The following is a 53,969-nucleotide window of genomic DNA, read 5'->3' as shown; positions in this document are numbered from 1 at the left end:
TAACTTTACTGGCGAATATTATGAATAGAGAAAAAACCATTGCCAATTTGGCAGCATTGGCTGAACAAACGCAGCAAGTGCAATCTGATCGTATTGAATTAGTTCTTGAAGAAAGAAATGATGAGCATTTTCCTCCAATGTCTAAAGCAATGATGGAAACTCGTTCTGGTTTAACTAGAAGAAAGTTAGATGAAGCGATTACTCGTTTAGAGTCGGAAGGTCATCAATTTACAAAAAACAACGCTAATCATTACTCTATTTCATTAACAGAAGCACACATGTTAATGGAAGCTGCCGGTATGCTTTCTTTCCATGAGCAGAAAAAAAATGTAAATAATAAGCCTTGGGTTGTAAATGTTCAGAACCAAAAAGGGGGTACAGGTAAATCAATGAGTGCTGTACACCTTGCTGCTTGTCTGGCTTTAAATTTAGAAAAACGTTACCGTATTTGCTTAATCGATTTAGATCCACAAGGGTCTCTTCGTTTATTTTTAAACCCTCAAATCAGTGTTTCAGAGCAAGATACTATCTATTCTGCTGTTGATATTATGCTTGATAATGTGCCAGAAAATGAAGTTATTGATGGTCAGTTTATGGCTAAAAATGTGTTATTGAACACGCAATATCCGAATTTGAAAACTATTTCTGCTTTCCCTGAAGATGCTATGTTTAACGCAGAAGCATGGCAAGATTTGTCAACGAATGGGTCATTAGATATTGTTAAGCTATTGAAAGAAAAAGTGATAGATCCAATCGCTGATCAATTTGATGTGATTATGATTGATACAGGTCCACACGTTGATCCACTAGTGTGGAATGCCATGTATGCGTCTAATTCATTACTAATTCCATGTGCAGCTAAACGTTTAGACTGGGCATCAACAGTGAACTTTTTCCAACATTTACCAACGGTTTATGAAATGTTCCCGGAAGATTGGCATGGTTTAGAGTTTGTTCGTTTAATGCCTACGATGTTTGAAGATGATAATAAAAAACAAGTGTCAGTATTAACTGAGATGAATTATTTATTAGGCGATCAAGTAATGATGGCTACGATCCCAAGAAGTCGTGCATTTGAAATTTGTGCCGATACCTACAGTACTGTTTTTGATTTAACGGCGGCTGATTTTGAAGGTGGTAAAAAAACATTGGCAGTCGCTCAAGATGCAGTGAAGAAATGCGCTTTAGAATTTGAGCGTGTTTTACATAGTCACTGGAATTCGTTAAATAAAGGGGAGTACTAACCGATGGCAATTAAAACGTCAGACTTAAACGCAAAATTGTTTGGAAAAACAAATAAGCGTAGAGCGACAACCCCTGTTGAAGCTCAAAAAGCAGCAAAATCTCAAGCTCAAGTTATTGAACTAGCGGTTGCTGGTGAAGATATGGTGACGTTTGAATTACGTAAAATTCCGGCAAAAGACGTAAGTAACGCTACCGTTGTTTTTGCTGAAAATGCACGTGAACAGTCTTTTTTAACTGAGCATGCCTTATCTGATATTCTTTCAACGTTACGTGACCGTGGTCAGCAATACCCTGCGGTTGGTCGTCTTGTTGAAGGCGGAAAAATTGAAGTTCTCGATGGTAGTCGCCGTCGTATGTCGTGTATTTTAGCTGAGCAAGATTTCTTAATTTATGTTGCTGAAGGCATTAATACGAAACACGCTAAGTTTCTTTCTGATGTCGCTAACGCACATAAGCCGCTTTCTTTATATGAACGTGGTAAAGAAATGCATGCAATGTTGGCTCGAGGTGATGTTGCTGATCAAAAAGAATTAGCAAAAGTATGTCAGTGTAGTGAAGCTTTAGTGAGTGGGGCCCTAAAAGCCGCGACACTACCTTTAGAATTACTTCAGGCTTACCCAAGTGTGAGTGAGATTGGCCGTCCTACGGTAGTTAAGCTTCATAAGCTCTATAATACGTTGTCTGAAGAGGAGCAAACTGTGTTGCTTCATCAGTGTGCTGGAGAGCAAGGGGCTCTTTGGATGCGTTCTACAGCACTTGGTGTTAGTCGTATGACTAAAGAAGTCACAGAACTTATTGAAGTTTGGATTGAAGATTTACTACCAAAAGCAGAACCAACAAAACCACTAAGTACCGAATTAGTGAAAGGTCGAGCGTCTTATAAACGTAAAGGTTCAGCGTTAACGGTGAGTTTAAAGAAAGTTGATGATGCATTGATGGAAGATATTTTGGCGTATATTAGTCAAAAAGTGTCTTAATTCAATATCTAGATTTATATTAGATAAATAAAAAGCGGTACTTATTTTTATAATAAGTACCGCTTTTTTATGCCGATATGATTATTTATACTAAAGGAGCAAGATCTGCAGGGCGGTAGTTAACGGATTTTAATACCTTACCTTGCTTAATTACTTTATTATCAAGCTCTACATTTTGCGCACATTTAGCAATAATAAAACCGCCTTTCTCTGTCGACATCAATTCGATCCCTTGCTTTGCATAGAATACTTTTGTTTCTTGGTATTCAGCTTCTGTTTTGCATACTTTACTCATGTTGCTTGAATGCACTTCATCCCAGCATGGTAGAAAATCTATATCTAAATTTTTAGCGACGTTTAATAATAAATCGACTAAATACGAAATGCTTAAGTTGTCTTCTAGGTTCTTAGTTCCTAAATGAACAGCGCGGCCCATCAATACATAGACGGTATCGATAATCGCATCTGCTTGTTCTATTTTGGTGTCAGCAACCGCTAATTCTGTTAATTCTTCAATAGCTAATGAAGTGTGTAATGCATCATTCTTTTCATCTAAATATTCAGGTGCTTCTACGGCTAAGTCAAAAGTATGTCGAAATTGGTGAATATCTTGATAAAGCTTATGGTAGATAGGTTGAGTTAATTGACTTAAATGCATGATAATTCCTAAAGGATGAATTTATTTATGTAGGCTGATTATACTCGCTCATATTCCTATCGTCATACTTTCTATTGAGGTGTGCTAGAAATAATTATTCTCATGCTACAATTTAGGTATCTAATCATTTTGTTTTCTGGTTTTTTCCTAATGAATTCTCAGTTGTCCTTTCTTAATTCTGTATTGTCTGACGCTTCCGTTTGTAATATCCGTTACCCTATTTTATTAGAAGGTTCTAAAGCATGGTATGGCGATTTACTTTCTTCTTTTCTATCCCAAGATAATACGTCATCGCTGCTAACTGAAATTTATGGCGATATATCAATCTTAGATATTCCTTCTTTTGCTATTAAAAAAGCATTAAAAAAACTAGGTCAAGAATCTCAGTGTTTGATCATTAATATTTCAGATGAATTTAATGCAAATGCGATCAATGCAATATGTGGAACCTTGGTTGGAGGAGGGCTTGTTTTTTTTGTTAAAGATAAGAACTCGCAGTTACCGTCCACATTAATACAGTGGATCTCTGGCTTTAAAACAGAAATGATATGTTTATCTGAAGAATTATCGATTCCTCAGTATGAACGTCCTGAAAATGGTTCTACCGTATTCACATCAGAAGTGTATGCATCAAATGATCAAGACGTTGCGGTTTCAGCAATTAAGAAAGTCGTTACTGGACATGCGAAGCGTCCTTTAATTATTACCGCAGACAGAGGAAGAGGGAAATCATCAGCGATTGGTATTGCGATTGCAGAATTAGTGTTATCTCATAAATTAACGATCGCAATTACGGCACCACAAAGAGCCAGTGTTGATGAAATATTTTCTCATGCCGCTAGAGTTTCTATTCAACTGGGAATGCCTGTAGAACATAACAAAAATACACTTATCATTAATGGCAGTTCAATACTCTATATTGCACCGGATGAGTTAGTACGAGGCGAGCATTTAGTTGATGTCGTTTGTGTTGATGAAGCTGCTGCTATCCCTGCGCCAATGTTACTTTCATTATCTGAAAAATACTCTCGTATGATATTTTCAACAACAATCAATGGTTATGAAGGAACTGGGCGTGGTTTTGAAATTAAATTTAAACAGAGTCTAGCCAAAATAAGACCAAATTATCGAACTCTTGAAATGATAAAACCAATTCGTTGGAATGATAACGATCCATTAGAATTGTGGTTGAGTCATGTTTTTTTATTAAATCACGCCACGTCAGTAGATATTGAGTCTGAGTCTTTCTCTATTTCTTCTCGCGATATTTATTTTCGTCGTGTTAATACCGATGAATTATTAAGTAGTGCTTCACTATCCCAATCTCTTTTTTCTTTATTAGTCTCTGCTCATTATCAAACATCGCCTAACGATTGGATTTCTTTACTTACAGATACATCGTTAGAGTGTTGGGTTGGTATCGATAAAAAGACAAAGGCACTTATCGCTTGTACATTAATCTCTATTGAAGGGAATCTAGATAACGATCTTATTTCTGCCATACAGTGCGGAACTCGTCGTCCAAAAGGTCATTTAGTACCGGTCTCTTTAACACAAATATTGTGTATTGATGAACCTGCAATACAACATTGTGCCCGTATTATGAGAATTGCTATTGCTGTAGATTATCAAGGTAGAGGGATTGGTTCTGAATTTATTCATACTCTTTCTGAATATTATGCTGACGAGGGAATGGATTATTTAGGGACAAGCTTTGGTTCTACTTTTGAATTGAATCTATTTTGGTCTCAGTTAGGGTTTGGCTTTGTACGTTTAGGAATAACAAAAGACAAAGCAAGTGGTACCCATTCATTATTGGCGATTAAACCGTTATCGTTAAAATCACTTGAATGGAATCAAATTGCTGTTGAGTATTTCCATACATCGTTTCCTGAACAGTTAATGTCAGTATTCTCTCATTTAGGAATGAATGAATCAAAAGGGCTTTTATCTTCTTGTATCACTTCCAATCGACTAACACCAATTATGTTGAAAAGAGTTAGTGTGTACACAAAAGGTGGGTTAGGTGTTGAAGTGATTGGGTATGAATTACGAATGTTTGTTTTATCGAATATATTGTTATTAGATTCACTCTCTTTAATACAGCAGCAATTAGTTATTACAAAGCTTTTGCAGCTGAATGAGTGGAGTGAGGTGATTAAAATTACAGGGCTCTCAGGAAGGCGCGAAGCGGAATTAGTATTACGCGAATCTATTCAGTCAATCCTTATCAATTTACAGTGTAAATCATCTTAACCTTCAGTCTTCCTCTCTTTTAAATTTACAGTGTAAATCGAACACGCAGTATCAATTTACACTGTAAATCTGTTGTCTACTCTCTCTTCTTAGAAAAGCATTAACTAACCTCTAATATTCTCTTCATTTATATCGTGTCAAATAGTGAATATGATATATTCTTGATGTAATGGAAATGTTATTCATTCACCGTGTGGTCAAGGGATTTTTAAATGAATGAAAAAGGATTGAATCGTCTTAAAAAAGATGAGCTTGAATTTGTCGATGATAAAACAGCGGCATTACTTCTTAATACCCCAACAAATGCAAAAATTCTTTTATGGATAATTGCTGTCTTCTTTTGCATCTCTATAGCATGGGCTTCATGGGCAGAGATTGATAAAGTAACGGTAGGGCAAGGAAAAGTAATTCCATCTTCCCAATTACAGATAGTACAAAACCTTGAGGGCGGCTTAGTAAAAGACATGCTCGTAAAGGAAGGTGACCAAGTTACGAAAGGCCAACAATTATTATTAATTGATGACACTCGATTTCGTTCTGATTTTAGAGAGCGTAAAAAGCAACTCATAAATTTAACGGCGAGTGCTCAGCAACTATCTGCTTCGATGGACAGTATTCTTATTCAAGATATCAACAATAAAAAACGTTGGAAAGAATCCGTTATTATTTCGAATGATAAATTAGTGTTTGATGATGAGTTTAAAAAAGAAAATCCGATCGTTGCCCAAAGACAAATGGCTGAATACCGTGCCGACATGAATAACCTTAAAAACCGTATTTATGTATTCGATCAGCAAGTAGCACAAAAACAACAAGATTTACTTGAATTAAAATCTCGAGTGAAAAACTTACAAAAAGGCTATGGATATGCAAGAAAAGAATTAGCGATAACAAAACCGTTAGCTGATGAGGGGGTTGTTCCTCGTATTGAATTATTGAAACTTCAACGTCAATTGAATGATACGAAGAGAGAACTTACATCTACGGAATTAAAAATCCCAGTGTTAATTTCTGAAGCACAAGAAACAATCCTTAATCGTATTGATGCTGCGTTGAAGTTTCGCTCTGAACAACAAGAAAAGCTAAACACGATTCAAGATAAATTATCGGCACTTACTGAGTCCCAAGTTGGTTTAAAAGATAAAGTAAATCGAACTGTCGTTTTATCACCGGTGACAGGCACAATTAAAAAAATATATATCAATACGGTTGGTGGCGTTATTCAACCTGGAATGGATTTAATTGAGATTGTTCCGACTGAAGATACGTTGTTGATTGAAGCAAAAATTGCTCCGCAAGACATTGCCTTTTTAAGACCGGGGCTTTCTGCCATTGTTAAATTTAGTGCGTATGATTTCACTCGTTATGGTGGATTAAAAGGCGTTCTCGAATTTATCAGTGCTGATACGATCCAAGATGAAGAAGGAAATAGTTTTTATCTTGTAAGAATAAGAACATCACAAGATGAACTTGCGATAGAGAAACAATTTCTTATTATTCCTGGAATGACCGCGTCGGTCGATGTTATTACAGGAAAACGCAGTATTTTGGATTATTTACTAAAACCAATTGTTCAAGCGAAAAGTTCTGCTTTAAGAGAGTAACTATGTGGAGAAGGAGCGTTAGACAGAATGAGAGCTAAATGGTTAGTTGTTCCTTTAATTTTGTTCTCTATTGGCTCTATTGCATTTACGAAGCAAGATCTTGCTTGGATAAAAGCGGTTAAAGGTGAATATGGAGAAAGAGCAGGTAAACGGGTTTCTGCTTGGCGAAATTTGATTGAAGACATTGAGAATCAATCGGAGAACGAAAAGTTAGAACAAGTGAATCGGTTTTTTAATCAGCTCTATTTTGTTGATGATATTAAATTATGGGGAAAGAAAGATTATTGGGCTACTCCTTTAGAGTTTCTTGGTAGTAATGCTGGGGATTGTGAAGATTTTACGATAGCCAAATATTTTTCTTTATTATAACTTGGCGTACCAGATAAAAAACTCAGACTTATTTATTTGAAAGCGTTAGAGCTTAATCAGTTTCACATGGTTTTAGCTTATTACCCTACACCATCAGCAATTCCATTAATTTTAGACAATTTAGATAAAGAAATTAAACCAGCAACGCAAAGAACCGATTTATTGCCTATATACAGTTTTAATGGTCAACATTTGTGGTTGATGAAAGGCAAAGGAAATGGACAACAGGCAGGGAGGTCATCTCGATTAAGTTTATGGAATGACTTACGACAAAGAAACAAAGGCCTGAGGTTAAACCACCCAATTATAAATTATGATGAGTAAGTAAATGACATTATATAAACAGCTCGTATCATGGATGACAGCCGTCTTTTTATTGTTACTGATATCTGTCTTTGCGATTGAATTTCGCACCACTCAAACCTTCTTAGAGAACCAACAGCGCTCAGAAGTAAATAACACGATCAATTCGATGGGCCTCGCTCTTGCTCCTTATTTAGAAAATGAGGATAAAGTTGCAGCAGAATCTGTGATTAATGCTTTATTTGATGGCAGTTATTATTCTGCTGTGAGATTAACGTTATTAAGCACAAATGAAGAAATTGTTAGAGTCTATCCAATTAAAATCGAAAATGTTCCTAAATGGTTTACGGATTTAAATTTATTTAGAACGATTTCAGAGAATCGAGTTATTACGAGTGGCTGGATTCAATTAGCTGAAGTTGAGATCGTTACTCATCCAGGGTATGCCTATCAACAGCTTTGGAATTCTTTAACGCAATTGGGAATGATCTTTTTCATCGTAATAGGCTTAGGGATTGTTGTTATTTCAATGGTTGTGAAAAGAGCCCTGTCTCCGCTGCAATCTATTGTTATAAAAATGAAAGAAGTCTCAGAGAATAATTTTGATACTAAATTAGCAAAACCAAAAACGAAAGATTTAGAAGCAGTGATTTCTGGTATTAATTCAATGTCTTCGCAAATTTCATTGAGTTTTAAAGCTCAAGTGCAAGAGGCTGAAAAACTAAGGGACCAAGTCTATCTTGATCCAATTTCAGGATTGGGGAACCGTTCATTTTTTATGGGCCAACTTAATACGTGGTTATCTGAGTCTTCAAAAGGTGGTATTGCAATATTAAAAGTTAACTTTATCAATAGGGTGTACGAGCAAGACGGTTATGAAGCTGGAGACGATCTCGTTCATCAGTTGGCTAATTTATTAAAAGCGACACTCCCTAGTTCTAATGTCACATTAACTCGTTTAAATTCCTCTGAGTTTGGTTTCATTTTCCCTAACATAGAAGAAGTTGAATTAAAGCTTGCAGCTGAAAATATTATTGCTTATACGCAAGATATTAAGGGCGATCCGACGGCGACTGCGCCTGTTGATGCTGAGCTTGGTGTTGTCTTTAATGAAAATAGAAAAACAACAACAGAGATCCTTTCTTTAGTCGATAACGCATTAACTCAAGCGCATGCTACCCCTGAATTATTGTTTGGGTTTATTGCTGATGAAAGTCAACATCAGTTAATGGGTAAACAACAATGGAAGCAATTTGTTGATGAGGCGATTAGTGAGCAACTGTTTAATTTTACACTTCAACTAGCAACCGCTCGTATTGGTACTGTATTTCATCAAGAAGTGTTTTCAGCTATTGAGAAAGAGGGGCAACGTTATTCTGCCAATCAATATTTGTTTGCTTTAGAGCAATTAAATGAAACAACCTCATTTGATCAATTTGTTATAAGCACAATGCTTGAGAGAATTAAAACCCAAGAGATAACACAACCAGTGGCGATCAATTTAGCGAATGGAAGTGTAGCAAATCCAAGCTTTGTACGTTGGTTGACAGCTATTTTGAAAAAAAATAAAGAAGCAATGCCTTTGTTGCACTTTGAGATCCAAGAAAGTGCTTTTATTGAGAGTGAGGATCATACGGCTTTATTATGTAATGTTATCCGAGAATCTGGTGCAGAGTTTGGTGTTGATAACTATGGTCGTAATTTTGAATCTTTAGAATACATCAAAGTATTTAGACCTAAGTACGTGAAATTAGATTATTTATTTACACACCAATTGGATGACGAAAAGCAACGCTATATTTTAACGTCAATATCAAGAACGGCACAAAGTCTGGGTATTACAACGATTGCCTCTCGTGTTGAAAATAAAGAGCAATTAGAGTTGTTATCTGAGCATCATATTGATGTTTTCCAAGGTTTTTTTGTTAATGAAAAAGTGAAGGATGAGTAGTATGAAAGATTCCTTATTGCATTCACTTTGTTATGTAAGCAGTTACTACGGCCAGTTGAATTCTCCAGAGGCTTTGATTAATGGCCTTCCATTACAAGATGGCAAATTAACACCGATGTTATTTTCTCGTGCTGCTGAAAAGGCAGGGTTAATAGCAAAAGAAAATCGAACTGAATTACGTCATATTCCCTCATTGATATTACCTGTGGTTTTATTATTAAAAGAGGGTGAATCTTGTGTATTAATTGGGTTTGATGCTGATAAGAAAGAAGCTGAAATCATAGTTTCAAGTTCAGATATGCTTCCTATTTCAATTTCTGTTGAAGATTTAGAATCTCAATATACTGGACGGTATTTCTTATTGAAAAAGAAATTTCGTTATGATGATCGTTCCCCAGAAATTTTAAAGAAGCGAGAAGGACATTGGTTTTGGAGTACCTTATTTGAATCGAAGCATATTTATCGAGATGTGTTTCTTGCTTCTATATTGATTAATATTTTTGCGATAGCAACACCTATGTTTACTCGGCTGGTGTACGATAAAGTAGTTCCTAACCTTGCTTTTGAATCTCTATGGGTTTTGGCTTCTGGTATTTTTATTGTCTTTGTTTTTGATTTCGTACTGAAATACTTACGTGGTTATTTCATTGATGTTGCAGGTAAAAAATCAGATGTGTTAATTTCATCGAAATTATTTCAAAAAGTTCTTGGAATTAGAATGGAGGCGAAGCCACCTTCTGTTGGTGCATTTGCTCGACATTTGCAAGAGTTTGAGTCTATTCGAGAGTTTTTTACATCAGCAACGATAGCGTCATTAATTGATTTACCTTTTGCTCTATTGTTCTTATTTATTATATATCTGATTGCGGGACCGATTGTTTTAGTTCCTATTGTCGGGATTGTATTATTGTTAATCCATGCGGCCATCATTCAGGGCCCTCTAAAGAAAACGATTGAAGAAGGTTCTCGATTGTCTTCTCAGAAGTACGCAAATCTTATTGAAAGTTTGGTTGGATTAGAGACGTTAAAATTATTTAATGCTCAAAGCCAATTTCAATATCGCTGGGAAGAAGCGGTAACGCATATTTCTAATTGGAGCATTAAAAGCCGTCGTATTACGGATTCTATTCAAAATATGGCGGGGTTTGTTCAGCAAGCGGTGAACATTGGAATGATTATTGTTGGTGTTTATTTAATTGCTAATGGTGATTTAACCATGGGAGCATTGATTGCTTCTACCATGTTAAGTGGTAAGGCGATTGGTCCTTTGGTGCAGATATCTTTGCTATCTACACGTTATAACCAAGCTAAGTCTTCGATGACTATCATTGAGCAATTAATGGCAATGCCTGATGAGCAAGAAGAAGGTAAGCGTTATATTCATCGACCGGTTCTTCAAGGCAAAATTGAATTAGATAAAGTGACATTTAACTACCCTGAAGCTCAAATGTCTGCCGTTCGTGATATTAGCTTGACGATTAACCCTGGTGAAAAAGTAGCGATCATTGGTCGGATTGGTTCAGGTAAAACAACATTAGAACGTCTCATTATGGGGCTCTATCAAGCTACTGAGGGCTCTGTACGAATTGATGATACCGATATCTCCCAATTGCATCATGTCGACGTACGACGCAATATAGGCTGTGTACCGCAAGATATTACTTTATTTTATGGTTCTATCCGAGAAAATATTATGCTTGGCCGAGAGTTATCTGATGACAGTGAAGTGATGGAAGCGGCAAACCGTGCAGGGGTAACCGCTTTTACACAGCAAGATCCTGCTGGATTAGAGAGACAAGTTGGGGAAGGGGGCTTATTACTTTCTGGTGGTCAGCGTCAATCTGTTGCGATAGCGAGAGCATTAATTGGTAGGCCTCCTGTATTGCTTTTAGATGAGCCAACAAGCAGCATGGATAATCGTTCTGAGTTATTGTTTAAGAATCAATTATCTCATTTGAAACCGTCAGAGACCTTAATTTTAATTACGCATAAAACATCAATGCTTGATGTGGTTGATAGGGTCATTGTTATGGAAAAAGGTCATATCATTGCTGATGGACCAAAAGCAACGGTATTAAATGAATTAAAGACGGGTAAAGTCAGAGCCGTGAGTTAGTTTTATTTTCTTGAAGGTAAGGAATTTGAATGTTGCTGAGTTAGCATTGGCCCGTCTAAAAAAGCCAATTTCACCATCGCTGTTTTTTTAAAAGGTATCGAAAATATAATTATCGGGGATTTTATAACTGTTTTAGCCCTATTTCATGAGTTTTAGATACACTTATCCTACAAACCTTATTATGCTGCCCTCAATTCTGACTGAACTATCGCATGGGTGACTAAATCATTGACCGAATTTCCGACTCGGAAATTCGTAAACACCAGACGACTTTCACATAAAATACATTCGTACGGATCTACTTTTACATATCCTTTTAACATTGCGGCATACCCTGGCATTTTCGGCTCAGCTTCTATTGTCATACCTAAAGCTGCATAAACTCTAGGCAGAGCTTCTCCACGACGACGCATTGATAAAAAACCGTAGTATCGGATCATCTTGAAATGTTTATCAGGATAGTGCTCTACTATCCGTCTTATCATCTCTTCTGGTGATAATGTTAGGCTGTCTGTTGTTCCTGTTCGATGGTCTAAATAATTAAACGTTATCATTCCGCCTTTGGCGTAATGACTTAAACGTGACGCTGAAATCGGGGGCCGTTTTAAATACCGACCAAGATAGTTCATCGTCGGTTTTACATTATTTGTCTTTTTAGCAAAATGAAGCTTCCAACGACGATTATATTGACTGCTTAAAAAGCGTGACCAATCCGTTTTATTACGGATATAGGGGCATTCTTCGCTTGATAAATCAAGCTCATAATAAGCCTTACCCAATAAACTGACGATAGCCGCTCTCCAACAAGGCTCTGTCGTTTTCATTTGGAAGTAAATGGGTTTCCATAAACCGGTACGTTCACAAATTCCCCCACGAGTGACCGATAAATGTAAGTGCGTATTCCAATTCAGTTTTCGACCGTAAGTATGAAGAGCACAAAAGATACCGACATCTATTCCTTTATCTTTTGCCCATCCCAGCAGAATGTTTGCAGCACATTTGAATAATTTATTTAACAGCCAACGGTTATGACGAAAGATAGGCCATAGCGTGTTTGGAAGGGTAAAGGTGATGTGTTGATATTCGCATTCAGGGAAGACATGTTGTTGCTTTTGTATCCATCGCTCTGTGGCTTTCATGCCACAGCTACTGCACGCTCGAGATTTACAGGTTTGGTGAATATATTTGATATGGGTACAGTCAGGGTTGCAACAATGATATTCGCGAGAGCCAAAAGCCGCTGTCCCACAGGACAGCATCTTTGTGACATTTTCAATCACGACCGCTCTTAGGTTAGCTTTGTTATTATGAAGAAATTTAAGCCAGTTATTTTGACTATTAAATAATTGTTTCAGGGGTTTATATGCGTGCATAGCGATAGGATAAACGATTTATTGGCAACAATGGAAGAGGTTGAGTCCTTTTGATTTGCGCCGTAGGCGCCTATTGTTCTTCGCTTAGGCGATATTGCAACCGTCACCCGGGGCTATCAAGAACCAGCCTCTATGATAGTTCGCTATAACGGACAACGAGCCATTGGTTTTGGGATTTCCAATGTCACTGGTGGCAATGTAGTGAATATGGGAGACGCTGTAAAAGCTCGAATTTCAGAGCTTGAAAGTCAACGTCCATTAGGTATTGACTTAAATATAATCTCAATGCAATCAGACTCTGTTCGAGCTTCGGTGGCCAATTTTATTGATAACTTAATCGCTGCCGTTGTCATTGTATTTATCGTATTACTTATGTTTATGGGGCTACGATCTGGCGTTATTATTGGCTTTGTCTTGCTTCTTACCGTTGCAGGCACCTTATGCATCATGTTAATTGAAGATATTGCAATGCAACGGATATCTCTTGGGGCATTGATCATTGCTCTTGGCATGTTAGTCGATAATGCCATTGTAGTTACAGATGGTATTCTAGTTCGACTTCAAACAACCCCTGACGACAATCGAGAAGAGATCGTTTCTGATGTTGTCAATGCAACAAAATGGCCTTTACTTGGTGGTACCGTCGTTGGTATTTGTGCTTTTAGTGCCATTGGCCTATCCCCTTCTGATATGGGCGAATACGCCGGATCTTTATTTTGGGTAATTTTATACTCAATGTTATTAAGCTGGGTATTCGCTGTAACCATCACTCCAATGCTATGTTATGACTTTCTGAAAGTAAAACCTCTCGACAAAAATGCCCCTATTAGTCGCATTAGTCAAATGTACCGCCACCTACTCGCTTGGGTATTAAACTATCGTTGGGCCACTTTAAGTATATTAATCATTATTTTGTTCAGCGCTATTTACGGGGTACGTTACATTCCACCCGGATTTATGCCGGAATCACAACGTGCTCAATTTGTAATTGATGTCTATTTACCACAAGGCTCAGACATAAAACGCACTGAACAAACAATTGAACAGATAGAGCAAGATGTTAAACAGAAAGAAGGCATTACTAATGTAACCAGTTTCGTAGGTGGTGGTGGTTTACGCTTTATGCTGACCTATTCACCTGAAGCGAGAAATCCAAGTTATGGACAACTATTAATAGACATTGATGATTATCAAAACATTGCTCCATTACTTATTGAATTACAGACTGAACTCGATGATAAATACACAGATGCATCGATTAAAGTATGGAAATTCATGCTCGGTCGTGGGGGCGGTAAAAAAATTGAAGCCGGATTTAAAGGCCCAGACAGTCATGTGCTTCGTCAATTAGCAGAACAAGCAAAAGCAATCATGTTAAATGATCCGCAATTGATTGCAGTTCAAGACGATTGGCGTCAACAAATTCCAGTATTACGCCCTCGCTATTCTGCAGAAAAAGCACAGCAGTTTGGGTTAACAACACAAGAGATAAACCAAGCCATCGCACAGACTTTATCAGGACGAAATGTTGGGGTTTATCGCGAAGGAAATGATCTTATTCCAATCGTCGCACGTTCACCAGACGTCGAACGAGATCATCAACGTGCGATTGAAAATACAGAAGTATACAGTCATACTGCCAATAGTTTTATCTCTATTAATCAATTAATTGAGTCATCAAATGTGGTATGGCAAGATGCTATTCTACGTCGTATTGATAGAGTTCCAACTATATTAGTTCAAGCCGATCCCGCTCCTGGCGTATTAACCACCGATGCCTTTAATCAAGTACAAGAAAAAATTGAAGCAATAGAGTTACCATCGGGCTATCAACTTATTTGGTATGGTGAGTATAAAGCGTCAAAAGATGCTAACGAAGGCTTATTAATTTCTGCACCTTATGGGTTTGCAGCGATGATTTTAGCGGTCATATTTATGTTTAACGGGCTTCGTCAGCCATTGGTCATTTGGTTAACGGCACCATTAGCGATCATCGGAGTTACCGTTGGGCTCGTTGCGTTCCAAACACCATTTGAATTTATGGCAATATTAGGCTTTTTAAGTTTGATTGGTATGATGGTAAAAAATGCCATTGTTTTGGTTGATCAAGCCGATCTTGAAGTCAAAAATGGAAAAACGCCTTACTATGCGATTATTGATGCCTCATTAAGTCGTGCAAGGCCTGTATTACTTGGCGCACTAACAACAATTTTAGGTGTAGCGCCTTTACTTGTAGATCCATTCTTCAAAAGTATGGCAGTTACTATTATGTTTGGTTTGTTATTCGCCACCATTCTCACCCTTATCGTAATACCTCTATTCTATGGTATGTTATTTAGAATAAAAGTGACTCAATAGAAATGACAGTAAGCATAAGATTACTGAGTTAAAAATAATAGAAAGGAGCGAATAATCGCTCCTTTCTATATTTTCTGTTCATATTTTCCACACCAACAAAGATTAAAACTTAGCACTGCCATCCATCTTTGTTTGGCTAAAATTGACAGCATCAGGTTTCTTATCTTTTTCTATCTCAGCCGTTGTTGTACTTGGTTTTGAAACGATACCTTTCTCGTTAGCATCCAATTTAGGCTCATCATCGACCATAAATTCATTTTCATCAGGAAAGTAACTTTGTCTTTGATACAGTTTATCTAAAGACTTAATAACCGCGTGCTTTCTCAACTTTCCTCGTTTCATTTTATCATGAAGAGGTTTCGCCATTCCTTGTAAACCTATCACAGCATCCACACCGACTAAGTGTCCAACATGATCTCGTCGACTTGCTGCCGCTTCAATGCCATTTGCAGCCGCTAACCAAAACCAAATATACGCAACAGAATTGCCTTTTTCAGTCGTGTCTGCGCCCATTTCACCCGCAAAATATTGCGCTTTAGGATCACCACTTTCTGCTGCAAGTTCTAACCAATATGTCGCTTTTTTAGGATCGACGGCAACGCCTTTACCTTCGGCATATTGTTTACCAATACGTATTTGAGCTTCGGTATTATCTAACATCGCTGCTCGTAAATTCCATTCCGCCGCCAATTTCGCATTAGGCTGAGGGTTTGCTTCTGCCACATACCAATCTGCAATAAATAGTTGAGCAGGAATATGTTCCATTTCTGCCGCTTCATCAATTAATGCAATGCCTTTTTCAATATTAGCATCAACGCCATTACCTTGTATAAAGGCGATACCTAACGCTAATTTTTTTTCGGCCCCACCTTCTTCTGCAGCCAGGACTTGCCCCCAAAATTTAGATTTACTTTTTAACTCAGAATCTTCACGACGACTATCACATAAGCGGATGACAGAACGGATGGCAATAGCGTTGTCGTGATTTGCAGCCATTTCATACCAATGCAATGCTTCTTCAAAATTATTCATTTCCGCTTCTTTGGCTAAAAAAAGCTGTGTCGAAATATGCCCTGTTTGTGCTTTATATACTCGTTCTTGCCTTTCTGCTGCTCGAGCTTCCGAAAGCGCCCTACGGTAAGAGATCGCCTCTCTCTCTTTTCTTTCGTCGACCTTTCTTTGCTTACTGTTCGCAAAAAAGAAATTAATACACACCATTACTAATAAAACAACCAGTCCAGTGACTGCTACTTGTATCCAATCCATGCTACACCATTACTCTATATTTTTGATATCACTCTTATTATCGGCTTTTATAAGCAAAACATTAACAATAATTTAGTGATATAGATTCAATATTCACACTGATAAGTCATTATTTTATTAAATATTTTTCATTCATTGATATTTTGTTTGAATTATTTAGAAAGTAGGACTACTATCCGAGTCTTGGGGAGTAGTCACAAGGTTTAATACTTAATCTTGTTCAGATATCGTCATCCCGAAGTTTCGACTTCCGGTATCTGTAAGTGGGCAATGAATGCCAATCACTTTGACAAGACCAATACCATAACGTTAATTATTATTGTTAATGGTAGAAGGTCTGTGCTCTCAATTTTAGTGCCATAGTCCTTTTACCTATTTTAAGGAATTACTATGTCACCGTTAACTTGGGAACTATTTGGTTTCGTTGTTCTCGCTCTATTTGCTCTAGATCTATTTCAAACAAGAAAAAACACACCTAGCTTAAAACAAGCATTAGTATGGTCATTTTTTTGGTTTGTTCTTGCCTTTATTTTCTGTGCAATTATTTACCTATACTGGCCGTTAATGGCGCCAGAAAGTACTTATTCGCCTTCAGATGCAAGCATGGCCTTCATTACTGGTTATCTATTAGAAAAAATGCTGAGTGTCGATAATTTATTCGTCTTCGCGTTGATCTTTAGTCAGTTTATTGTGCCTGAACAAAGCCGTCCAAGGATCTTATTGTGGGGTATCATCGGTGCGCTTGTTTTACGTGGCATCATGATCTTTGTTGGCGCAGAGTTATTGACTCAATACCATTGGATCCTCTACATCTTCGCCGTATTCTTGATTATCACAGGTATTAAATTGTGGTTTACGGATACTGAAGCAGAAAGTGATTTTTCATCATCAAAATTTGTCGTTTTCTTGAAAAAACACATCCCATTTGATGATAAGTATTACGGCCATCAATTGATTGCCAAAGTAAATGGTAAAATGATAGCAACCCCACTGTTACTTGTGGTTATTGTTATTATGTTTACCGATATCATGTTTGCATTAGATTCCATTCCTGCCATCTTTGCGATTACTCAAGAACCATTCTTAGTGTTCTCAGCAAACGTATTCGCTTTACTTGGTTTGCGCTCTTTATACTTTGTATTGCAAGGCATGCTAAGCAAGTTCTGTTATTTACAACCTGCATTAGCATTCATCCTTGGTTTCATCGGGATTAAAATGTTCCTTGTTGATACGGCTTATGAAGTCCCGACTGCTTTCTCGTTATTAACGATTGTCGGTATTATCACTTTAGCGATTGTAGGCTCTATCTACAAAAATAAATCACAAGACGCATAACTAACCTTAAGCGGCCATCAACTCTGATGGCTGCTTCTTAAATCCTATTATCTCATTCCATTAAATAGAGTCTATTCTTACTATTACATTATTCTCATCTTTATAAGGTTTTCATGAAAAAATTACTGTTATCTTTCAGCTTGTTGCTTCTTTCATTTTCTAGTTTTGCTCACGAAGAATGCTCAAATAAAGAAATTGTTGGTCAAATTGAAACGATTCACATTAAAGAGCTCGACTCAAATTATAAAGCTCGGATAGATACAGGGGCTGCCACCACATCTATTCATGCAACAGACATCAAAATCCTGAATAAAGAAGGTGAAAGTAAAAACATGCGTGATCACCTCGGTGATACCATTGAATTCACAACCTACAATGAAAAAAATGAAGCATCAAAGCACACCGGTCGTATCATCCGTGTCAGTAAGATTCGTAATGCTCAAGGGGTTGAACGTCGTTATGCTGTTCGTATGCATTTAGAATTCAATGGAAAAGAAAAGAAAGTCGCGATTAATTTACGTGACCGAAGCAAACTGGATTATAAATTATTGATAGGTCGTAACTGGCTTGAAGGTGATTATTTAGTCGATGTTGAAAGAAACGTCGAATAACGTTTATTTTTTAATCACTTAAACTGAATTATAGAAAAAACGCTTTACAAGAAAATCATCTCCCCTTATTATACGCGGCATTGGAGGGATGGCTGAGTGGTCGAAAGCACCGGTCTTGAAAACCGGCAACCGTTAATAGCGGTTCTAGGGTTCAAATCCCTATCCCTCCACCACATTCTAAAGCCTTAGCAGAAATGCTAGGGCTTTTTTGTATCTATCGTATTAGAAATAACGAACCTAAGAATAAAGCAAGACAAACGTAAGCGTGCGGGGAACTACACCTAACAAATAAAATTCATTATGCGTATCTTACGATCTTTCATTTAACGAGAACGTAATTATGCAAAAAGATAAAAAGAGAACACCAGAGCAATGGCACGCTCTATTTGAATCTCAGCAATCTAGCAAGCTTAGTGCCGCTGAATTTTGTCGTAACCATAATATTCTGCCAAAGACATTTAGTGCACGTAAAGCACGATGGAAACAAAAGATTAACATTGCCAGCTAATACTGAACCTCACTGGATAGGACTCTTATTAAAAGGGTATCAATCATGAATGTATTTACTGATGTTTCCACCATTTATCTTCATCGTGATTTTGTCGATTTTCGCAAGGCCATTAATGGCCTTGTCGTGATTGTTGAGCAAGAAATGCAACTATCACCGTTTAGTGATGCTCTATTTATATTTTGCAATAAGCCTCGTGATAAACTCAAAATATTGTATTGGGATAAAACAGGATTCGCTTTATGGTACAAGCGATTAGATGAAGACCGCTTCAAATGGCCACGAAATATAAATAACGATACGTTAGCATTATCAGAGCAGCAACTGACACTGCTATTACAAGGTTTTGATATCTTAGGACATCAACCGGTACATTATCAAACAACCCTTTAAATAGTTGATTCTCAGTCAAGAATAGGAGGCAACCGATTGATTACCTGTATTATCGTTATATAGTCATCTACATGACTGATAAAATAAAACCACTTCCTGATACCATTGACGAGCTGAAAGCACTTGTGCTTCAGCTTGAAAATAAATATAACCGTCTTCTAGAGCAATTTCGGCTGGCTCAACATCAGCGCTTTGGTAAAAGCAGTGAATCTGACTCGACTCAATTTGATTTATTCAATGAAACAGAAGAAGAAATCATCATTGAAAATGATGACACACAAACGATTACCTACACTCGTCAAAAGCCAAAACGCCAACGCTTACCTGAAGACTTACCGCGTACTGTTATTATCCACGACATAAAAGATAAAACTTGTAAGTGTTGCGGTCTAGAGATGCATGCGATGGGTAAAGACATCAGTGAAAAGTTGGAATTTGTACCAGCTAAAGTGGAAGTTATTCAACATGTTCGTCCTAAATATGCTTGCCGAAATTGTGAAAAAAACAATACTTCAGTAGACATTAAACAAGCCCCAATGCCAGCGTCACCAATCCCTAAAGGGATTGCGACCGCAAGTTTACTTGCTCAAATTATTACGGCTAAATTTCAATACAGTCTTCCACTTTATCGTCAAGAAACGTTATTTCAGCAATGGGGTATCATTATTGGACGGCGAACGATGGCGGATTGGTTAATAAAATGCTCGGTACTATTTACCCCTCTTAATAACGAGTTACATCGTATTTTGCTTGAACAACCCACTCTGCATTGTGATGAAACAACGGTAAATGTGTTGGATGTTGAAAAAGCAAAATGTTATATGTGGGTCTACTGCTCTGGCTATGATTCTCCAGGCTCTGGTGTTTTGCCTGGAATTGTACTTTATGATTATCAATCTAGCAGGCATGGCTACCATCCAGTTAACTTTTTAAAAGGTTATAACGGGTATTTACATACCGATGGTTACCAAGGTTATGAACAAACTGAAGCGATTTTAGTTGGCTGTTGGGCACACGCACGTCGACGATTTATTGAGGCTCAACGTGTTCAAGTAAAAGGGAAAACAGGGAGTGCAGATTGGGTATTGAGTAAAATCCAAAAGCTATACCGGATCGAATCGTTATTAAAAGAGGCTTCCCCTGAAGCCAAGTATGTTGCTAGGCAGACAGAAGCCCGCGATTTACTTAAAGAGCTCCGTGATTGGCTTGATAGCGCAGTTAGTCGAGTATCACCTAAAACAAAATTAGGTGAGGCGATTAGCTATACATTAAATCAATGGGATAAATTAGTTCGTTATATTGATGATGGATTGTTATCTATTGATAACAATCGAGCAGAGCGAGCGGTTAAACCGTTTGTTATCGGCCGGAAAAACTGGTTATTTTCGGGTTCAACGGCTGGTGCAGATTCAAGTGCAATGCTTTACAGCATTGTAGAAACAGCAAAGGCAAACGGATTAATCCCTTACGATTATATTAGGTATTGTCTAGATCGTTTATGTGTTGGATCGCCAGATATCGATTCACTTTTACCTTGGAATGTAAAAGACAAGGTGTAGTTCCCCGCACGCTTACGCTCCGCCAACAGACTCACCTGAATTAGTCGCATTAAGTGCGTATTCTTACTGGTTAGCCATGGGGGGGTTATTAGACAAATATGGAATGCAAGATACCCCGATCCCAGAATTATCCGATACCGCAGTTCAGCTTGGTGGTAATGATGAAACGTTCATCTTACCTGCTGAAATGATGAAAGATTTACCCGCTGGAAAACGAGGGAAATTAGCTGGTCGTAGTTTCCCAAAACTAGATAAACCGGAGCAAGCCCCTTCTATTGAGCGTGGCGAGATCGTTTACAACACTACGTGTGCAAGCTGTCATGGTGCCAATGGCGAAGGCATTAGAGATCACGGCGTGCAATCTTTCCCACCACTATGGGGTAAAGACTCATTTAACTGGGGCGCAGGCATGCACCGTGTAAATACTGCCGCCTTCTTTATCTATGAAAACATGCCACTTGGAAAAAGTATTCAGATCACCAAACAAGAAGCATGGGATGTTGCTGCCTTCATGAACAGTCATGAACGTCCTCAAGATCCTCGTTACAAAGGGGATTTAAAAGCAAACCAAGAAAAGTACCATAACCACCAAGGCTACTACGGTAAAACCGTAAACGGAAAAGTATTAGGCGAACCTTCATTTTAATAAAAATGCCTAATTAACATTATAAATAGCAACGTCTAAACAAAGCCCTTATTGCTTCGCTAATAAGGGCTTTTTATTGTAATTTTGTTAACAGGATCTCTGTTAATTGACACCGAATACGCTATATTGCCGCAAAATGTCAACCTTATTGATAATTGAGTCCATAATGAAATTCAGCGTTAACACATTAGTTATTTCTGCTCTCTTTGCTTCTTTTTCGACTTTTTCTGCTCCTGTTGAATTTCAGAAGATCCCAGAGATCATGACAAAATTTGAATCTGCTCAGTTGTTTGTAAAAAGCTCACCAACGCTAGGTCGATTACCAAAAGAAGCCGAACTAGGAAAAGAGTTTCCAACGTACGTTTCTGATGGCAAAGGCGGTTACCACCTAGAAACAAGCAATACGATGATCAAAGAGGTTGTTGTCGCTAGAATGCCAACCGCAGTTGTCGATGATATCTATAACGAATGGTTAGTACCTCAAGACGTATGGAAAGGCACTTATGGTGTTCTTCCTACCTCAACAGAGTTCGCGTCATTTAAGCGTATTAAAACCATCAAAGCCGTTAAGATTGATGATGAAATGCTAACACTGATGGGCAGTGACGATGGTAAAACTGCGACCATTAAAGTGAGCTGGGACGATAAAGGAATGACAGTCTACAAAGACGGTTACCTTGCCGATTATGAATACGGCATTGCACCAGAAGAAATGAAAGCAAACTATGAACTGGCAAAATAAATAGCCAAATCAATAAAAAAGAGAGACTATTATCACCTCTCTTTTTATTCATAACCCCTTTACTCTCTAGATAACAACATAGTTCCAGCCAATAAAGACATTGCTATTAATACTAACCCTAAATTTCCAATCACACCTGCAAGCCCTAAGCCCCCACCAATTAAACTGTAATACAACAATCCTAATACCGCGCCTGCCGTGCCTACTTGGTGTTTATAATTAACTAATGCTGTACTAAATATATTAGGGCTTGCCATACCAAACCCCACCACAACCATAGCCATTCCGACTAAAAACCAAAGACTATCTTGATAAAGATATACCTGAACGGCCCCCATAAAACTGAGTAATACCGCAATCTGAATCAATCGCTGGGAACCCCATTCTTTTGCTAACAAGTGTTTATTCATCGAGCTTCCTATAACGGACGCGCTCGCCAATATCACTCCACTGTAACCAAATTCAATCGAACTTAAGCCAAACTGACTAAACATAAATGGCGCTAAAGAATAATAGCTAAACATCATGACGTTAAAGCAAGCAACCAAAATCGCACTTTTCCAAATATCCCCATCTTTAAGCATTGCCTTAAAAACACTCATAAAACTGACGGTTTGAATGTGAGCAGGTTTAGTTTCAGGTAAAGAAAAGGCCGATACTGTCAGTAATATAAAAGCCATGAAAAGCAGTAAACTAAACACCACTAAGTGCCCAAAATATTCAGAAAGAAATCCGCCTAACAGTAAACCAACAACGGGACTGATCGATACAGCAACGATTGCTAATGAAAACACTTTTCCTAACTCTTTGCCTTCATAACTATCACGTAATATCGTTTGTCCAATAACAGAGCCTACTGCCGCTCCAAACGCTGAAATAACACGTGCAATTAATACCATATCAAAATCAGTTGCCATGATGGCTAACAAACAACCAACGCCATAAGTCAATAAACCACACAGCATGGATTTTCTACGTCCAAGGTAAGGAATTTGAATGTTGCTGAGTTAGCATTGGCCCGTCTAAAAAAGCCAATTTCACCATCGCTGTTTTTTTAAAAGGTATCGAAAATATAATTATCGGGGATTTTATAACTGTTTTAGCCCTATTTCATGAGTTTTAGATACACTTATCCTACAAACCTTATTATGCTGCCCTCAATTCTGACTGAACTATCGCATGGGTGACTAAATCATTGACCGAATTTCCGACTCGGAAATTCGTAAACACCAGACGACTTTCACATAAAATACATTCGTACGGATCTACTTTTACATATCCTTTTAACATTGCGGCATACCCTGGCATTTTCGGCTCAGCTTCTATTGTCATACCTAAAGCTGCATAAACTCTAGGCAGAGCTTCTCCACGACGACGCATTGATAAAAAACCGTAGTATCGGATCATCTTGAAATGTTTATCAGGATAGTGCTCTACTATCCGTCTTATCATCTCTTCTGGTGATAATGTTAGGCTGTCTGTTGTTCCTGTTCGATGGTCTAAATAATTAAACGTTATCATTCCGCCTTTGGCGTAATGACTTAAACGTGACGCTGAAATCGGGGGCCGTTTTAAATACCGACCAAGATAGTTCATCGTCGGTTTTACATTATTTGTCTTTTTAGCAAAATGAAGCTTCCAACGACGATTATATTGACTGCTTAAAAAGCGTGACCAATCCGTTTTATTACGGATATAGGGGCATTCTTCGCTTGATAAATCAAGCTCATAATAAGCCTTACCCAATAAACTGACGATAGCCGCTCTCCAACAAGGCTCTGTCGTTTTCATTTGGAAGTAAATGGGTTTCCATAAACCGGTACGTTCACAAATTCCCCCACGAGTGACCGATAAATGTAAGTGCGTATTCCAATTCAGTTTTCGACCGTAAGTATGAAGAGCACAAAAGATACCGACATCTATTCCTTTATCTTTTGCCCATCCCAGCAGAATGTTTGCAGCACATTTGAATAATTTATTTAACAGCCAACGGTTATGACGAAAGATAGGCCATAGCGTGTTTGGAAGGGTAAAGGTGATGTGTTGATATTCGCATTCAGGGAAGACATGTTGTTGCTTTTGTATCCATCGCTCTGTGGCTTTCATGCCACAGCTACTGCACGCTCGAGATTTACAGGTTTGGTGAATATATTTGATATGGGTACAGTCAGGGTTGCAACAATGATATTCGCGAGAGCCAAAAGCCGCTGTCCCACAGGACAGCATCTTTGTGACATTTTCAATCACGACCGCTCTTAGGTTAGCTTTGTTATTATGAAGAAATTTAAGCCAGTTATTTTGACTATTAAATAATTGTTTCAGGGGTTTATATGCGTGCATGGCGATAGGATAAACGATTTATTGGCAACAATGGAAGAGGTTGAGTCCTTTTGATTTGCGCCGTAGGCGCCTATTGTTCAGAAAGAAAGCATTACCGCAAAATATGGCCACGATGACGTCGCGAACCAATTAGGTCACGCTATCTCTAAACAGCTTTCTGAAATTGTTGATGCGACTGACGTAAAATACGGTTACCACGGCAAAGCATTGCTTCATGCTCAAGGTGGCATTAGCTTAGATATTGATGTAACTCCTGGTGTTCGTATTCCTTATGGTACAGAACCAGATCCAGTGTCTTATGTGCAAGCAACCGCTGGGCATCATCAATATTACACATCAGGCATCAGTGATATTTTGACTATCGATGAAACGGTAAAATCAAACCCAGAAGCGATGTTTAATTTAGCAAAAGGGGCTCTGCACTCTGGCTATCGTGAATTTACAGCAAACGTTGCATCGAATGATTTAGTTCGTGTGACTGGCTATATGATCAAGTTGTCTGATATTGCAAAATTTGACGATGAAGGTTCTCGCACTAATACCACATTCTTAGGTGCCGAAGCGGCAAAGAACACGGGAATATTAAATCGTAAGCCACGTGTAGCGGCATTAGAAATCACACCAACTTACGCAGAATAGTTCATATTATGGTAAACGCTTCCCCATTAAGCAGCGATACCATCAACTATGATAAAACAGGAATGGTCAGCAAAGTGCTGACCTTTTCTTGTGTTGATGGCCCTGGCAACCGCCTTGTGATCTTTCTACAAGGCTGTAATTACGATTGTATTACTTGTCATAACCCTCATACCATTAATCACTGTGATCATTGTGGTGATTGCGTTGAGCCTTGTCCGACAGGGGCATTAACCTTTGATGATTCACCAAGTAGAAAAGTAATTTGGAATGAAGCGCTGTGTACTCAATGTGATAAATGCATTGATGTCTGTCCAAGTAAATCAAATCCAAAAATAACGACATATTCGGTAGAAAAGCTGCTCGAACTCACGAAAAAATACGCTCCATTTTTAAGTGGCGTTACTATTTCGGGTGGTGAAGCAACCCTACAATTGCCGTTTATTATTGAATACTTTAAAGCCATCAAATCAGAAAAATCACTCGGCCACCTTACGTGTTTTATTGACAGTAATGGCAGCTTATCAGAGCAAGGTTGGACAAAAGTATTGCCTTATCTTGATGGCACAATGATTGATTTAAAAGCATGGCAGAACGACACGCATTTATGGTTGGTCGGCAGAGAAAATCACCGTGTATTACACTCCATCAATTTTTTACAACAACATAATAAATTGCATGAAGTTCGCTTGTTGTATATCCCCAATAAAACCGATTTACTCACCGAAATAGACGCGATTAGTGCGTACTTAAAAACATTACCAGAATACATTCAAATTCGACTGAATGCATTTCAGCATCATGGTGTGGTTGGTGAAGCGCTAGCATGGGATAAGTGCAATGAAACACAAATGAATGAATTTGAGGCGAGTTTAGTAAAACGATTAGGGCGAAGCGTTATCACCCCTTCGGTTTATACTTAAAATTACGCTTCTCACTAGAGATCTGCATTTGATTTAAATACAGTTACTTAGAAAACACCGCGGTTAAGTATCGATTATTTAACCCTTTGGTTAATATCGACTGCACTCTAAAAAACAACGCACTTGGCTTTTTAACGTAATGTTTAATGATGTTTCGACCGACACCTTGAGAGCGATTTTCTTTCGACTCTTTTTTAGAAAAAAGCCCTTTAAATTCCCAATACTGGATCTGCTCAAACGTTTCACCTGCTTGGTAATCAGAGGCAGAAAACAAACGATAAAAAGAAGCAACCGTAAAATCATGCAGATGATGTGGATTACCATCAACCGTTGGTGTTGTAGGTACAGACGCGATCATCACCCCTTTATCGCTTAATTGCGTCAATAGATGCGTCACCATTTTTTGAGGTTCAGGAACGTGCTCAATGGTTTCTAAACTAATAATGGTATCGAATGTATGTGCTGAATCATCCGTTTTTTTCAGAGTGAAACTCATACCATTACCGCACTCATAGCGGAGGTTATCTGCTTGATAATGTATTTTTGCGTATTCAACGGCTTTAGGATCAACATCTACACCAACAAATTGTTTGTCAGGATGCACTTCTGCCATTAATGCCGTTCCGTAACCACAACCACACGCGATGTCTAGAACGTCGGTTCCGTGTAATTGTTCCGAGGCAAATTGATAACGTTCTAAATGAATATCCAATACCTCTTGATGACTTTTTTCATCTCGATTGAGCTGCTTTGGATAAATACGCTCTAATGAGTGTTCTGCAATACTATTTTCTTGTTGTAAATCCATGTGAACACCTTGGTAAATAGAGTCTATATCATGTTATGTCGATGAAAGAGAAAGGTTAACATGCTAGATCGTAACAATAACCGACACACTCTTACCGTTTAAAAACTCGCTCGGACTCAGAAAATTTAATGTCTTTCTAGGTCGAGAATTAATCAAAAACTCTGCCTGTTTAATCTCTTTTGCAGTAAGTTCTCCAATGGCCATTCCCTTTGGGAAAAAACGTCTTAGTAAACCATTGGTATTTTCATTCAAACCTCGTTGCCAAGAATGGTAAGGTTTAGCAAAATAAATGTCACAGTTCAGATGCTTAGCTATCTTAGCATGACCTGCGAACTCTCCGCCATTATCAAATGTGATTGTTTTGCAAAGCTCTTTAAAGGGCTTCATCATGCGATTTATCCCGCGAGTAACGGCCTTTTTGGATTTATTGCGTACTTTGCACGTAACTAATAGCTTAGACACTCGTTCTACCATCGTTACTAAATACCCGTCTTGACCATAAACAGTGTCACCTTCCCAGTGACCAACCTCAGATTTATCATCGACAATAGCAGGGCGTTGAGATATATCAATGCGGTTAGGAATGAGTCTTGCTCCTGCTTCTACACCTTTGCGTTGTTTGTATTTTTTGCCTTTTCGAGCAAGCATCCTTTGCCACTGCTCTCTTTTAATTGCGTTGTAAATAGTACTGCAACATATTGTATTTTCTATTTTTTCTCTACGCATTCGTCCAGATATTTGCTCTGGGCTCCAACCAAGCTGAAGATATAGGTGAATTATTTTTTTATTCTTTTGGCTGCATTTTGTGTGCTTAATCGAAAGTGTTCTTTTTTGGAAAGCGTGTTTATGCGCTTGCTCGGCAGAATAGCTTCCAGCAGGACAACGTCGTAGTTCCTTTGAAATGGAGCCATTGCTCCGTTTTAATTTTTGTCCTATTTCACGAGCAGAAATACTATGTGTATTCCACGCTTCAATCTGGTATCTTTCACCTAGTGTCAGTTGCTTATATTGGTATCCCATGGGGTTACCTTAGTTGATTGTGTGAGAGCTTGAAGCTTATAGGCAACTGACTCTCAAATCTATACCAAAGTGTGTCGGTTATTCTTGGAACCTAGGCATTATTTCTCTTTTTATATTAGTTCTTCTAATTCTTTATGCGATTCAATAACCAGTTCAACGCTTGGTCATTCAAACTTAACTTATTATAAACCACACTGTAAACAACCTGTCCGTAACCAAAAGGCAGCGGTTTTTCAATTAAATCTTGCGCTTTTTTTGCTACTTCAAACCACTTTTTAGAACAGGTAAATAAAAAATCAGAATGATGGCACATCGCCGCCGCACTGCCAAAATCAGCCACTGACATTGCCATGTTTCTCGGTTGATGTTGCTGCGTTAGCAACTGCTCAAAATAAGGCTGATTTAATTCTTTATCAAAAATACCAATGTGCTTATACGTTAAGTAATTCTCAACCGTAAGGGGTTTTGTCGCTAATGGATGATTTGATTTCATTAAGCACACCATTTCATCGTCAATCACGGTTTCCCACACTAACTGCTTTTCATTCGTTGGTGGCTGACTTTTATCATGCGGTAGAATAATGGCATCCACTTGCCCACTCAAGAGCGCATCGAAACCAAGTTGTTCTTTAGAGTGAATATCAATGTGAGCATGAGGCGCTTGATTGGATAAAATATCACTGATAATCGGTGCAAAAATTTCAAGCGTACTCTCACGCATAGACAATGAAAACTTCCCCGTAAATGCCTTTGGTTCAAAAGATGACTGATTCAACAATCCATTCATATTGTTTAAAATAAGGTGCACTGTCGGCCCCACTTTTAGCGCAAAAGCCGTTGGGATAAGTTGCGTACCATCGCGATAAAAAAGTTCATCACCAAGCAATGATCGTAATTGCGATAACGTTTTACTGACACTGGATGGACTCATGTATAAAATTTCAGCGCTTTGAGTAACACTGTGGGTAGACAGCATTACATGCAGAGCCGTCAGTTGTTTAAAATTAATACGAGAGAGTTGAATAAGATCCATAGCGCCAGTTACATAAGGTGATTGAATGGAACGGATTATAATACGAACCTATAAAAATAGATGCGAAAAAAATGCCACGATGACACGCGCAAACTGCATAATTTACACTTTCTCACAATACCCTGACTTGAATCTAGAGGACGATTCCCCTATTATCACGCCCTTACTCTTTGGGGAGTAGCCCGCTTTCTTGTTTTAATCGCTTAGGCAAAATAAGCAGAAAGTTCGTATATCAACATAATTGATGCAAAATCATCATGGTATACGAGACAAGCATGAGCAACTTGTTCGGCAAGACCTTAGATTAACATCACGAACCATTGGGTGGGCGTGAGGTTTTTCTATGGACTTATAATAATAATCCCGCCCAAATGAGTAATGTCGTGAGTGTACTAGCCATATCAATAACCACCGTCGCCTTAGCGGAAATCGGTGATAAAACCCAACTCCTCTCTTTACTGCTTGCCAGTAGATACCGAAAACCAATCCCTATTATTGCTGCGATCTTTTTTGCAACTCTGTTAAACCACACCTTAGCCGCCTATTTAGGGGTTGTCGTTGCCGATTACCTAACACCTGAAACCTTAAAGTGGGCTCTAATTATCAGCTTTGTCATAATGGCTGGTTGGGTCTTGATCCCAGATAAATTGGATGATGACGAAAAAATCTCAAACCGAGGTCCTTTTGTTGCCAGTTTCATTGCCTTTTTCATTGCTGAAATTGGGGACAAAACTCAAATAGCCACTTCCATTTTAGGCGCTCAAAATGCCGATGCCCTTAGTTGGGTTATTCTGGGTACGACAATAGGTATGTTATTGGCGAATGTGCCCGTTGTTCTAATTGGTAAATTTTCTGCTGATAAGTTGCCATTAACCTTAATTCACCGCGTAACGGCAGTGATTTTCTTAGGGTTAGCCGTAGGCACTTTCTTTGGTATGTAATAGGTAAAGCATGAGTAGTGACTGATTTACTCATGCTTTTCACATAAGAAAACAATCATCTAATTATTGATAGAATATCGACTCTACCTTGAATTCTATCAATAAGACCTTATCTTTATATAAAGAGACCAGAGCTTCACACCTACATGCTCTATTAATCCTTATTTCAATCAGAATATTAATGATGGACTATTTATGAACCCAGTTATCAACACTATTTTAGATCACCGTTCAATCCGTGTTTTTACCAATGACCCTATTTCTAAAGTGCAATTAGATACCATCATTAGCGCAGGAATTGCCGCCTCTTCGTCAAGCTTACTTCAAGTAAACTCAATTATTCGTATCACTGATATGGAAAAGAGAAAAGCACTAGTTGAACTTTCTGGCGGCCAGCCTTATGTTGAAGGTGCCGCTGAGTTTCTGGTTTTTTGTATTGATTTTCAACGTCATCATGAAATGAATCCTGACGTAAAAGCTGAATATACAGAGCTAACACTGATTGGTGCTGTCGATGCAGGAATAATGGCACAAAACTGCTTACTCGCGGCAGAATCAATGGGCTTAGGTGGCGTGTATATTGGCGGTTTACGAACTCATGCTCAAGAAGTGGACGATTTACTTGAGTTGCCTCAACACACTGCAGTGTTATTTGGCATGTGCTTAGGTCATCCCGATCAAACGCCACAACAAAAACCACTTTTAAGTCCTGAGGTTATTGTTCATGAAAATACGTACAAGCCATTAGATAAAAACAAAATCCATGAATACGATGAAACCATGTTGCAGTATTACGCCACACGTAACAGCAATCAAAAGCAAAGTTCATGGTCGGAGCAAATTACAAGCAAGCTATCTCAAGAATCACGCCCTCACATTAAAGGGTACTTAAATAACAAAGGTCTAGCGATTAAATAACAACGAGCATGAGTGCCGTCGAATCACTCATGCTTTTCTTTTAAACCCATTTTCGCCAAAAGAACAAACCAATAAGTCCAAGAGAAATACCAATACAAATCAACGTTACAATCCAAAATGCGATGCTTGATTCAACCCCTGGCATTCCGCCAACATTGATCCCCATTAAGCCAGTAAAGAAACTCAGTGGTAAAAAGATCGCCGCAATAAGCGTCAAAACATAAGATCGTTGGTTTATTTGCTCTGACATTTGATTACTGATTTCTTCTTGAATCATGCCCGATCTTTCTCTTAACACATCAATATCTTCAATATGTCTAATTTGACGTTCTGAAATGCTTCTTAAATTCAAACGATGCATATCATTTAACCAATTTAGAGGCTCGTTAATTAGCTTATTCATCGCTTCACGCTGTGGTGCAAGATAACGACGCATACCAATACTTTGCTTTCTTATTTTAAGTAATGAGCTTCGTATCTCCCTAAGATCATCGCCTTCTAAGGCTTCTTCTTGTATTAATAACTCATCTTCAAGATTATCGACCGTATCAGACATTTTTCTTACTATACGATCAATCCATTCAACCAAGAGCTCGGGTATATCTTTAGGCCCATGACCTTCGTTTAAATGTTTTAGTATGTCTTGAGTAGAAAGTAGAATGCGCTTACGGGTACTGACCATTCATTTTCCATCAGTCCATACTCGCAATGAAACCATATCTTCCGGTTCCGCATTAGGGTTTAAGTTAATGCCTCGAAAAACAGCTAATACGTTATTATTTCGACTTAAAATATGAGGACGGCTGTCTTCACTGAATAAACTGTCCAATACAATTTCGTTTAATTCTGTATTATCACTCAGCCACTGATGAATCTCTTCATCGGTATAATAGCAATGCAACCAAATATCTTCATTTCTAGCCCATACCTGACAACTATCTTCCCAAGAAAGACTTTTCATTCCACCCTTGTTATCTAACACTATTCCATGAATAAAACCTTCGGGTGTTTTTTCTGTGCCATCCATAATTATCGACGTCCTACAGTGACATTGTGTAAATATGACATCTTATATTATGTCTAACTTCATGTATTCAACTGTTACCTCTGGTTATCTTCTAAATACCCCTTTACCCTTTATTTTTTGGGGTATTTGTCACCTCTTATTTATGTTACGTTCCACCACCTTAATCTCAGGTCCTAGTTGTTAGTTCTTGGGATTCGTCATTTTTAAGCACAAATCTACAAAACAACTAAACTTAATAATTATAATAGCAACACCTGTAGATGATGCTCACTCATCTACATTCTTGGTTTTGCTGCACTTTTGTAAATAGGTAATGTCTATGCTGTCTATCTTTGATATCTACAAAATCGGTGTTGGGCCATCTAGCTCACACACAAATGGTCCTATGATTGCGGGGTATAATTTTACCCAACTTATCCAACCTCATTTAGATCAAGTGGCTCGCGTGCAGGTGGATCTTTATGGTTCTCTTTCATTAACGGGGATTGGTCACCATACCGATCGCGCAACCATTTTAGGTTTACTAGGTAACCGTCCAGATACCATCAAGATAACCAGTGCAAACTTGGCAATGAAAAAAGCCATTGAAGATAAGGTATTGCATATCGCAGGTGCTCACGAAATCACCTTTGATTATGAAACTGATATGCTTTTTCATAAAACCAATTTGCCATTACACGAAAACGGCATGACGATTTCAATCTTTGATGCCGCAGGCCAACAACTGGCTATAGAAACTTACTATTCCGTAGGCGGCGGATTTATTGCAACCGCTGATGAGCTAACTAATGGCAAAAGCGCGACGGGTGTTGAAGTCGAGTTCCCATTCAAATCTGCGGACGAGATGCTAGAAAAAGCTGAGAAGCAAGGCCTAAGCTTAGGCAGCTTTATTCTGCGTAACGAAGTTTCTTTTCAACCAATGGAAGCGATTGATGCGAAAGCCGACCAAATTTGGAAAGTCATGTCATTGTGTATGGAACGAGGTTTCCAAACCGAAGGCATTCTTGACGGTGGCTTAAACGTGGTTCGTCGTGCGCCTGCATTATTAAAAAAACTGGAAGCAAATGCTTCTATTGAAAGTGATCCTATGGAAATCATGGATTGGATTAACTTATTCGCGTTTGCGGTAAGCGAAGAAAACGCGGCGGGTGGCCAAGTGGTTACCTCCCCAACTAATGGTGCGGCAGGTGTTATTCCTGGTGTACTGATGTATTACCATCGCTTCATTAAAGAGCTAGACACTAAGCAACTGAAAGATTTCTTAGCGGTATCTGGTGCCATTGGTATTTTATATAAAACCAATGCGTCTATTTCTGGGGCTGAAGTGGGTTGTCAGGGTGAGGTTGGTGTTTCATCATCAATGGCTGCCGCTGGCTTAACGGCACTTCGCGGTGGCAGTAATGAGCAAATTTGTATGGCAGCTGAAATTGCGATGGAACATTCGTTAGGTATGACGTGCGACCCAATCGGCGGTCTTGTTCAAGTGCCTTGTATTGAACGTAATGCAATGGGCTCAATGAAAGCAATTAACGCCTCTCGTATGGCTCTTAAACGCACAAGTAAGTGTCTTATCTCGCTCGATAAAGTGATCGATACCATGTATCAAACAGGTAAAGACATGAACCGTAAATACCGTGAAACCTCTCTGGGTGGTTTGGCGTTAATTCACATGGCACCACCGTGTGAATAATAGTAAGCGAAGCTAATAACAAAAAATCCAGAGTTCTCAAACGAGGCTCTGGATTTTTTATGTTTACTATCTAAATGTTGAATTACTTTTTATACGGAGAGACTATCGTATTTCCTGTCACTGCATGATGAGAAACCATCACTAAGTCTTGATATAAAGATCGGATATTCTCTTCACTCAATACTTCATTAGGCTTACCTTCTGCCATCACTTCACCGTTATTAATCAAAATTAAGCGATCACAAAATTCTGCGGCCGTATTAAGGTTGTGAATCGCAACCAAGGCTGACTTTCCGTTTTTACATTCTTGATGAAGCACATTCATTAACTGCGATTCATGACCAATATCCAAACTGGCTGTCGGTTCATCAAGCAGCATTAATGGCGTACCTTGCACCAATAAACGAGCAAAGTGAACAAGCTGCTTCTCACCGCCCGATAAATCAGTCACGGTACGATGATGTAAATGCCCAATACCGACTCTTTCTAATGCGGCTTGGCTTTGCTCTTCAATCACCGCTTTAGAGATCAGTGTTTTCTGTTGCTTTGCATGAAAACCTAATCCTATGGTTTCCATCACACTGAATGGGAATGCTGCTTCGCTGTATTGAGGTAAATAACTCATACTTAATGCTCGGTCAATATGAGAAAGGCTAGATAGCAATTCGCCATCAATAATGATCTCTCCCTGTGAATACGCTTGAAATCCACTAATGCATTTCATTAACGTACTTTTACCTGCGCCATTAGGCCCTATCACGCCAACCAGTTCACCTGCACTCATCGAAAAGGAAATGTCTTTTAGTAGCGTTTTGGCTCCCACTTGGTAACTCAAATTAGAGACGGTTAATAATGGCTTCATGCTAAACGCCCCTTTCTTTGAAATCGAATAATCAAGCCAATGAAGTAACAACCACCAATGAAGGAGGTAATGATCCCCGCTTTTAATTCGTTTGGCGCGATAATCCAGCGACCTAACAAATCACACACAAGTAAGAAAATCACACCGAAGATAGCTGAGAATGGCAATAACTTTTCATGAGCAGGGCCAACAAGCAAACGCACCAAATGCGGCACCATTAACCCAATGAATCCAATCGGCCCTGCAATCGCTATCGACATCGCGGTAAGCAGCGTTGCAAACATCAATAATTTAAAGCGTGTTTTCTTGATGTTTAACCCCATTCCGTGAGCACTTTCTTCACCCAAGGCTAACAAATTCAATGAACGACTTTCTTTGAGCAGCAATATAGACACAACAATAATCACGGGAGCAGGCCATAACAAATGTTGCCACATGCGCCCATCTAAGCCCCCCATTGCCCAAAACACAAATTGGCTAACTTCGTATTGTTGAGCCATTAATAGCAGACCCATTCTAGCTCCGCCAAGCAAGCTAGATAATGCCAACCCCGTTAAGATTAAAAACAAAATTTGAGAAGATGAATGACGTGAAGCCAACACATAAATAAACGCGGATGCTGCCAACGCACCCACCGTGGTAAAAATTGGCAACCACATTGGGTTCATAAATGAAAAGCCCGTCACTATCGCAACCACTGCACCAAAGCTGCTGCCCGAACTGACCCCCAATACATCAGGACTCGCGAGTGGGTTTTTAAATAAGCCTTGCGTACATGCACCCGCTAATGCCAATGCCCCACCCGCTAATATTGCGGCACAGGCTCTTGGTAATCGAATATGCAACACAATGGCAGAGGCCAAAGGATGCTCTTTCGCAGCCAATTCACTGCCACCAAGCACATAGCTTTTAAACATAGCAAGTATATCTATAATTGGAATATGAACAGCTCCGACACTTAGATAAGTGAAAAACAACCCAATAAATAGGCTGACTGAAACCAATATTTGAAATGACGTTAATCGATAAAATGGCATCATTGTTTCTTATAGGCAGAATGGTTAACGAATAGGATTGCATCAACAATGTACTGGTTATACACACTTCTTAATACATGTGGCATTTGATAAACCCGCCCTTCTTTGATCGCCGTTACCGATTGTAATGACGGATCAGATAAGATCGTTTGTCTAAATTTCTCAGCGCCATTATCATCGCCATAAACCCAAGCCGGAATAAACAACACATCAGGATTAAGCACAATCACCATTTCTTTTGATACTGGCACTTGCCCATATTTATCACTGACTAACCCTTCAATCGCATTTTCTAATCCCGCTTGTTCTAATACTTCATCCCACGTGGAATCTTGGCCACTTGAGGTTCCCCAAGGATTATAATCAAGAGCTCTTAGCGCCTTCTTAGGGTGAATTAAATGATTACGTAATCGAGAATGCATCATCTCAATCACTTTTTCTGCAGCGTCTCGGCGATTAACAATATCACCAACACGTAAAATCTCGGCTTCAATTTCAGCGATAGTTTTTGGGGTTTGAATTCTATAAACAGGAATACCTGCACTTTCAATAATGGCTAATTTTGAAGCATCGCTCCAATTAGCAGCAAAAACGATATCAGGGCGATTCGCAATGATCATTTCTACATTAAGCGCCAATAGCGGAACCGATTTAGGAAGAATGTCTTTTACTGCTGAGTAGTTTGGGTTATCCGCTAAATCAGTTAGACTGGATAAGCGATTATTATCAACCAATTCTAATAATACCGCGTCAGTAAACAACGTTTTCGATGAGATCTTAATTGGCTCTTTTTCAATGATGACTTGATTGCCTAAACCATCGGTTAAAGAGAGCGGATATATGGTGTCAGCCATTGATGAGAATGACAAGAATAACGAAAACGTGATGAGAAAAGATTTAAACGCCGGCCAATGCATGGTAACTCCTGTAAATCGCGTACCTAGTAAAATAGTTTACTTCTTGTAAACCGAACCCTTCGTATCTGACTTAAATACTCAATGTATTCTTACAGTGGCGCGCCCGTTACGGAGTTTCACCGTATTCCGAAGATGGGGCGTATTGTACTTTGCTGCGGCACTATATTCTATCTTTAAACCCTGAAACCATTTGTTTAATTCGGGCTAACCCATAGTAATAGAAGCGATTTCTTTCTATAGTGACTCTATAATAGGATGTATTACTCAAGGGATAAAAAATGAAATACACGTTGTTGCTTCTATTAACCATGTTCGCTTCTGTTAGTTTTGCCAATACTGAAGAACAAATCACTCAGCCACTCGTCAGCATTAATGCCACTGTTGATATAAAAGGCCTTGAGCAATCGGCCGAACAAGGCGCACAAGCGATGCAAAAAATGGCCAACTCCCTTGAGCTAATCGCAAAAAATAGAAACCTCACACCAGAGCAGCAAGAACACATTTACCAAACGATTGAAAATATTAATAATCTGGTTGATATTTCATCCAATTCCCTTAGAACACTGCCGACCTTTCTAAAGCAATCTAAAGAAACACTCTCAGAAAGCAGCTCACAATTTTTTGATGATCTGACTTTTAAAGTTATTTTGTTACTCTCTCTTGTTGTTCTTGCCTTAGTCACCATTATTGCCTGCTTCTATTGGTTTATTCTTCGCCCACTGCAAAACACCTTATTGCAAGCCACCACCAATATTTCAACCATGGCAAAAGCCATCGAAAATTCCGCCTTATCTCTTGAAATGACCAACAAAAATCACGACAACATTTTGCAGCTACTAAGCCAAGAAAAGGATAATCAATCTTAGAGTAGACGTGATAAAATAGCGTCAATTATTATTGATAACAAAGTGATTTAATTATGGCCCTAAAAGCATCAGGTGTGGTTGGTGAACTTTCATACCCTTTCATTTTTGAAGACAGCCCACTGTGTGATTTTGAAATTTTAACCGATGAGTTATGTACTTATACGGGGTTGGCTTTATCTCAATTAGCCTCAGGCGAGGTTCGAGAATCACTTGAACGTTTACAGCCAAAAATCTTTAATTTGAATGGTTCTATTCGTGGAAAATGTGGCATTTTTGAAGACGATATTCAAGAACTGCTCACGGATTTATATCACTTTAAATCCCAAGTAACCGATGATGCAAAACGCTTTGTATTACCAAGAGGTACAGGTGCAGTAATCCAATTGCACCAATGCCGTAGTTTAAGTAAAAAAGTGGTTCGAGCACTCGTTCAAGTAGATAAATTAACCACGAAAAAAATCCCAGAAACACTGCCTCGTTTTGCGAATGTACTTGCGAATTATTACTTTGCGTTGACTCGAGTATTAAATCAAGATTCTGGAATAGAAGAACCAGAATACATCAGCATTAATTATCCAATGCCAAAAAATTAAACCCTAATTGACCTAATAATTTATTGGTTTTCTTAACTGAATGTATACAGGAAAACCAATAAATATATTAAATACTTATTAACATTCTAATTAATGGCGAATTTTGTTGCCGTTATGTCAACGATGTAATCACGGTGAATGAATAACGATTTATTTTGAATAATCCTTATTATTTATACAAAATAGATCAATTAATATTCATTAACTATTCCATAAGTATTGATAGACCTGCTCATATATTATAAAGTCTCTCCTCACGTTACCCTTTCCAATTTAGTGATTTTCCTCGCATAATTTATGCGGTATATCGCTGAATTACCTTATTATTTGTTAATTTTTTGTAAGCGATTTACGTCATGGAATTAAATAAGCCTAATACCTTCTTTTTTTGGCCACGTTTTATCGTGTTATTCTTTTCTTTGTTATTTTCTGTTTTCTATTTTTACAAGTACTCAGAGAATGAAATAAACGTTAACAAAATAAAATCTGAACAGAAAGCAATTATTGCTGCGCAAAAGAAATACATCTCAATGACTCTTGATAGTATCGGTCAAGACCTCTTACTATTGTCTGACTTTATTGAGATTAATCATGCCTATAATTCCCATAATAAAAAACTCATTGAGCTCACAGAAGCCAATGCACTTGCATTAAGTTTACGTAAAGGTTTGTATGACCAACTTCGTTATATTGATCTAAAAGGCAATGAAATTATCCGTGTTAATTATAATGACGGAGATCCTTCTATTGTTCCTAAAGCACAATTACAAAATAAAGCGAATCGTTATTACGTGAAAGACAGTTTAAAGCTGCATGATGGCGATGTTTACATCTCAGCACTTGATCTCAACATTGAGCACGGCGAGATAGAAATCCCGCACAAGCCGATGCTCCGTCTTGCCACGCCTGTTTATGATGACAATGGTCAAAAACGTGGAATTGTTATACTCAACTACTTAGCAGAACACTTATTGGATGGATTGAAAATATTTAATTTGAACCAACATGATCATCATATGCTGATCAATCATAACGATTACTTCTTATTCTATGACAGAAGACCAGAGTTAGAATTTGCCTTCATGTTTCCTAATAATGAAGAGAAAAAATACTCCGCTATTTACCCAGAAACATACCGTTGTTTAAATCACAAAGCGTCAGGCCAAGTTGATATCAGCTCTGGCGTGCTTACTTTTGATTCGGTATTCTCGTACCCAAAAAATATCGATTCATCTAATTCAATTCACATTGTTAAACAAGATACGTGTTGGCGTTTAATCACTTTTGTGCCGAATTCAACAAAATGGACCATTGCGAATACCTCATCGAATGATTTGCATATTTTAGGCAGTATGATCCTATTCTCATTGTGCATGTCTTACATTATCGCGCAGCTGCAACTTAAAAAACGCATCGATCATAATGAAATACGAAAATTGGCACATCACGACAGTTTGACTGGCTTAATTAATCGCGGGTATTTTAAAAAATTATTCCATTGGAAAATGCAACACGCCCGACGATTTGAATCAAAGCTAGCGCTAATCTATATTGATCTTGATGGCTTTAAAGATCTCAATGACAGCTTTGGTCATAGCGTTGGAGATCTGGCATTAAAAGCAATCTCTAAGAATTTAGAATATGCCTTCTCTATTAATGCGTATGTTTCTCGTATTGGTGGGGATGAATTTGCAGTCCTGATTTATGATGTTAATGACACACAAGAAGTCATTGCACAGGTTGAAGCGTATTTGTATTTATCCCATCAACCACTCACCCTTGATGATAAACAATACATGCTCAACACCAGTATTGGCGTTGCCTTCTTCCCTGAACACGGCACAAACATCAATGCTCTAATGCATAACGCCGATGAAGCAATGTATTACATCAAACGTTCAGGAAAAAATGGATTCCAAATTTTTAGTCTTTAATCTTATCTTCTACTATGCCCATGCCGCCTTGGTATGGGTGTGGTGATACAAACGCCAACATAACCAAAATATCACGCTATACAATGCACCTGCGCCAAAAATAACCCTATCCCAACCACCGTGCTGCCAACAATACATCAAATAGAATCCACCAAGGCTCCCGCTCACATAATAATGAACCAGATATAACGCCGTCGCTGTCGATTTAGCCGTTACTGCTTGCTGACTCACCCACCCATACGCCAACGAATGTGTAAAAAAAGCACCAAAACTTAATACATTCAAACCAATTAGAATCACAACTAATGAGCTATTACTTGCAATTAACATCCCACATAAACTGATCAACGAACCAAGAAACATCCCAGATACCGCACTAAAACGGTGACACCACATTCCAACCAGTCTTGAGCTGATCGTGCCAGACAAATAGCACAAGAAAATCATAGAAGCGATACTGATTGGCAAAGAGTAAGGTTCGGCTACCAATCGAAACCCTGTTACGGTGTATAAATTCACAAACAAAGCGAAATTAACGCCACCAATGAGCATCGCAAACAAGATTTTCTTATTTCTTAAATGTTGAAAGATAATTCGATGATATTGAGATAACGAAGGCGCATTATCTCGTGGTTTCTCTTTCTTCGGAAGTACAAGCGCCACGATGATAGCCCCCACTAAACTGAGTACCGCCATGCAAAACACAGCAGTTTGCCAATCAAAATGGTCGGTAACCATGCCTCCAAAAATACGACCAGAGATCCCACCTAAAGAATTTGCACTAATGTAAGCACCAATGGCATGACTGAATGCTTTGGCCGAAAACTCTTCTGCCATATAAGCCACCGCTACCGCAGCAAAACCTGCCAATGCCATCCCCATTAACCCCCGACTAATAATCAACAACATTAGGCTGTTCGTTAGTAATGGCGTTAATCCGATCACTGGCAATAAAAATAGACTGATTAATAGGATTTTTCGACGCCCTATCATCTCAGAAGCAATAGCCCAAGGCAGTAGCATTAACGCAAGAGTGAATGTTCCAGCGGCAAGTAGCCCGTTAATTTTAGTTGCAGATACCGCAAAATGATCCGCCAGTGCAGGAAGCATTGGTTGAAACAAATACAAATTACAAAACACCAAAAACGAACCAAAGGCCAATGCGGCACTTACTTGATAATACGCTCGACTGCGAAATTCAATCATCTTAGTGATCATCATTAGGAAACAATATCAAAACAGTAGCAAGTTCATTGGAATAGTGAAAATATATAATAATTATCGTTTTGATAGTTTTTAGTTATGGCGAGGCAATGCGGATGGATACAAGATTACTAAGGTACTTTGTTGCAGTTACAGAACATCAAAATATTACTCATGCAGCCAAAGCACTGCATATTGCGCAACCTGCGCTCAGTGTTGCAATAAAGAAATTAGAAAACAAGCTAGAGCTTGAACTCTTTCGTCGCAATGAACGAAAAATAGCACTCACCCATGAAGGTGAAATTTTACTGACTCATGCAAAACTCATTCTTCAACAATTGGATGATGCAACTCTTGCAATGAAAGAACTAAGAGGACTAGAGAAAGGGGAAGTACGATTAGGAGTCCCTAGTATTATGGGGACTTATTATTTCCCTGATGTTTTAATGGCCTTCAAAAGTCGATACCCAAAATTAAAACTCACCATGATTGAAGCAGGCGCACAATCTATACAAAAAATGCTGCTCGATGGGGAGATAGATTTAGGCATTACTCAAGTTCGTGACTTACCCGAAGCACTCGATTCGGACCATTTAGTTCGGTCTCAAATGGTTGCGGTGGTAAGCACAGACCACGAATTTTCAAAAAAGAAAACCTTATCTTTTAAAGAGTTCTTCTCTCAAGAGTTAGTGATGTTTAAACAAGGCTACTTTCACAGAGAAAGACTAGATGCCATATGTGAGCAAGAGAACTTAACTGCCTATTTTTCTTTGAAACCAACCTATTACCTGTTATTTTGAAAATTGTAAAACGGGATTTCGCTATCAGTGCATTACTTGAGTTAGCCACAGAAAACGAACCTGATATTGTCTCTATTCCTTTTAGTGACCCTATATTTTTAGATATCTCTATTGCGTGGAGAAAGAATGGTTATCTCTCAAAAGCAGACCGAACCTTCTTAGACTTTGTGAAACAAAACCACTAGAACTACCTTAAATTTCACTAAAAGTTCCCCAAATTAAGCCCTCATAAATGGAAAATATGACTACCAAATTCGGTACTGACATTAACGAAAATAAGTGGAATATTGAATACCAGCTTAGCTTTCAACATCAAAATAATAAAAATGATGAAAGCAATATTAAGTTAAAAGTCACGCAACGAATGTGAAATGTTAGCCAAAAAATGAGGTGCCACAATGAAGAAATATATTCCTGTCCTACTTGCTCTTAGTGCAGTTTCTGGTGCTAGCTATGCGGCAACAGCGCCAAAGGCAGATACTGCTGATTATTTACAAATGCGTAACGGTGTTGCTTATCAAGTGAATCAAGACAACCCTTATACTGGTCAGTTTGTTCAAAAATACGATAACGGACAAATATCAACAAAAGTGGAATTTAATAAAGGGTTAGAAATAGGCACCGAAAGTAATTGGTACCCGAACGGTCAAATGGCCTCTAAGCTGAACTATAACGACGGTAAGCTTGAAGGCGTAATGCAAACTTGGTATGCAAATGGCCAGAAAAAAACAGAGTTCACTTACAAGAATAATAAGCTAGATGGAAAAGCAACGCGTTGGTATGACAACGGCGAGAAAAACCTAACCATTAGCTACGATGATGGCCAAAAAGACGGCCAATACACCAGCTACTATGCAAATGGTAAGAAAGCGACTCAAGCAAGCTATGATGAAGGAAAAATCAAAGACGGTTCACTCACTCATTGGAATAATCATGGTGATAAAGTAGAACAATTAACCTTCAAAAATCAAAAAGTCGTTTCTGAACAAACATGGTTACCAGAGAGCTAATCAACAGATTTTATAACAATTAATAGTTAACGTTAATGCAATAACAAAAAGTTCGCCCTACAAAAATAAAGCCCTTATGCACACAAAGTACATAAGGGCTTTTTATTTGTAGGCTCATTATTTATCGATTCAGATCAAGGTACACAATATTACTCAAAGTTTATCCGTTTACGTTAAATGAAAATAACATTAACCCACCAATGATTGATTGAAATGAAGACGCCAAATCAAGTGTATAAAAAAGCTAAGCGCATGAGCACTTAGCTTCTAATTAAAAATCGTCAACGTATTTTAATGAGACAGTATCCACTTCTATCTAACTTCTTCTGCTTCTACGTCTTCATGTTTGTATGCAATAAAACCATACATAGTCCAACCAAGGAAAGTAACAATAGACCCCCACATCATTGCATCATAACCCGCCCCATAAAGAGCATAAAAACTGTATACTGCCGCCACAACCGCAATAAAATTCGTTTTACTCATCTCTTTTTTACTAACATGAGCGAACTTTTGCATAATGAAGATAGCTGCCATACATAGGATATAAGGCACGACGTTGGTAACCACCGCTAAGTTGACTAACGATTCAAATTGCTCGTTCAACGTTGGACTGATTGTCATTAGCGATAATACCGTTTGAATCACCGTAATAATGATCATTCCTTTTACAGGTGTTCCTCGTTTATCAATTTCAGAGAATACCTTTGGAAAGAAACCTTCATCAGCCGAGCTTTTAAACACAGAGGCGATAGTAAACTGCCACCCTAGTAAAGACCCAGTACATGCAATCACAGCTAAACCAGCAACCGCTTTACCAGCCCAAGACCCTAACATAACTTGCCATACCAAACTGAATGGTGCCGTTGATGCTGCTAGAGCTCCATTTTCAACAATACCCGCACAAATGTTAGTAGAAACAATATAAACCACCGCCGCAATTAACGTACCGCAAAGCACTGCGATAGGAACGTTCTTCTCTGGATTTTCAACAGAGTCACTGTTTGCACATGCAGATTCCAACCCAAAAAACGCCCAAAGCGTCATAGCTATCGATGCGCTCACCGCATCACCAAAGGGTAAACTGTGTGGATTCCAAGAGTTAACGTACATTTCAGGACTAAACCAGAACCATCCAATTATTCCTAAGCTACATACAGGTAAAATAACGCCCCATACCGTAAAAGTACCAATTTGTCCTGTTACTTTTGCGCCACCAAAATTTGCAACAGTACATAACCACAACACACTAATCGTTGCTATACACGTTTGAATCGGAGTCAATGAGATCTCAAAGAACGCTTGGGCATAACCCACCGACGTAATCGCAATCGCAATGTTCGCAATCAATAAAGAAAGACCATAAGTCCATCCCGCCATGAACGCGCCTGAATCACCAAAAGCATAAGAGGCATAACCATTCATACCACCCGGACGTTTACTAAATCGCCCACATTTGGCAAAAACATACGCTAAACTCATGGAACCAATCGCAGTAACAAGCCAAGAAATAATTGAGATGGAACCCACTTGTGCCAATTTACTTGGCAGCATAATAATGCCGGATCCAGCCATGTTAATAAAAGTAAGGACCGTAAGTTGAACTACGCCCATTTTAGATTTTTGTGTCATAAGATCACCCTGAGTGACGTGGCAGGAGATCCCACCACGTTCATTAGTTGTTAGTTTGATTCGTTAAGGACATAACAAAATGCGGTAGTTCGGCCATTTACTTCTTCTAAATAAACACCTTGAATTTCAGGAGCGAATCCTGGGAACTGGTTAATCCCCTCTTCTAATGCTAAGAAGTATTGGGTAACTTGGCTGGTCCACGCTTCTCCAGGGATCACACATAGCACACCCGGAGGATAAGGAAGTGCACCTTCAGCGGCGATTCGTCCCGTTGCTTCTTTCAGTTCTACGTATTCACACTCTCCACGGAAATACTGAGTGTTTGCTTGTTGAGGAAGCATTTTCATTTCAGGGAAATAGGCCTCACGGAACATACAACGTTGCAGCTCTTTTACATTCAACTCACGGTACATATTATGCATTTCAAGACATAACTGTTGAATTGTATAACCTTTATAACGATCTTTATTTGCTTCATACACGGTTGGTAACACCACTTGCAATGGAGCATCTTCTTTCACAAATTGTTCGAAGCGATTAATTTGCGCCACCAGTTGGTGCATTTTTGCCATGTCTTCAGCAGGTGTAAGCAAGAACAAAATAGAATTCAAATCACACTTCTCAGGAACAATGCCATTTTCACGTAAGAAGTTAGCGAGTAGCGTTGCTGGAATACCAAATTCAGCATAATCCCCGTGTTCATTAATCCCCGCTGTCGTTAATAACAATTTACATGGATCAACAAAGTATTGTTCCTTACCGTAACCTTCAAATTTGTGCCATGTGTCTTCAGGATTAAATAAGAAGAATTTTTTCTCATTTGCAATTAATTCCGTGTCATAGTCCTGCCATAATTGGCCATCAACTATTTCAGGAATAAATGGCGTAATATATTCACAGCTATTCAATAATTCTTTACGCGTTTCAATACCAATTTTTACACACTCATGCCATAACTTACGGCCAGATGCACCATCATGAATTTTGGCATTCACATCTAATGCTGAGAATAAAGCATAAAATGGGCTGGTTGACGCATGCATCATGAAGGCATTATTAAAGCGTTTATGATTACAGTAACGAGCTTGTCCTTTGATATGACGGTCTTTTTTATGGATTTGGGAGGTTTGAGAAAAACCAGCTTGTTGCTTATGAACCGATTGAGTAACCAAAACACCTGCATCTTCAGGTTTTAAATCCAACAATAATGGAGAGCAATCTTTCATCATTGGAATAAATTGCTCGTAGCCTACCCATGCAGAATCAAATAAAATGTAGTCACATAAGTGGCCAATTTTATCCATTACAAAACGCGCGTTATAAATCGTACCGTCGTAGGTTCCTAGTTGAATAATCGCCATTCTGAATGGACGTTCTTCTTTTGCTCTTTCTGGATCTGTTTTTGCAATTTGACCGCGAATATAACTTTCATCAAAACAATGTTCATCAATGCCACCAATAAATCCGTATGGATTTCGAGCTGTTTCTAAATAAACAGGAATCCCACCCGCTTGAAATAACGCACCGTGATGATTTGATTTATGGTTATTTCGGTCAAATAGCACCAAATCTCCCGGAGTTAAAATTGCATTACAAGCAACCTTGTTTGATGCAGATGTCCCATTAAGAACAAAGTACGTTTTATCTGCATTAAACACTTTTGCTGCGTGTTTTTGTGCTGCACACGCATGACCTTCATGGATTAACAAATCCCCTAATGCCACATCCGCATTACATAAATCACTTCGAAATAAATTCTCGCCAAAGAAATCATAAAACTGTTTACCAGCATGGTGTTTTTTGAAAAACTGTCCTCCTTGGTGTCCGGGACAATCAAACGCCGCATTCCCTTGATCAACATACCGGGTTATTTTTTCAAAAAATGGTGGCAACACTTTTGATTCGTATTTATGAGCAGCTTCGTTAATTTGACGACAATAATATGAGATAGATTGTTGAGTTAAATCAATAACACTGGTTACTTTTGCATAATCACAAGAGCAAAGTTGGCGAGTACCATCACCACAAATAACAAAAACTGGAATGCCATAACACGTTTCTTCAATTTGTTGATGTACCTTACCTGACACATCATCAAGGGAAAGAATAACAGCACTCACATCCGTTAATGCGACAGTATCAATCGGTCTTAATTCTCGGTTAAACGTTTCAACCAACATATCAGCGAGAGGCATGAAGTAATCACCAAGATTATTACTTATCGCAATACTTAAATTTTTCATAATTAATTTCTTCTGTTTGAATGACAGAAGCGAAATTAAAAGATTTAGAATATGAAGAACAACATCAAGAGTAATTTGTTGATCTCATTCACAATATTAATATTATTAATAATTTATTTTATAAATATACGATTTCATTACTTTCATTTAAAAATTAAAGGTGATATTTACGCACGCATAATAATTAAGATGGTTATATAATCCATCACTAAATTTAACCTTTTTAACATAGTTGACATTTATATCATACTGTAAATATACGGTTGCATTATTTCAATCCGTAATTTATATTCTAAAAATAAATATCTCGATTGAGATAATAAAAACAAACAATTGTATTTTTAAACGCCAATATATTATTGGTTAAGTAGTTAATGATAAGTTTTCGAGAATGAAGATTTCGCCTTTACCATATATCCATATATCCATATGGTATTAAAATGAGTATTTTAACGTCAGTGTCTATATCATAATGAAAGCAGTTAATCCTTTAACAGACAATGAAAAAATAACCCTAAAAGAAGCGATCGCTAATCATCCAAAAAATAGAGTAAGAATACGAGCACATGCGATTATTCTCAGTGATAAAGGCTACTCTATTTTAGCGTTAACTGATATTTTAGACGCTAAATTTGAGACCATATCGTCATGGATAGACCATTGGGAAGCCTGTGGAATGCTCGGATTGTATGACGCTGTTCGTATAGGTAGAAAACCTATTTACACAGAAGCAGAAGTATATCGTTTGAAGTCATTGGTTGATGAAGAGCCACATCAACTTAAACGAGCACAAGCAATACTTGAAGAAGAAACAGGTAAAAAATCCAGCTTAGACACTATTAAACGAAATATAAAAAAAGTGATTACAGTTACAAAAGAGCCCGACACTCATTAAAGTTAAAGCGTGACGATATGAAATTCAATAATTTCAGTAATATATTGAATTCATTGATTGAAATGGAACGTACGAATAAATGTGAACTCTTTTATTTTGATGAGTCAGGCTTTAGTCAGAAATCTAATCTTCCTTATTGTTGGGGACCTATCGGTGTTCAATCGCTAAGGCCTGCTCATTCACACAGCAAACGGCTCAATGTTCTTGGCTTCTTAAGTAGACAAGGTAAATTGAGTTTTCAAACAACGGAAGGAAGAGTAACTACCGATACAGTAATTGATGCATTTGAGCACTTTATCAACGCACGAAAAAACGATAAGCCATGCTTTATTATCTTAGATAATGCCTCTTTTCATAGGTCAGCAAAATTTAAACAAAAATTGCATGAGTGGTTGATGAATGATGTATTAGTTTGTTATCTACCACCGTACTCTCCAGAGCTCAATATCATTGAGATATTGTGGAAGAAAGTAAAATATGAATGGTTACCATGTGAAGCGTTCAAAACGTTTGAAGACCTCAGTATTAACATCAAAAACATATTAAATTATTACGGCGAAAAATTCACAATAACTTTTGCGTGACTACTTAGTAATTAATATAGGGAAATAGCTATGTATGATATTAATACGTATTATAAATTCATTGCTGCTCGTTTTTTACTTGAACTTAATACTGCTTACCTTGCAAAACTGTTTGGAGTACCTTTATCTAAAATAAATAGCATAGAATCAAATGCATGCAAAATACCAGCAATTTACTCATTTGCCATTAATAGCTTGATTTCAAAAGAGGAAAAATCGGAAGGAATATACAAATCTCTAGAAAATGATGATCTAGAATCTTTCTGTAGAAAAATAGATAAAGCGTCAAAAATAAATAGATTAAGCTGTTCTAAATGTCATTCAAGAAATTTACATGTAATGAAAATAAAAGAAGGGATATATTTTATTGAGTGTATGAAATGTAAAAAAACAATGTATTCGAGTAAAGATTCAGCAGTAAGATATTATTCTTGGCAGAACAAAGGTATTTATTTGTCACATTATTTATATACTAAAAAATAAAAGCACTCAATTAATTAGATTATAAAGATAATATAAACATGCCAACAATATACCCACCTTGATAACAAGAAATATACACCATATATAGAGCACTACGCTAGATCGTTAAAAGTTAAAAATTATATTCCATTTTTAGTGGGAATTCAGTCATAAACATTTGTTTAATAACTAAGCGGATATGTTCACTTTTTTCATAAAAGTATCAAATATATTTTTATTTATCTGTTCATTATATTATTTATCTTCACATGTGATTCAACCTCTACTCAAAAAAATACCATTTCAACACTCTGGTTAAGATCTTAAATGTTAAATTTGATTGAGTAAATCACCATAAGAATCATTATTATTGATAGTACCTATCAGATTTGAACTTTTCAGCTAAAACACCGTAAATATCTCTTCCGCTCCAATAAAGTGACTCTACAAGCCTACTGACTTCTTTTAGACTGGTTGATGAAAAAGTAGATCAGATTGACCATTGCAATTCAACGTTATGAATTTATGTAATTTTTAATCTATATTTAAGATCTCAGAAAGTAAAAATAAAGTCAGGTACTCATAAATCAACGTAATGATTTAGGGTAATTAATCAAAATAATAACTTAAGGGAAGTGTTAACTTATGATGAGTTTAATCTTCTTGCTACTACTCGTTGCGATGCTCTGCGCGTTTAGTGGCAAAAAAAATATCAGTTACATTCTATTTACGGTATCGGTCATTATTGGCTTGTTCTGGTTTCATCATCACGCGACAGATCCTCTGTCCATTTTATTATAGGTGCATGTATGAACAGTAAAAATGTAACGTTATTAAATATCCTTGGCCTGCTCGGTATTACGTTTGTATTATTGATGGGTTCAGTACTTCAGGTCGCTTGGAATGAGCTTCCTTGTCCGCTTTGTCTGCTTCAGAGAGTTGGTTTTGTTATGGTTATGTTTGGCTTTATGCTAAACATTATTTATGGCACGCAACAACGTCATTACGGGGTTATTCTTGTCGGTGCGCTGTTTGGTGCAGCAACCGCATTACGCCAAGTATCACTTCACGTGATCCCTGGAACTCCAGGATTTGGTAGCCCAATTTTAGGTATGCATTACTACACATGGGCATTTGTTATCTTTATGATGGCGATTGTGGGTGTTGCTGTATTACTTATGCTTTGGAATAACGATTGGTCTACTGATACTTACCAAATGAATGCATTCGGTAAATTCGCCTGCGTCTTAGCTATTGTTGCTGTACTGGTTAATGTCCTTTCTACTTTTGTAGAATGTGGCCCATACCAATGCCCAGATAACCCTGTGAGCTATTGGTTATTGGATATGTTTTCATAACCAATACCGTATTAACATAACTATAAACGGCACCTCTAAAGTGTGCCGTTTTTTATAGCTAAACGATGATGTTCATTCAATATAATAAAAATAAATGTGTTGAGCCTGCCATTCTACTTCTCGATATTATCAGCGAGCCTTGCAACACTATCAGTATTTAGCTCAAAAAGATGCCATGCTATTGATTTCTTTTATCTTTATAGAGCTGAACATCCGCCAATTTCAAAGCTTCGTCAATGGTCATGTTCTTATCTTTATTAACAATCCCCGTTGATATAGTTATTGATAAATCATTAATAATAAAAGGTTTATTTTTTGTGTTTTCTTTTAATTTATACCCCAGTTCTTGAGCCTTATCTAAAGGACAATTCATTAAAATGACCAGAAACTCATCCCCTCCGATTCTAAACAAGTAATCATTTTCTCTAAAGACAAATTGCATTGACGACGCAATATGTTTAATCGCTTCATCACCAATATGATGGCCAAACGAGTCATTGATCTTCTTTATGTTGTTACCATCAATCGAGATCACAGACAGACAATCATCCATATCATTTTTCTCTTTTATTTTGGATAAAAGCGTTCGATTTGAAATTTTAGTCAACTCATCCATATTGGATTTTTCGCTCATTTCACTTAACTCTTTCTTACTATTTGAAATTTTGATGTTTTTCACTAAAAATAGATAAGAAATAAAAACGAATAAAAAGAAAATAAACCACGTATCTTTGAAAAAGATATACATAGGAATATTATATTTTATAACTAAATTATTACTAATTGTTCGCTCTATAGAGTATGAAAAGTTCCTAAAAAATATGTTTTTTTGCTCTAGCGTAATTATTTTCTTTAAATTTTTATCCACCATATATTTGATGTTTTTATTTAATAAGAAATCACTGGCTATATTTACATCCATATTATAATCACCAATGACATTACCAAGAAAATAAACAGGTGATGATATTGATATAACTGATTTGCTCTCATCAAAATAACTGTCATAAATGTTAGAAACAAGAATTCTATCTTTTAATGAAAATTCACTCGAAAATAATGAGCATGTTTTTTGAACCTCACATGCATCTTTAGAAAAAAATTTTTTGTAATCATCAACAGGGCGAGTTGTAAAGAGGAATTCATCATTGTATGAACGGTAGTAACTATCACCACCGCGCCTAATCAAAGAGGGTAAATCGTAGTTAATGTCGTAAAGAAAGCCTATAATATGGTTTGTTCTATCTGTTCTATCTGTTCTATTCGTATTCCCATAAGTGCTATACCTTAATTTACTCAGATTCTCTACGATTCCATTCACTTCTTTTTCATTTTTAAAGGCACCTTTAATTAATAGTCTGCCTTCAATATATTGAGAGATTAGGTAAGTAATATTCTTCGCGTTATCAATTTTATTCACCAGAATAGTAAATGATTTTTTTTCATTAGAAAGGAAGTAGTTAGACGTTAATAAGTAGTTAATGATAAGTTTTCGAGAATGAAGATTTCGCCTTTACCATATATCCATATATCCATATGGTATTAAAATGAGTATTTTAACGTCAGTGTCTATATCATAATGAAAGCAGTTAATCCTTTAACAGACAATGAAAAAATAACCCTAAAAGAAGCGATCGCTAATCATCCAAAAAATAGAGTAAGAATACGAGCACATGCGATTATTCTCAGTGATAAAGGCTACTCTATTTTAGCGTTAACTGATATTTTAGACGCTAAATTTGAGACCATATCGTCATGGATAGACCATTGGGAAGCCTGTGGAATGCTCGGATTGTATGACGCTGTTCGTATAGGTAGAAAACCTATTTACACAGAAGCAGAAGTATATCGTTTGAAGTCATTGGTTGATGAAGAGCCACATCAACTTAAACGAGCACAAGCAATACTTGAAGAAGAAACAGGTAAAAAATCCAGCTTAGACACTATTAAACGAAATATAAAAAAAGTGATTACAGTTACAAAAGAGCCCGACACTCATTAAAGTTAAAGCGTGACGATATGAAATTCAATAATTTCAGTAATATATTGAATTCATTGATTGAAATGGAACGTACGAATAAATGTGAACTCTTTTATTTTGATGAGTCAGGCTTTAGTCAGAAATCTAATCTTCCTTATTGTTGGGGACCTATCGGTGTTCAATCGCTAAGGCCTGCTCATTCACACAGCAAACGGCTCAATGTTCTTGGCTTCTTAAGTAGACAAGGTAAATTGAGTTTTCAAACAACGGAAGGAAGAGTAACTACCGATACAGTAATTGATGCATTTGAGCACTTTATCAACGCACGAAAAAACGATAAGCCATGCTTTATTATCTTAGATAATGCCTCTTTTCATAGGTCAGCAAAATTTAAACAAAAATTGCATGAGTGGTTGATGAATGATGTATTAGTTTGTTATCTACCACCGTACTCTCCAGAGCTCAATATCATTGAGATATTGTGGAAGAAAGTAAAATATGAATGGTTACCATGTGAAGCGTTCAAAACGTTTGAAGACCTCAGTATTAACATCAAAAACATATTAAATTATTACGGCGAAAAATTCACAATAACTTTTGCGTGACTACTTACCATCCAGAAGACGATAACAACCCATCTAAAATGGTGTATTTAGAAGACCCATTTGGCAACTTATTTGAGCTTTACTCACACACCTACGAAGAGACGTATTCATCAGAATATGAGTAACACACCATCACGTAAATAACGATGAAAGAAGGGTTGGCCATTGTGCCAACCCTTTTTGCTATTTATTGATTAGTCTTGAGATTTTTTCGGCTTTCTTTTTTTGTACACCACACAAAAATTGCCACGTCTGGTTCGGCATTTTGAGCATCGTTCACAATCAACAGCGGCTCTATTACCTTCTTTCCAACGCTTTATGAGTTGAGGCTCAGCAAGCAAAGGACGTGATAAAGCAAAATATTGAATATTGGTGTTCGCCGCCATCGCTTCGATTGCGTCAATATCAGTCAACCCACCTACGGTAATTACCGGAACAGTCACGTCTTTACTGATCACATCCCCATATTCATGGAAGTAGCCTTCTTCTTGCAAGGTATAACCATCAAATGACTCCCCAATCATAGCGCTTGCATTACCATGAATGTTGCCTGAAATGATAATGGCATCGACGCCAATTTCTTCCAGTTTTTTACAAATGAGGCGTGTTTCGTCGAAGGTCAAACCGCCTTCAAAAAACTCAGAGGCAGTGAGCTTCACTAAAATAGGGAAGTCATTGCCAACCCGCTTTCTTATCTCAGTATAAATGTCTAGCAAGAATCTCATGCGATTGTCTAAGCTGCCGCCGTATTCATCCTCTCTACGATTATAGTATGGGCTTAAAAACTGATTGATTAAATAGGTGTGTGCAGCATGAATTTCAACGCCATCAAAGCCAGATTCTTGCGCTCTTCGACTTGCTTGAGCAAAGGCGTTTACGATGTAATCGATCTCATCCTTTATCATTGCTTTACCTAAGGTTAGAGTGCCTCTTTCGCACACCTCACTGGGTGCGAAAATGACTCTTTCACCGACATTGTAGGTCGTTTTTGTGCCGCCATAAGCAAGCTGCATAACGATTTTTGAATCATGGCTATGCACTAATTCGGTCAGTACTTTATATTCCTCAATAAAAGAATCATTGTACATTCCCATCATGCCAGCATTTGGCTTTTCTTCTTCGACGATATTGGCATAGCCGGTGACAATTAACCCAACGTCGCCTTTAGCGAGTTCCTCGTAGATGGCGTATAACTTATCTGTCATGTGCCCATCTTCTGTTGCCATATTTTCCCACGTCGCGCTTCTTATAAAACGGTTTTTTAATGTCATGTTGCCAATATGGGTTTCAGTAAACAAAGTGCTCAAGTGGAATCCTCTTTAAATCGTTATTTTTCATCATGGCTGTTCTTTTCTTGTTCATTTTTGTGATATTTGATGAG

The 53,969-nt window shown here is 37.8% G+C and carries 42 protein-coding genes, 1 tRNA gene, 7 pseudogenes and 1 riboswitch; of the genes and pseudogenes, 33 read left to right on the top strand and 17 right to left on the bottom strand.

What is annotated here, in order from left to right:
• Positions 1–20 precede the first annotated feature (20 nt).
• Positions 21–1,244 carry a ParA family protein gene (locus VSAL_RS21715; RefSeq protein WP_012552305.1) on the top strand — a complete coding sequence of 408 codons (1,224 nt, stop codon included), beginning with the start codon at positions 21–23 and terminating at the stop codon, positions 1,242–1,244.
• A 3-nt stretch (positions 1,245–1,247) separates the two neighbouring features.
• Positions 1,248–2,222 (top strand): ParB/RepB/Spo0J family partition protein, encoded by a 975-nt coding sequence (locus VSAL_RS21710; RefSeq protein WP_012552304.1) that lies wholly within the window; start codon positions 1,248–1,250, stop codon positions 2,220–2,222.
• 85 nt (positions 2,223–2,307) lie between these two features.
• Here VSAL_RS21710 and VSAL_RS21705 read toward each other — a convergent pair whose 3' ends face one another.
• A complete protein-coding gene (locus tag VSAL_RS21705) occupies positions 2,308–2,880 on the bottom strand; it encodes a nucleoside triphosphate pyrophosphohydrolase family protein (protein WP_012552303.1) in 573 nt (190 codons plus the stop codon).
• A gap of 150 nt (positions 2,881–3,030) precedes the next feature.
• Between VSAL_RS21705 and VSAL_RS21700 the strand changes: the two genes are divergently transcribed.
• The 5 genes and pseudogenes from VSAL_RS21700 to VSAL_RS21680 all read left to right on the top strand — a co-directional run bounded on the left by VSAL_RS21700 (position 3,031) and on the right by VSAL_RS21680 (position 11,479).
• Positions 3,031–5,136, top strand: coding sequence for a GNAT family N-acetyltransferase (locus tag VSAL_RS21700; RefSeq protein ID WP_231850950.1), 2,106 nt, complete (start codon positions 3,031–3,033; stop codon positions 5,134–5,136).
• A gap of 212 nt (positions 5,137–5,348) precedes the next feature.
• A complete protein-coding gene (locus VSAL_RS21695) occupies positions 5,349–6,740 on the top strand; it encodes an HlyD family type I secretion periplasmic adaptor subunit (protein WP_012552301.1) in 1,392 nt (463 codons plus the stop codon).
• Positions 6,741–6,767: 27 nt separating this feature from the next.
• Positions 6,768–7,433 (top strand): annotated as a pseudogene (locus VSAL_RS21690) (transglutaminase-like cysteine peptidase).
• 4 nt (positions 7,434–7,437) lie between these two features.
• Positions 7,438–9,363, top strand: a complete 1,926-nt coding sequence (locus VSAL_RS21685; RefSeq protein ID WP_012552300.1) for a bifunctional diguanylate cyclase/phosphodiesterase — start codon at positions 7,438–7,440, stop codon at positions 9,361–9,363.
• 1 nt (position 9,364) lies between these two features.
• Positions 9,365–11,479, top strand: coding sequence for a type I secretion system permease/ATPase (locus VSAL_RS21680; protein WP_044583616.1), 2,115 nt, complete (start codon positions 9,365–9,367; stop codon positions 11,477–11,479).
• Positions 11,480–11,658: 179 nt separating this feature from the next.
• Here VSAL_RS21680 and VSAL_RS21675 read toward each other — a convergent pair whose 3' ends face one another.
• Positions 11,659–12,852, bottom strand: a complete 1,194-nt coding sequence (locus tag VSAL_RS21675) for an IS91-like element ISVsa9 family transposase (protein ID WP_012548955.1) — start codon at positions 12,850–12,852, stop codon at positions 11,659–11,661.
• A gap of 75 nt (positions 12,853–12,927) precedes the next feature.
• Here VSAL_RS21675 and VSAL_RS21670 point away from each other — a divergent pair.
• Positions 12,928–15,210 (top strand): annotated as a pseudogene (locus VSAL_RS21670) (efflux RND transporter permease subunit); the annotation flags it as partial.
• 102 nt (positions 15,211–15,312) lie between these two features.
• On the opposite strand, the gene VSAL_RS21665 reads toward VSAL_RS21670, so the two are convergent.
• Complete coding sequence (locus VSAL_RS21665; RefSeq protein ID WP_012551469.1) at positions 15,313–16,476, bottom strand: tetratricopeptide repeat protein; 1,164 nt, start codon at positions 16,474–16,476, stop codon at positions 15,313–15,315.
• A gap of 390 nt (positions 16,477–16,866) precedes the next feature.
• Here VSAL_RS21665 and VSAL_RS21660 point away from each other — a divergent pair, with 390 nt between their 5' ends.
• The 8 genes and pseudogenes from VSAL_RS21660 to VSAL_RS21630 all read left to right on the top strand — a co-directional run bounded on the left by VSAL_RS21660 (position 16,867) and on the right by VSAL_RS21630 (position 22,270).
• Positions 16,867–17,811 carry a TerC/Alx family metal homeostasis membrane protein gene (locus tag VSAL_RS21660; protein WP_012551468.1) on the top strand — a complete coding sequence of 315 codons (945 nt, stop codon included), beginning with the start codon at positions 16,867–16,869 and terminating at the stop codon, positions 17,809–17,811.
• 113 nt (positions 17,812–17,924) lie between these two features.
• Positions 17,925–18,422 carry an ATP-dependent zinc protease family protein gene (locus VSAL_RS21655; protein WP_012551467.1) on the top strand — a complete coding sequence of 166 codons (498 nt, stop codon included), beginning with the start codon at positions 17,925–17,927 and terminating at the stop codon, positions 18,420–18,422.
• 82 nt (positions 18,423–18,504) lie between these two features.
• A tRNA-Ser gene (locus VSAL_RS21650) sits at positions 18,505–18,595 on the top strand.
• 167 nt (positions 18,596–18,762) lie between these two features.
• The gene (gene tnpA, locus VSAL_RS23110; protein WP_231850883.1) at positions 18,763–18,930 is read left to right on the top strand and encodes an IS66 family insertion sequence element accessory protein TnpA; all 168 of its coding nucleotides are present in this window, start codon (positions 18,763–18,765) and stop codon (positions 18,928–18,930) included.
• A gap of 45 nt (positions 18,931–18,975) precedes the next feature.
• Positions 18,976–19,323, top strand: coding sequence for an IS66 family insertion sequence element accessory protein TnpB (gene tnpB / locus VSAL_RS21645; protein WP_012548924.1), 348 nt, complete (start codon positions 18,976–18,978; stop codon positions 19,321–19,323).
• A 71-nt stretch (positions 19,324–19,394) separates the two neighbouring features.
• Entirely contained in the window at positions 19,395–20,882 is a 1,488-nt protein-coding gene (locus tag VSAL_RS21640; RefSeq protein WP_012549008.1) for an IS66-like element ISVsa2 family transposase, read from the top strand.
• Between the two features lies 1 nt (position 20,883).
• Positions 20,884–21,528, top strand: a pseudogene (locus tag VSAL_RS21635) (c-type cytochrome); the annotation flags it as partial.
• A 166-nt stretch (positions 21,529–21,694) separates the two neighbouring features.
• The gene (locus VSAL_RS21630; protein ID WP_044583615.1) at positions 21,695–22,270 is read left to right on the top strand and encodes a hypothetical protein; all 576 of its coding nucleotides are present in this window, start codon (positions 21,695–21,697) and stop codon (positions 22,268–22,270) included.
• A gap of 59 nt (positions 22,271–22,329) precedes the next feature.
• Here the strand turns inward: VSAL_RS21630 and VSAL_RS21625 are convergent, their stop codons facing one another.
• Both VSAL_RS21625 and VSAL_RS21620 read right to left on the bottom strand, forming a co-directional pair.
• The gene (locus VSAL_RS21625; protein ID WP_269447627.1) at positions 22,330–23,262 is read right to left on the bottom strand and encodes an MFS transporter; all 933 of its coding nucleotides are present in this window, start codon (positions 23,260–23,262) and stop codon (positions 22,330–22,332) included.
• Between the two features lie 154 nt (positions 23,263–23,416).
• A complete protein-coding gene (locus VSAL_RS21620) occupies positions 23,417–24,610 on the bottom strand; it encodes an IS91-like element ISVsa9 family transposase (RefSeq protein WP_012548955.1) in 1,194 nt (397 codons plus the stop codon).
• Positions 24,611–24,682: 72 nt separating this feature from the next.
• Between VSAL_RS21620 and VSAL_RS21615 the strand changes: the two are divergent.
• Together VSAL_RS21615 and VSAL_RS21610 are read left to right on the top strand one after the other, a co-directional pair.
• A pseudogene (locus VSAL_RS21615) lies at positions 24,683–25,249 on the top strand (glycyl radical enzyme domain-containing protein); the annotation flags it as partial.
• Between the two features lie 8 nt (positions 25,250–25,257).
• Positions 25,258–26,169: a YjjW family glycine radical enzyme activase gene (locus VSAL_RS21610; protein WP_012552297.1), complete on the top strand. Its 912-nt coding sequence runs from the start codon at positions 25,258–25,260 to the stop codon at positions 26,167–26,169.
• Between the two features lie 43 nt (positions 26,170–26,212).
• Here VSAL_RS21610 and VSAL_RS21605 read toward each other — a convergent pair whose 3' ends face one another.
• The 3 genes from VSAL_RS21605 to VSAL_RS21595 all read right to left on the bottom strand — a co-directional run bounded on the left by VSAL_RS21605 (position 26,213) and on the right by VSAL_RS21595 (position 29,030).
• A complete protein-coding gene (locus VSAL_RS21605; RefSeq protein WP_012552296.1) occupies positions 26,213–26,977 on the bottom strand; it encodes a class I SAM-dependent methyltransferase in 765 nt (254 codons plus the stop codon).
• A 63-nt stretch (positions 26,978–27,040) separates the two neighbouring features.
• Positions 27,041–27,997, bottom strand: a complete 957-nt coding sequence (locus tag VSAL_RS21600; protein ID WP_012549047.1) for an IS30-like element ISVsa7 family transposase — start codon at positions 27,995–27,997, stop codon at positions 27,041–27,043.
• Between the two features lie 124 nt (positions 27,998–28,121).
• On the bottom strand, positions 28,122–29,030 hold the full coding sequence (locus VSAL_RS21595; protein WP_012552295.1) for a LysR family transcriptional regulator: 909 nt from the start codon (positions 29,028–29,030) through the stop codon (positions 28,122–28,124).
• Positions 29,031–29,190: 160 nt separating this feature from the next.
• Positions 29,191–29,320, top strand: a riboswitch (yybP-ykoY riboswitch).
• A gap of 93 nt (positions 29,321–29,413) precedes the next feature.
• Between VSAL_RS21595 and VSAL_RS21590 the strand changes: the two genes are divergently transcribed.
• Both VSAL_RS21590 and nfsA read left to right on the top strand, forming a co-directional pair.
• On the top strand, positions 29,414–29,971 hold the full coding sequence (locus tag VSAL_RS21590) for a TMEM165/GDT1 family protein (protein ID WP_026025609.1): 558 nt from the start codon (positions 29,414–29,416) through the stop codon (positions 29,969–29,971).
• Between the two features lie 195 nt (positions 29,972–30,166).
• Positions 30,167–30,889: an oxygen-insensitive NADPH nitroreductase gene (gene nfsA / locus VSAL_RS21585; RefSeq protein ID WP_012552293.1), complete on the top strand. Its 723-nt coding sequence runs from the start codon at positions 30,167–30,169 to the stop codon at positions 30,887–30,889.
• Between the two features lie 40 nt (positions 30,890–30,929).
• Here the strand turns inward: nfsA and VSAL_RS21580 are convergent.
• Positions 30,930–31,850, bottom strand: a pseudogene (locus VSAL_RS21580) (zinc transporter ZntB).
• A 385-nt stretch (positions 31,851–32,235) separates the two neighbouring features.
• Here VSAL_RS21580 and VSAL_RS21575 point away from each other — a divergent pair.
• Complete coding sequence (locus VSAL_RS21575; protein ID WP_023602578.1) at positions 32,236–33,606, top strand: L-serine ammonia-lyase; 1,371 nt, start codon at positions 32,236–32,238, stop codon at positions 33,604–33,606.
• Positions 33,607–33,688: 82 nt separating this feature from the next.
• Here the strand turns inward: VSAL_RS21575 and VSAL_RS21570 are convergent, their stop codons facing one another.
• Genes VSAL_RS21570 through VSAL_RS21560 form a run of 3 tightly spaced genes read right to left on the bottom strand, consistent with a single transcriptional unit; the run spans position 33,689 to position 36,359 of the window.
• Positions 33,689–34,468 (bottom strand): ABC transporter ATP-binding protein, encoded by a 780-nt coding sequence (locus tag VSAL_RS21570; protein WP_012552291.1) that lies wholly within the window; start codon positions 34,466–34,468, stop codon positions 33,689–33,691.
• Entirely contained in the window at positions 34,465–35,505 is a 1,041-nt protein-coding gene (locus VSAL_RS21565) for a FecCD family ABC transporter permease (RefSeq protein WP_044583614.1), read from the bottom strand. The genes VSAL_RS21570 and VSAL_RS21565 overlap by 4 nt, the downstream gene beginning before the upstream one ends.
• The gene (locus tag VSAL_RS21560) at positions 35,505–36,359 is read right to left on the bottom strand and encodes an ABC transporter substrate-binding protein (protein ID WP_231850948.1); all 855 of its coding nucleotides are present in this window, start codon (positions 36,357–36,359) and stop codon (positions 35,505–35,507) included. The genes VSAL_RS21565 and VSAL_RS21560 overlap by 1 nt, the downstream gene beginning before the upstream one ends.
• Positions 36,360–36,700: 341 nt before the next feature.
• Between VSAL_RS21560 and VSAL_RS21555 the strand changes: the two genes are divergently transcribed.
• The 3 genes from VSAL_RS21555 (at position 36,701) to VSAL_RS21545 (ending at position 39,815) form a co-directional block, all read left to right on the top strand.
• Positions 36,701–37,288: a hypothetical protein gene (locus VSAL_RS21555; protein WP_012552288.1), complete on the top strand. Its 588-nt coding sequence runs from the start codon at positions 36,701–36,703 to the stop codon at positions 37,286–37,288.
• Positions 37,289–37,341: 53 nt separating this feature from the next.
• Positions 37,342–37,881, top strand: coding sequence for an adenosyltransferase (locus VSAL_RS21550; RefSeq protein ID WP_012552287.1), 540 nt, complete (start codon positions 37,342–37,344; stop codon positions 37,879–37,881).
• A 356-nt stretch (positions 37,882–38,237) separates the two neighbouring features.
• Positions 38,238–39,815 (top strand): sensor domain-containing diguanylate cyclase, encoded by a 1,578-nt coding sequence (locus VSAL_RS21545; RefSeq protein ID WP_012552286.1) that lies wholly within the window; start codon positions 38,238–38,240, stop codon positions 39,813–39,815.
• A gap of 12 nt (positions 39,816–39,827) precedes the next feature.
• Here the strand turns inward: VSAL_RS21545 and VSAL_RS21540 are convergent, their stop codons facing one another.
• Positions 39,828–41,021 carry an MFS transporter gene (locus tag VSAL_RS21540; protein WP_173362154.1) on the bottom strand — a complete coding sequence of 398 codons (1,194 nt, stop codon included), beginning with the start codon at positions 41,019–41,021 and terminating at the stop codon, positions 39,828–39,830.
• Positions 41,022–41,134: 113 nt separating this feature from the next.
• Here VSAL_RS21540 and VSAL_RS21535 point away from each other — a divergent pair.
• The 3 genes and pseudogenes from VSAL_RS21535 to VSAL_RS21530 all read left to right on the top strand — a co-directional run bounded on the left by VSAL_RS21535 (position 41,135) and on the right by VSAL_RS21530 (position 42,828).
• A pseudogene (locus VSAL_RS21535) lies at positions 41,135–42,003 on the top strand (LysR family transcriptional regulator).
• Positions 42,004–42,059: 56 nt separating this feature from the next.
• On the top strand, positions 42,060–42,188 hold the full coding sequence (locus VSAL_RS24140) for a hypothetical protein (protein WP_017023393.1): 129 nt from the start codon (positions 42,060–42,062) through the stop codon (positions 42,186–42,188).
• Between the two features lie 28 nt (positions 42,189–42,216).
• Positions 42,217–42,828 carry a toxin-antitoxin system YwqK family antitoxin gene (locus VSAL_RS21530; RefSeq protein WP_012552284.1) on the top strand — a complete coding sequence of 204 codons (612 nt, stop codon included), beginning with the start codon at positions 42,217–42,219 and terminating at the stop codon, positions 42,826–42,828.
• 312 nt (positions 42,829–43,140) lie between these two features.
• Here the strand turns inward: VSAL_RS21530 and potE are convergent, their stop codons facing one another.
• The gene (gene potE / locus VSAL_RS21525; RefSeq protein WP_012552283.1) at positions 43,141–44,460 is read right to left on the bottom strand and encodes a putrescine-ornithine antiporter; all 1,320 of its coding nucleotides are present in this window, start codon (positions 44,458–44,460) and stop codon (positions 43,141–43,143) included.
• A gap of 50 nt (positions 44,461–44,510) precedes the next feature.
• Positions 44,511–46,703 carry an ornithine decarboxylase SpeF gene (speF, locus tag VSAL_RS21520; RefSeq protein ID WP_012552282.1) on the bottom strand — a complete coding sequence of 731 codons (2,193 nt, stop codon included), beginning with the start codon at positions 46,701–46,703 and terminating at the stop codon, positions 44,511–44,513.
• A gap of 472 nt (positions 46,704–47,175) precedes the next feature.
• Between speF and VSAL_RS23105 the strand changes: the two genes are divergently transcribed.
• The 4 genes from VSAL_RS23105 (at position 47,176) to VSAL_RS21500 (ending at position 50,002) form a co-directional block, all read left to right on the top strand.
• Positions 47,176–48,182, top strand: a protein-coding gene (locus VSAL_RS23105) for an IS630-like element ISVsa8 family transposase (RefSeq protein ID WP_085941784.1) whose coding sequence is annotated in 2 segments (ribosomal slippage) — positions 47,176–47,554 and positions 47,554–48,182 — 1,008 coding nt in all. Because the reading frame shifts where the segments join, the coding sequence is not laid out codon by codon here.
• Positions 48,183–48,212: 30 nt separating this feature from the next.
• On the top strand, positions 48,213–48,665 hold the full coding sequence (locus VSAL_RS21505; protein ID WP_044583613.1) for an LIM domain-containing protein: 453 nt from the start codon (positions 48,213–48,215) through the stop codon (positions 48,663–48,665).
• 624 nt (positions 48,666–49,289) lie between these two features.
• Complete coding sequence (locus VSAL_RS24050) at positions 49,290–49,445, top strand: DUF5993 family protein (protein WP_182699848.1); 156 nt, start codon at positions 49,290–49,292, stop codon at positions 49,443–49,445.
• 8 nt (positions 49,446–49,453) lie between these two features.
• Complete coding sequence (locus tag VSAL_RS21500; RefSeq protein WP_012552281.1) at positions 49,454–50,002, top strand: disulfide bond formation protein B; 549 nt, start codon at positions 49,454–49,456, stop codon at positions 50,000–50,002.
• Positions 50,003–50,180: 178 nt separating this feature from the next.
• On the opposite strand, the gene VSAL_RS21495 is transcribed toward VSAL_RS21500, so the two are convergent.
• Positions 50,181–51,422 (bottom strand): GGDEF domain-containing protein, encoded by a 1,242-nt coding sequence (locus VSAL_RS21495; protein WP_012552280.1) that lies wholly within the window; start codon positions 51,420–51,422, stop codon positions 50,181–50,183.
• Between the two features lie 159 nt (positions 51,423–51,581).
• Between VSAL_RS21495 and VSAL_RS23100 the strand changes: the two genes are divergently transcribed.
• Together VSAL_RS23100 and VSAL_RS24045 are read left to right on the top strand one after the other, a co-directional pair.
• Positions 51,582–52,588 (top strand): IS630-like element ISVsa8 family transposase gene (locus tag VSAL_RS23100; RefSeq protein WP_085941784.1). Its coding sequence is split into 2 segments (ribosomal slippage): positions 51,582–51,960 and positions 51,960–52,588, totalling 1,008 coding nucleotides; the frame shifts between segments, so codons are not numbered across the junction.
• Positions 52,585–52,713, top strand: a pseudogene (locus VSAL_RS24045) (glyoxalase); the annotation flags it as partial. The gene VSAL_RS23100 and the pseudogene VSAL_RS24045, both read left to right, overlap by 4 nt.
• 69 nt (positions 52,714–52,782) lie before the next feature.
• Here the strand turns inward: VSAL_RS24045 and VSAL_RS21480 are convergent.
• Positions 52,783–53,895 (bottom strand): NADH:flavin oxidoreductase, encoded by a 1,113-nt coding sequence (locus VSAL_RS21480; protein ID WP_012552279.1) that lies wholly within the window; start codon positions 53,893–53,895, stop codon positions 52,783–52,785.
• Between the last annotated feature and the right edge of the window lie 74 nt (positions 53,896–53,969).

The organism is Aliivibrio salmonicida LFI1238, assembly GCF_000196495.1.
GTDB lineage: Bacteria > Pseudomonadota > Gammaproteobacteria > Enterobacterales > Vibrionaceae > Aliivibrio > Aliivibrio salmonicida.
This window is presented reverse-complemented; position numbering and strand designations above follow the sequence as displayed.

Bases quoted from the DNA above. Each gene is read 5' to 3' on its own strand.
- VSAL_RS21715 (WP_012552305.1), top strand. From the start codon at position 21: ATGAATAGAGAAAAAACCATTGCCAATTTGGCAGCATTGGCTGAACAA.
- VSAL_RS21710 (WP_012552304.1), top strand. From the start codon at position 1,248: ATGGCAATTAAAACGTCAGACTTAAACGCAAAATTGTTTGGAAAAACA.
- VSAL_RS21705 (WP_012552303.1), bottom strand. From the start codon at position 2,880: ATGCATTTAAGTCAATTAACTCAACCTATCTACCATAAGCTTTATCAA.
- VSAL_RS21700 (WP_231850950.1), top strand. From the start codon at position 3,031: ATGAATTCTCAGTTGTCCTTTCTTAATTCTGTATTGTCTGACGCTTCC.
- VSAL_RS21695 (WP_012552301.1), top strand. From the start codon at position 5,349: ATGAATGAAAAAGGATTGAATCGTCTTAAAAAAGATGAGCTTGAATTT.
- VSAL_RS21685 (WP_012552300.1), top strand. From the start codon at position 7,438: ATGACATTATATAAACAGCTCGTATCATGGATGACAGCCGTCTTTTTA.
- VSAL_RS21680 (WP_044583616.1), top strand. From the start codon at position 9,365: ATGAAAGATTCCTTATTGCATTCACTTTGTTATGTAAGCAGTTACTAC.
- VSAL_RS21675 (WP_012548955.1), bottom strand. From the start codon at position 12,852: ATGCACGCATATAAACCCCTGAAACAATTATTTAATAGTCAAAATAAC.
- VSAL_RS21665 (WP_012551469.1), bottom strand. From the start codon at position 16,476: ATGGATTGGATACAAGTAGCAGTCACTGGACTGGTTGTTTTATTAGTA.
- VSAL_RS21660 (WP_012551468.1), top strand. From the start codon at position 16,867: ATGTCACCGTTAACTTGGGAACTATTTGGTTTCGTTGTTCTCGCTCTA.
- VSAL_RS21655 (WP_012551467.1), top strand. From the start codon at position 17,925: ATGAAAAAATTACTGTTATCTTTCAGCTTGTTGCTTCTTTCATTTTCT.
- tnpA (WP_231850883.1), top strand. From the start codon at position 18,763: ATGCAAAAAGATAAAAAGAGAACACCAGAGCAATGGCACGCTCTATTT.
- tnpB (WP_012548924.1), top strand. From the start codon at position 18,976: ATGAATGTATTTACTGATGTTTCCACCATTTATCTTCATCGTGATTTT.
- VSAL_RS21640 (WP_012549008.1), top strand. From the start codon at position 19,395: ATGACTGATAAAATAAAACCACTTCCTGATACCATTGACGAGCTGAAA.
- VSAL_RS21630 (WP_044583615.1), top strand. From the start codon at position 21,695: ATGAAATTCAGCGTTAACACATTAGTTATTTCTGCTCTCTTTGCTTCT.
- VSAL_RS21620 (WP_012548955.1), bottom strand. From the start codon at position 24,610: ATGCACGCATATAAACCCCTGAAACAATTATTTAATAGTCAAAATAAC.
- VSAL_RS21610 (WP_012552297.1), top strand. From the start codon at position 25,258: ATGGTAAACGCTTCCCCATTAAGCAGCGATACCATCAACTATGATAAA.
- VSAL_RS21605 (WP_012552296.1), bottom strand. From the start codon at position 26,977: ATGGATTTACAACAAGAAAATAGTATTGCAGAACACTCATTAGAGCGT.
- VSAL_RS21600 (WP_012549047.1), bottom strand. From the start codon at position 27,997: ATGGGATACCAATATAAGCAACTGACACTAGGTGAAAGATACCAGATT.
- VSAL_RS21595 (WP_012552295.1), bottom strand. From the start codon at position 29,030: ATGGATCTTATTCAACTCTCTCGTATTAATTTTAAACAACTGACGGCT.
- nfsA (WP_012552293.1), top strand. From the start codon at position 30,167: ATGAACCCAGTTATCAACACTATTTTAGATCACCGTTCAATCCGTGTT.
- VSAL_RS21575 (WP_023602578.1), top strand. From the start codon at position 32,236: ATGCTGTCTATCTTTGATATCTACAAAATCGGTGTTGGGCCATCTAGC.
- VSAL_RS21570 (WP_012552291.1), bottom strand. From the start codon at position 34,468: ATGAAGCCATTATTAACCGTCTCTAATTTGAGTTACCAAGTGGGAGCC.
- VSAL_RS21565 (WP_044583614.1), bottom strand. From the start codon at position 35,505: ATGCCATTTTATCGATTAACGTCATTTCAAATATTGGTTTCAGTCAGC.
- VSAL_RS21560 (WP_231850948.1), bottom strand. From the start codon at position 36,359: ATGGCTGACACCATATATCCGCTCTCTTTAACCGATGGTTTAGGCAAT.
- VSAL_RS21555 (WP_012552288.1), top strand. From the start codon at position 36,701: ATGAAATACACGTTGTTGCTTCTATTAACCATGTTCGCTTCTGTTAGT.
- VSAL_RS21550 (WP_012552287.1), top strand. From the start codon at position 37,342: ATGGCCCTAAAAGCATCAGGTGTGGTTGGTGAACTTTCATACCCTTTC.
- VSAL_RS21545 (WP_012552286.1), top strand. From the start codon at position 38,238: ATGGAATTAAATAAGCCTAATACCTTCTTTTTTTGGCCACGTTTTATC.
- VSAL_RS21540 (WP_173362154.1), bottom strand. From the start codon at position 41,021: ATGATTGAATTTCGCAGTCGAGCGTATTATCAAGTAAGTGCCGCATTG.
- VSAL_RS24140 (WP_017023393.1), top strand. From the start codon at position 42,060: ATGACTACCAAATTCGGTACTGACATTAACGAAAATAAGTGGAATATT.
- VSAL_RS21530 (WP_012552284.1), top strand. From the start codon at position 42,217: ATGAAGAAATATATTCCTGTCCTACTTGCTCTTAGTGCAGTTTCTGGT.
- potE (WP_012552283.1), bottom strand. From the start codon at position 44,460: ATGACACAAAAATCTAAAATGGGCGTAGTTCAACTTACGGTCCTTACT.
- speF (WP_012552282.1), bottom strand. From the start codon at position 46,703: ATGAAAAATTTAAGTATTGCGATAAGTAATAATCTTGGTGATTACTTC.
- VSAL_RS21505 (WP_044583613.1), top strand. From the start codon at position 48,213: ATGTATGATATTAATACGTATTATAAATTCATTGCTGCTCGTTTTTTA.
- VSAL_RS24050 (WP_182699848.1), top strand. From the start codon at position 49,290: ATGATGAGTTTAATCTTCTTGCTACTACTCGTTGCGATGCTCTGCGCG.
- VSAL_RS21500 (WP_012552281.1), top strand. From the start codon at position 49,454: ATGAACAGTAAAAATGTAACGTTATTAAATATCCTTGGCCTGCTCGGT.